The organism is Methanocalculus alkaliphilus (assembly GCF_024170505.1).
GTDB classification, from domain to species: domain Archaea; phylum Halobacteriota; class Methanomicrobia; order Methanomicrobiales; family Methanocorpusculaceae; genus Methanocalculus; species Methanocalculus alkaliphilus.
The window spans coordinates 1-57671 of the sequence record NZ_JALJYG010000005.1; the positions used below are offsets into that span (position 1 = coordinate 1).

General features: G+C 52.1%; 52 protein-coding genes, 1 other RNA gene and 1 pseudogene (1 of these 54 running past the window's edge). 30 read left to right on the forward strand and 24 right to left on the reverse strand.

All coding sequences use genetic code 11. From position 1 onward, the window contains the following. Nucleotides 1-371: 371 nt before the first annotated feature. From J2T58_RS04850 to J2T58_RS04900, 12 genes and pseudogenes are all read right to left on the reverse strand, one after another. Nucleotides 372-1598: a glycosyltransferase family 4 protein gene (locus J2T58_RS04850; RefSeq protein WP_253487869.1), complete on the reverse strand. Its 1227-nt coding sequence runs from the start codon at nt 1596-1598 to the stop codon at nt 372-374. Nucleotides 1599-1686: 88 nt separating this feature from the next. Further along, nucleotides 1687-2799, reverse strand: a complete 1113-nt coding sequence (locus tag J2T58_RS04855; protein WP_253487871.1) for a glycosyltransferase family 4 protein — start codon at nt 2797-2799, stop codon at nt 1687-1689. A gap of 190 nt (nt 2800-2989) precedes the next feature. Next, nucleotides 2990-3781, reverse strand: coding sequence for an FkbM family methyltransferase (locus tag J2T58_RS04860; RefSeq protein WP_253487873.1), 792 nt, complete (start codon nt 3779-3781; stop codon nt 2990-2992). A gap of 29 nt (nt 3782-3810) precedes the next feature. Then, entirely contained in the window at nt 3811-7074 is a 3264-nt protein-coding gene (locus J2T58_RS04865) for a glycosyltransferase (protein WP_253487875.1), read from the reverse strand. 140 nt (nt 7075-7214) lie between these two features. Then, nucleotides 7215-8525, reverse strand: coding sequence for a class I SAM-dependent methyltransferase (locus tag J2T58_RS04870; protein ID WP_253487877.1), 1311 nt, complete (start codon nt 8523-8525; stop codon nt 7215-7217). 11 nt (nt 8526-8536) lie between these two features. Next, nucleotides 8537-9211: a Wzt carbohydrate-binding domain-containing protein gene (locus tag J2T58_RS11295; protein WP_436262632.1), complete on the reverse strand. Its 675-nt coding sequence runs from the start codon at nt 9209-9211 to the stop codon at nt 8537-8539. Between the two features lie 27 nt (nt 9212-9238). Next, a pseudogene (locus J2T58_RS11300) lies at nt 9239-9667 on the reverse strand (ABC transporter ATP-binding protein); the annotation flags it as partial. A 77-nt stretch (nt 9668-9744) separates the two neighbouring features. Next, the gene (locus J2T58_RS04880; protein ID WP_253487881.1) at nt 9745-10527 is read right to left on the reverse strand and encodes an ABC transporter permease; all 783 of its coding nucleotides are present in this window, start codon (nt 10525-10527) and stop codon (nt 9745-9747) included. Beyond that, the gene (locus tag J2T58_RS04885) at nt 10514-11587 is read right to left on the reverse strand and encodes a glycosyltransferase (protein WP_253487883.1); all 1074 of its coding nucleotides are present in this window, start codon (nt 11585-11587) and stop codon (nt 10514-10516) included. The genes J2T58_RS04880 and J2T58_RS04885 overlap by 14 nt, the downstream gene beginning before the upstream one ends. Further along, nucleotides 11584-12813 (reverse strand): GDP-mannose 4,6-dehydratase, encoded by a 1230-nt coding sequence (locus tag J2T58_RS04890; protein WP_253487885.1) that lies wholly within the window; start codon nt 12811-12813, stop codon nt 11584-11586. Before J2T58_RS04890 ends, J2T58_RS04885 begins: the two co-directional genes overlap by 4 nt. 134 nt (nt 12814-12947) lie before the next feature. Further along, nucleotides 12948-14144 (reverse strand): glycosyltransferase family 4 protein, encoded by a 1197-nt coding sequence (locus J2T58_RS04895; protein WP_253487887.1) that lies wholly within the window; start codon nt 14142-14144, stop codon nt 12948-12950. Between the two features lie 156 nt (nt 14145-14300). Beyond that, entirely contained in the window at nt 14301-15470 is a 1170-nt protein-coding gene (locus tag J2T58_RS04900; protein ID WP_253487889.1) for a glycosyltransferase family 2 protein, read from the reverse strand. 260 nt (nt 15471-15730) lie between these two features. Between J2T58_RS04900 and J2T58_RS04905 the strand changes: the two genes are divergently transcribed. After that, complete coding sequence (locus tag J2T58_RS04905; RefSeq protein WP_253487891.1) at nt 15731-17719, forward strand: hypothetical protein; 1989 nt, start codon at nt 15731-15733, stop codon at nt 17717-17719. Between the two features lie 122 nt (nt 17720-17841). Here the strand turns inward: J2T58_RS04905 and J2T58_RS04910 are convergent, their stop codons facing one another. Next, nucleotides 17842-18567 carry a hypothetical protein gene (locus J2T58_RS04910; protein WP_253487894.1) on the reverse strand — a complete coding sequence of 242 codons (726 nt, stop codon included), beginning with the start codon at nt 18565-18567 and terminating at the stop codon, nt 17842-17844. Between the two features lie 188 nt (nt 18568-18755). On the opposite strand from J2T58_RS04910, the gene J2T58_RS04915 reads away from it, so the two are divergent. From J2T58_RS04915 to J2T58_RS04985, 15 genes are all read left to right on the forward strand, one after another. Next, nucleotides 18756-19310, forward strand: a complete 555-nt coding sequence (locus J2T58_RS04915) for a flagellin (protein WP_253487895.1) — start codon at nt 18756-18758, stop codon at nt 19308-19310. An 8-nt stretch (nt 19311-19318) separates the two neighbouring features. Continuing rightward, nucleotides 19319-19930 (forward strand): flagellin, encoded by a 612-nt coding sequence (locus J2T58_RS04920; protein ID WP_253487896.1) that lies wholly within the window; start codon nt 19319-19321, stop codon nt 19928-19930. A gap of 207 nt (nt 19931-20137) precedes the next feature. Further along, the gene (locus J2T58_RS04925; protein ID WP_253487897.1) at nt 20138-20965 is read left to right on the forward strand and encodes a FlaD/FlaE family flagellar protein; all 828 of its coding nucleotides are present in this window, start codon (nt 20138-20140) and stop codon (nt 20963-20965) included. A gap of 40 nt (nt 20966-21005) precedes the next feature. Further along, nucleotides 21006-21503, forward strand: a complete 498-nt coding sequence (locus J2T58_RS04930) for a flagellin (protein ID WP_253487898.1) — start codon at nt 21006-21008, stop codon at nt 21501-21503. Between the two features lie 9 nt (nt 21504-21512). After that, nucleotides 21513-21971, forward strand: coding sequence for a hypothetical protein (locus J2T58_RS04935; RefSeq protein ID WP_253487899.1), 459 nt, complete (start codon nt 21513-21515; stop codon nt 21969-21971). 10 nt (nt 21972-21981) lie between these two features. Further along, nucleotides 21982-22746 (forward strand): archaellum protein ArlH, encoded by a 765-nt coding sequence (gene arlH, locus J2T58_RS04940; protein ID WP_301287479.1) that lies wholly within the window; start codon nt 21982-21984, stop codon nt 22744-22746. A 3-nt stretch (nt 22747-22749) separates the two neighbouring features. Further along, on the forward strand, nt 22750-24624 hold the full coding sequence (gene flaI, locus J2T58_RS04945; protein ID WP_253487900.1) for an archaellum flagellar ATPase motor FlaI: 1875 nt from the start codon (nt 22750-22752) through the stop codon (nt 24622-24624). A gap of 1 nt (nt 24625) precedes the next feature. Next, on the forward strand, nt 24626-26242 hold the full coding sequence (arlJ, locus tag J2T58_RS04950) for an archaellar assembly protein ArlJ/FlaJ (RefSeq protein ID WP_253487902.1): 1617 nt from the start codon (nt 24626-24628) through the stop codon (nt 26240-26242). After that, a complete protein-coding gene (locus J2T58_RS04955) occupies nt 26242-27456 on the forward strand; it encodes a LapA family protein (protein WP_253487904.1) in 1215 nt (404 codons plus the stop codon). Before arlJ ends, J2T58_RS04955 begins: the two co-directional genes overlap by 1 nt. Before the next feature lie 21 nt (nt 27457-27477). After that, nucleotides 27478-28281: a DUF8579 domain-containing protein gene (locus tag J2T58_RS04960; protein ID WP_253487906.1), complete on the forward strand. Its 804-nt coding sequence runs from the start codon at nt 27478-27480 to the stop codon at nt 28279-28281. 66 nt (nt 28282-28347) lie between these two features. Further along, a complete protein-coding gene (locus tag J2T58_RS04965; RefSeq protein ID WP_211530003.1) occupies nt 28348-28710 on the forward strand; it encodes a response regulator in 363 nt (120 codons plus the stop codon). 3 nt (nt 28711-28713) lie between these two features. Continuing rightward, nucleotides 28714-29760 (forward strand): chemotaxis-specific protein-glutamate methyltransferase CheB, encoded by a 1047-nt coding sequence (gene cheB / locus J2T58_RS04970; RefSeq protein WP_253487907.1) that lies wholly within the window; start codon nt 28714-28716, stop codon nt 29758-29760. Nucleotides 29761-29765: 5 nt separating this feature from the next. After that, entirely contained in the window at nt 29766-31952 is a 2187-nt protein-coding gene (locus J2T58_RS04975) for a chemotaxis protein CheA (RefSeq protein WP_253487908.1), read from the forward strand. Between the two features lie 4 nt (nt 31953-31956). Beyond that, a complete protein-coding gene (locus J2T58_RS04980; RefSeq protein ID WP_253487909.1) occupies nt 31957-32574 on the forward strand; it encodes a chemotaxis protein CheC in 618 nt (205 codons plus the stop codon). Between the two features lie 19 nt (nt 32575-32593). Further along, entirely contained in the window at nt 32594-33088 is a 495-nt protein-coding gene (locus tag J2T58_RS04985) for a chemotaxis protein CheD (protein ID WP_253487910.1), read from the forward strand. Between the two features lie 6 nt (nt 33089-33094). On the opposite strand, the gene J2T58_RS04990 is transcribed toward J2T58_RS04985, so the two are convergent. Together J2T58_RS04990 and J2T58_RS04995 are read right to left on the reverse strand one after the other, a co-directional pair. Continuing rightward, entirely contained in the window at nt 33095-34876 is a 1782-nt protein-coding gene (locus J2T58_RS04990; protein ID WP_253487911.1) for a ribosome biogenesis/translation initiation ATPase RLI, read from the reverse strand. Between the two features lie 6 nt (nt 34877-34882). After that, nucleotides 34883-35335 (reverse strand): EMC6-like membrane protein, encoded by a 453-nt coding sequence (locus tag J2T58_RS04995; RefSeq protein ID WP_253487912.1) that lies wholly within the window; start codon nt 35333-35335, stop codon nt 34883-34885. An 85-nt stretch (nt 35336-35420) separates the two neighbouring features. On the opposite strand from J2T58_RS04995, the gene rqcH reads away from it, so the two are divergent. Both rqcH and J2T58_RS05005 read left to right on the forward strand, forming a co-directional pair. Next, nucleotides 35421-37322, forward strand: a complete 1902-nt coding sequence (rqcH, locus tag J2T58_RS05000) for a ribosome rescue protein RqcH (protein WP_253487913.1) — start codon at nt 35421-35423, stop codon at nt 37320-37322. Beyond that, nucleotides 37319-38344: an mRNA surveillance protein pelota gene (locus tag J2T58_RS05005; RefSeq protein ID WP_253487915.1), complete on the forward strand. Its 1026-nt coding sequence runs from the start codon at nt 37319-37321 to the stop codon at nt 38342-38344. Before rqcH ends, J2T58_RS05005 begins: the two co-directional genes overlap by 4 nt. Before the next feature lie 10 nt (nt 38345-38354). On the opposite strand, the gene J2T58_RS05010 is transcribed toward J2T58_RS05005, so the two are convergent. Further along, nucleotides 38355-39074, reverse strand: a complete 720-nt coding sequence (locus J2T58_RS05010) for a peptidylprolyl isomerase (RefSeq protein WP_253487917.1) — start codon at nt 39072-39074, stop codon at nt 38355-38357. A gap of 56 nt (nt 39075-39130) precedes the next feature. On the opposite strand from J2T58_RS05010, the gene cyaB reads away from it, so the two are divergent. Beyond that, nucleotides 39131-39673, forward strand: coding sequence for a class IV adenylate cyclase (gene cyaB / locus J2T58_RS05015; RefSeq protein ID WP_253487919.1), 543 nt, complete (start codon nt 39131-39133; stop codon nt 39671-39673). Here cyaB and J2T58_RS05020 read toward each other — a convergent pair. Genes J2T58_RS05020 through J2T58_RS05030 form a run of 3 tightly spaced genes read right to left on the reverse strand, consistent with a single transcriptional unit; the run spans nt 39624 to nt 41817 of the window. Next, on the reverse strand, nt 39624-40292 hold the full coding sequence (locus J2T58_RS05020; protein ID WP_253487922.1) for a metallophosphoesterase family protein: 669 nt from the start codon (nt 40290-40292) through the stop codon (nt 39624-39626). The two genes, cyaB and J2T58_RS05020, sit on opposite strands and share 50 nt — an antisense overlap. Then, on the reverse strand, nt 40289-41413 hold the full coding sequence (locus J2T58_RS05025; RefSeq protein WP_253487923.1) for a TIGR04013 family B12-binding domain/radical SAM domain-containing protein: 1125 nt from the start codon (nt 41411-41413) through the stop codon (nt 40289-40291). Before J2T58_RS05025 ends, J2T58_RS05020 begins: the two co-directional genes overlap by 4 nt. Beyond that, nucleotides 41413-41817 (reverse strand): DUF126 domain-containing protein, encoded by a 405-nt coding sequence (locus tag J2T58_RS05030; RefSeq protein ID WP_436262633.1) that lies wholly within the window; start codon nt 41815-41817, stop codon nt 41413-41415. Before J2T58_RS05030 ends, J2T58_RS05025 begins: the two co-directional genes overlap by 1 nt. A 50-nt stretch (nt 41818-41867) precedes the next feature. On the opposite strand from J2T58_RS05030, the gene J2T58_RS05035 reads away from it, so the two are divergent. Together J2T58_RS05035 and J2T58_RS05040 are read left to right on the forward strand one after the other, a co-directional pair. Further along, nucleotides 41868-43049: a proteasome-activating nucleotidase gene (locus tag J2T58_RS05035; RefSeq protein ID WP_253487925.1), complete on the forward strand. Its 1182-nt coding sequence runs from the start codon at nt 41868-41870 to the stop codon at nt 43047-43049. 12 nt (nt 43050-43061) lie between these two features. Then, nucleotides 43062-43484 (forward strand): DUF5804 family protein, encoded by a 423-nt coding sequence (locus tag J2T58_RS05040; protein ID WP_253487926.1) that lies wholly within the window; start codon nt 43062-43064, stop codon nt 43482-43484. Here J2T58_RS05040 and J2T58_RS05045 read toward each other — a convergent pair. Beyond that, complete coding sequence (locus J2T58_RS05045; RefSeq protein WP_253487927.1) at nt 43449-44693, reverse strand: proteasome-activating nucleotidase; 1245 nt, start codon at nt 44691-44693, stop codon at nt 43449-43451. The genes J2T58_RS05040 and J2T58_RS05045 overlap by 36 nt on opposite strands. 56 nt (nt 44694-44749) lie before the next feature. On the opposite strand from J2T58_RS05045, the gene J2T58_RS05050 reads away from it, so the two are divergent. Then, a complete protein-coding gene (locus J2T58_RS05050) occupies nt 44750-45250 on the forward strand; it encodes a multiprotein bridging factor aMBF1 (protein WP_253487928.1) in 501 nt (166 codons plus the stop codon). A 1-nt stretch (nt 45251) separates the two neighbouring features. Continuing rightward, entirely contained in the window at nt 45252-45920 is a 669-nt protein-coding gene (gene tpiA, locus J2T58_RS05055) for a triose-phosphate isomerase (protein ID WP_253487930.1), read from the forward strand. A 2-nt stretch (nt 45921-45922) separates the two neighbouring features. Here tpiA and J2T58_RS05060 read toward each other — a convergent pair whose 3' ends face one another. Then, nucleotides 45923-46480, reverse strand: coding sequence for an XRE family transcriptional regulator (locus J2T58_RS05060; RefSeq protein ID WP_253487932.1), 558 nt, complete (start codon nt 46478-46480; stop codon nt 45923-45925). Nucleotides 46481-46532: 52 nt separating this feature from the next. Next, nucleotides 46533-46867: RNase P RNA component (rnpB, locus tag J2T58_RS05065), an RNA gene on the reverse strand. A gap of 116 nt (nt 46868-46983) precedes the next feature. Here rnpB and J2T58_RS05070 point away from each other — a divergent pair. From J2T58_RS05070 to gltA, 5 genes are read left to right on the forward strand one after another with little or no spacing between them, the layout of a single operon-like run. Then, nucleotides 46984-47541 carry a TIGR00296 family protein gene (locus J2T58_RS05070; protein ID WP_253487934.1) on the forward strand — a complete coding sequence of 186 codons (558 nt, stop codon included), beginning with the start codon at nt 46984-46986 and terminating at the stop codon, nt 47539-47541. Nucleotides 47542-47543: 2 nt separating this feature from the next. Next, complete coding sequence (gene tgtA / locus J2T58_RS05075; protein WP_253487936.1) at nt 47544-48989, forward strand: tRNA guanosine(15) transglycosylase TgtA; 1446 nt, start codon at nt 47544-47546, stop codon at nt 48987-48989. Beyond that, nucleotides 48986-50620: an archaeosine synthase subunit alpha gene (gene arcS / locus J2T58_RS05080; protein WP_253487939.1), complete on the forward strand. Its 1635-nt coding sequence runs from the start codon at nt 48986-48988 to the stop codon at nt 50618-50620. Before tgtA ends, arcS begins: the two co-directional genes overlap by 4 nt. A 46-nt stretch (nt 50621-50666) precedes the next feature. Further along, complete coding sequence (locus J2T58_RS05085; protein WP_253487941.1) at nt 50667-51503, forward strand: sulfide/dihydroorotate dehydrogenase-like FAD/NAD-binding protein; 837 nt, start codon at nt 50667-50669, stop codon at nt 51501-51503. Continuing rightward, entirely contained in the window at nt 51503-52846 is a 1344-nt protein-coding gene (gltA, locus tag J2T58_RS05090; protein ID WP_253487943.1) for an NADPH-dependent glutamate synthase, read from the forward strand. The genes J2T58_RS05085 and gltA overlap by 1 nt, the downstream gene beginning before the upstream one ends. A gap of 12 nt (nt 52847-52858) precedes the next feature. On the opposite strand, the gene J2T58_RS05095 is transcribed toward gltA, so the two are convergent. Beyond that, nucleotides 52859-53665 (reverse strand): mechanosensitive ion channel family protein, encoded by an 807-nt coding sequence (locus J2T58_RS05095; RefSeq protein WP_253487945.1) that lies wholly within the window; start codon nt 53663-53665, stop codon nt 52859-52861. A 99-nt stretch (nt 53666-53764) separates the two neighbouring features. Here J2T58_RS05095 and J2T58_RS05100 point away from each other — a divergent pair, with 99 nt between their 5' ends. After that, complete coding sequence (locus tag J2T58_RS05100) at nt 53765-54895, forward strand: RNA-guided endonuclease InsQ/TnpB family protein (protein WP_253487947.1); 1131 nt, start codon at nt 53765-53767, stop codon at nt 54893-54895. Here J2T58_RS05100 and J2T58_RS05105 read toward each other — a convergent pair. Beyond that, nucleotides 54878-55942 (reverse strand): hypothetical protein, encoded by a 1065-nt coding sequence (locus J2T58_RS05105; RefSeq protein WP_253487949.1) that lies wholly within the window; start codon nt 55940-55942, stop codon nt 54878-54880. The two genes, J2T58_RS05100 and J2T58_RS05105, sit on opposite strands and share 18 nt — an antisense overlap. Nucleotides 55943-56079: 137 nt before the next feature. On the opposite strand from J2T58_RS05105, the gene J2T58_RS05110 reads away from it, so the two are divergent. Then, nucleotides 56080-57671, forward strand: partial view of a putative manganese-dependent inorganic diphosphatase gene (locus J2T58_RS05110; RefSeq protein WP_253487951.1) — the 5' portion only. It continues 25 nt past the right edge of the window; 1592 of the gene's 1617 nt are visible here — the first part of the coding sequence; its start codon is at nt 56080-56082; the stop codon falls past the right edge of the window.

The window sequence follows — 57671 nt, forward strand, 5'->3', positions numbered from 1 at the left end:
ATACTGGCATTATATTTGTTTGTACATATAATTGTACTTTATGGTTTTTCAATATAATTAGGTGGTACTTTTACAAAGGGTTCGCAAAGTGAGATAATCAATCTCAATATTCATTATTTCACCATTTTCTTCTATGGCGGGTTCGGCAGATAGAAGAAGTGACTGATACAGGGGTTAAGTGCCGGATTCTCAATTATACAGACGAATTACAGGATATAACGCGGCTGTTTGGGTCTGGGGTGGAAAAATATTATGCGTGAAAAATTAGCTGCCGAATGTCGGTTATTTGGTTGGGGAGGATTGAACATTTATTTGATAAAATTATTATGAAATCATTATTAAAAAAATTATTTTTGAGCATTACATGTTGCTCAATCATATTTTTTCGCAAGATCTCCACAAGTATCCAAAATGTAATTAAAAAACTGATGCATACGTTCTGCTATATATGAGGGATCATGAAATCTGAAAACATATTCATGTGCATTTCTACCCAGTTCCATCCTTTTTTCATTATCATAGATGAGTGACAGGATTGCATCTTTCAGTGCATGTCGCTCCTCCACTATATCAACAGGTATTTTCATCACCACATTATCCGGAAGTTCTGAAAACCATGCATTGTTCGAAACAATGCATGATTTTCCTACAGTCAATGCCTGGATCAGTGTCATTGAACACTCCCCCATCGAAGGGTACCTGAGGTTTACAACAATATCGGAAGCACACAATAACTTTTCGTACTCTTCCATGGAAGTGAATCCAGTTTTTTTTATATGATTGCTTAATAATCCGTCAATATAGTTCCCTTCGCCAACCATGAGGTATGTTATATTGAGGGATGTGGTTGATACAATCTCATTAACAACTGATATAACCTGCTCATTACGCTTTGTCGGTGCTACATACCCAAAAGAAGAAATCAGAATATCATCCTCAGAAATACCGTACCGCCTTCTCTGTTCGCGGTTTTCTTCCAGAGAACAGTTTAGTGGCATAGCTGTATCTATTAGAAAGTTGATCGTTACAACCTTAGAGGGAGAACATCCGATATCAATCAGCATTTTTCGTGTCGACTCTGAATGTACAATGATTCCGGGTGCTGTTTCAATAAGTCTTCGGAGGAGCGGATATCGTTCCGGATGAGGATATTGCAGAGGAGGAAGATATCCTCTTAAAATATGTTTTACCGCATCTATACCCTCGATACCATAATTATAGAAGAATTCCTGGATATATTTCTCGCGATCATCCTTGTAGTTGAGAAAATATCCTGTAACCAGATAATAGATTACATAATCGTGTAGAATGACAATTCCCGGATGGTGGAGAAACGTCTCATATATCTCAGAATGAAACTCAGGATTGTTACCAATATTATATAGTACAACATCATAATTTTTCAGTTTTTCAGGGATTGATCGGTTATTTTTGTAATCTATAATATCATGGCGTTGAGAGAAGTGCGTGTTTGGCCTCTGGCCAAATACCCATACATCAATATCATAATATTTGCCCAGATATGGCAGGAGCAGTTCAGAATAGTTGGATATACCACTCTTCTGGGGCGGCAAGGGGCTGAAATATGCCATTTTCATCAGGTCATCACTCCGTAAAAAAATACAGCTTTATCAAAAGATGCCTCCCTGGGATCTTCCCGGACGCTTTTATATATCATTGTAATTTTCACCAGGATAATGTTGAAATTGATTGTTCAAATGCTGAGATAAACTCTTTTTTGATCTGTTCCTGAGAAAATCGTGACTGAGCGTTTTTCAACCCATGATGTCTGCAGAATCTATTGACTCTCTTATCAATATACAATGTGTAAAGAGCAGATGCTGCGAATTCATAATTAATTTGATCCAGGACAATCTGGTTTTTTCCTACGGTTTCACCAAGACCTGTTCCTCCATAGGTTACAACCGGAAGTCCAAGTCTCTGAGCCTCGATCAGAGGTACATACAATCCTTCATATTCACTCATACAGAGAAACGCATCACAACCAAGATAATATCCATAGAGATCGTTTGAAGGTACTGCATCGGTGAACGATACATAGTGCTGCATATTATTATTTTGTATCCATTCTTCAAGTTCATTGTAATATGACCCGGGTTGTGTATGATCAATTGGACCGACTAACCAGAGATGTATATTGGAGTCATAGAACTCAACATACTGTTTTATTATTTCGAAAAGATGAATATATCCCCTGTTTGGCATAACCCTCCCGGCAAAAAGAATGTTATTGCAATGATTATTGATCAAAGTATCAATGATGTGATATTCTGGCTCCTGCTGTTTAAGATCCTTTGTAAAAGGTGGGACAATAAACCAATCTGCATTAAGGCCGCAGTTGTGCAGGTGAATAGAGTCGAAATTTGAATTGAACCACCAAACGCACTTCCGATCCTGCTGGATCAAAGATGGTGTTTGAGTAAATCCCCTGTACCATTGCTCATAATACTGAGTTGAATAACTGTGAAAATATTCAGGTGGCGGAATACTATGATATTTCACGATTAATTTTCCTCGAAAGTCCCTCAATAGTTGGTTCCCATACTCCCAATTTGCACTATGGTGATATATGAGAAGCAAATTAGGATTACTGAGGACATTAGGAACACTTGCTGCGTCGATAGAATGGTTCTTTGCCTCTCCATTCACGTATTCCCCGAGAAATCCAACTTTATATCCCAATCCGGTGAGCGTATCATACATGCCAAGCAAGTCCTGGCCAATTAGCTCTGAGTCGTCAATAATCCTATGGGCAAGAAGTACTTCAATTGATGTCATTATCTGTCAATCACCACACAACGATTGCCAATCACCAAACCAGAGATAAACCTGATATGAATTAAGAGAGTAGCCACCATCGGATCCTAGTTTGTACCATGCGTATAGTGTAACCTGAAGTCACGAATTTGAGCTTCATCAAAGCAGGCAACTATATTTTGGTATTTCATTTGTGTAATATGGAGGTACATTACAGTATAACTATCACTTTTACAGTATAACTATCACTTTCGTTATGTAAATCAAGGTAATTCGATCCATCAACTGCCAGCAGAATCGGGAATAGTGAGCGAAGGAAATCAAAAAAATCCGGAACCGATGTCCTCTGGAATGCATTTAAACACCAGTGATTCAATTCCAGGACAACCAGAGGCATAAAGTTTGAAAGCGTCTGCTTACCCCCACGAAGAACATGTTCCTCAAATCCCTCGACATCGATTTTAATAAAGTCAATCTGTTGTAACTGAAGTGAGTTAACAACCTCGTCTAAGGTTTTAATAACAATCTTTTCGACGATGTGGCCAGTACTCGCCTGTGTCTGGTTCGAAACAAAGCCACCGGATCGATTCGACGGTGCGAATGTTAGGGTAGATTCTCCCGACTCCGATCCAAGTCCAATATTGTGAAGTATTATATTTGAATGCCCTGATTGGATGATATTTTGTTCAAGGAATCGAAACGTTGTTTGGGATGGTTCAAATGCATATACATTCTCCGATAACTCTCCAAAAAGGATGGCAGTACAACCTATATTAGCACCTATGTCAAAAATTACTGTACTATCCTTTGCCAAATGTTTAAAAAGCTCTACCATTTCCGGCTCAAAGCAATTGCGTATATGCTCAAGATAATCATCATCTGATGCGATTGTATATTCCTTTCCGCCTATGTCAACTTTCACTTCGCTTATCTGCCTATTCTCGTGTTTTTGTGAGATGAGATCGCCAATTTTCTGGTTTATTAATTCCAATATTTTCGCCATGATTCTAGATACCTCCTCAAGATAATGTGTCATTTTACGTTTTCAAACAATGGAACCTTATGAGAAAAGGCCATTGTTGAGTGTTTCTGAATTGAAGCTATAATATTCATCAATCGTTTTGACAATGAACTCCATTGGTGTTGCTCTATCCATTTTAATTGAGCGTCAGAGTGTATGTGCGTCTTCTGTAGAGAAGATATGATTCCAAGTGCAATCGATTCATGATCAGTTCCGGAGAGGTAGTAAATTATGGGTGCAACATCGTTAAATGTGATCAGGGGTGTGCAAAGGACTGGCTTTCCGGATGCCAGTCCGAGTCTCACGGCGTTACTTGATGCCTTATGTGCATACTGATAAGGATATACAATCACGTCAGACAGTGACAGAAGTGCAAGGGAATCTCTATCTTCCAAGTAATTGGTTATCAGTGTAATGTGAGCCTCAAGATTGAGATCCTGAATAAGAGATCGACATTCCTCAAGCAATGACAACGATTCCTGACTGGATACTGTAGTGCTAATGAGCAACAGATGAGATTCTGGAATCTGGTTATGGACTATTTTAAATGCATATAATAATTCGGTAATACCTTTATATGGTAATATATGGCCATATGATGCTATGATTTTTTTCTCTTGCAGATCCATATCTCTCTTCAGATTCTTTATATCAACAGATGGACATTCATCAACTCCATGAGGGAAAAGTGCCGTATTACAAATAATTCCATATTCTTTGAGCTGATTTAAATCATTGACACAGTGAACAAAAATTCTCTGGACTTTTCTCAGTGATTCACCAATACTCCTAAGTGAAACATTGTTGCCAGGATCATTATAATCTACAGTGGAATGCATTATTATGATGATAGCAACATCTTTCTCTGAAAGAGAATCAATGAATTTTCCGAATATACCAATATCAAAGAAGCCAAATTCAAAATGTATTAACAAAATATCAATATTTTTTGATACAACTTCAGAATATAATGAATCTAGGGAAGAATTGGGTATATTGTTCCAGTAATGGATAGCTTGATGTTGATCGTCTGATGGTTGAACTGGGGGAGTATTTGAAAAGACGGTTACATGAAATAAGGCAGGATCGAAAGAGTGTAATAGAGAACCTGAATATTTCGCAACCTGTTTTTTTGTCCCCCAGCCAGAGACCCATCCGAGCCGAATCCTGTCCCCTGGTTTGCTTTCAGATGAATCAAGGGCATGGACAAACTGATCAAGTCGTCTGGCACACTGATTCCATGTATATTGTTCTTGAATGGTTTCCTTTGCCCGTTTGGTTTTTTTCTGAATGAGATCGGGAGATTGGGAAGCGATCTCCTTCATAAGTGTGGCCAGATGTTCTGCATCCGGTTCAACCCAGACAGAATCGTTCAGCCCGATATGAGTCTCTGCATAAGCAAATGAATAGTCAATGAGCCATGCATTGTCTTTATCAGCAAAATCAAGCTGCCCTCCATAACCTGTAATAATAACTGGTAAACCAAACAACATAGCTTCTGCAAATGGGAGTCCAAAGCCCTCCCCTCTGGATGGACCAACATACGCATTGCATCTTTTGTAAAGATTTATAATATACCCATAGTCTAGATCCTCATCGATCAAAATGATATTCGGACAACTTTTCATATTCTTTCTATAATGGTGAACTTGATTTGAAACGGTATTCAGATAATGTGGAACTGTTTTAATAATCAGGGTTACATCATCCAGATTTGTAAATGCCATCGTGTATGCCTTTAAAAGCACATCAATACCTTTTCTGGGAAATCCAGACGATATATGGAGAAAGCGAAAGCCTTTACCAAGATTTTTATAATATTGCTTCTCTTTCACAGTTAAACAATGATCAACACCAATTCCCATGGTTATTATGGGTAAAGATACACCATTACTGATCAATAACTGGGTGACATAGTCTGACATTGTGGCAATGCCATCAAGATGTGCATAAAAACCATCAATATATTCACCTGGAAAACCTGACTCTTCCCACCCATAACTACCTAAGATGTTAATAGTTCCTTTCATATTGGAAACACGCGGAGGATAGAGATTTCTGATCACCGCATGAACATCTTGATTTGCTTTTCCTAAATCCCACATTTTTTGAATATCTTTTGGTAGCGGATTATTTGAAGGGTTATAATCCCCAAGACCGTCTGTAGAATGGAGAGTTACCTTATCAGGATATGTACCGTTCAAAGCTCGTGCAATCTCCCTGTTTACCATGGCAAGACTATAGCTGCTATCAAAGGGACCTTCTATTTGGTATTGAATTGAATCTGAATTCATATTTTGAATAAATTCATCAGGATAACAAGGGATATGAATATGGTTATTCTTGAAAAATGTTATTAACTTCTGGATGATAGAGGAAAGAGAGTATGACCGAAGGTGTTGCCGTTGCCGTTCAATGATTCTTCTTCGAATATTCTTATTTTGTGCAATATATTCTATTAATGAGGCTATTTCAAGATGGTTTTTTGTATTTAATAATAAACCTGAGTTTCCAAGTGTATAGGGAATGTTACTGGAGTTGTAGGCAATGACCGGAACATCAAATACCATCGCTTCAATAAGGGGGACGCCAAAGCCTTCATGTTCACTCATGGATACGAAGAGATCAGCTAACCGATAATATCCATATAAATCTTCTTCCGAAACCTTTCCAGTAAGATGAACAATCTCTGAAAGACCATATCGATCGACACTCTTTTTAAGTTCCTGATAATAGGGATCATTATGTTCATATCCCCCAACAAGATGGATTTTAAAAGGGATAGGAAATAGTGAACGAAGATAGTTGGCAACTATTACCAAATCATGCTGGCATTTATTGGGGGAAATTCGTCCAACGAATAATACATTAAAATAATAAGAGTTCTTTACTTCAATCTCCTGATTCCAATTCTTCTTCAGAATATCATCAATATTTATAAGAAGCGGGATTACTGTTGTATCTTTATAACCAAGCCCAATTAATTCCTCTTCATTAATGTGTGAGTCGCATATGGATGCTTTAATAACATTTTTCAACAAATCAAGTTGTTTTCTTCCCAACTGTGAATAATAATGATTTGGAGAACCCGCGGGGAAGAAATGATGAGGTGTAATATTATGATATATTAAAAATTTCTCATCTTCCACCTGAATAACCCAGTCAAGGATATCGTGGCCCATTGAATGATGAACCAATAGAATCTGATTTTCTTTTGATCTGTATTCTTTATATGAATACAATTCGTGCTTTAGTTCTGGCGCAACATGAAGCACATATATCTCTGAATTAAAGCCAAGTTGTCGAAGGATTTTTCGAGTAAATAACATCGAGTTAGTAACTGCATCACCGTATGCAGATCCTGCATGAAATTGATGAATAGAGTGTATATTACGCACTAATGGTTCAACCCCAATTATTTCTTCCCCACAACAACATAATCCTGGGCACCATACAAAATTCCATTCAGCATCTCAATATTCCTGTTATACACCTCAACCCGATGCCGCTCCATCTCCCCCATCGCTCCACCAATCTCATCACTAACAGGAACCTTCTGAAGCCGTGCCTCGTCTGTGACAGGCGAAAGGAAATTGACATCAATCTCCCGGAAACCGGCATTATCGAATAAGAACCGCAGCGTCTCCGGGTGCACCGGCTTGACATGCGTCAGGTCGATGTAGAAGTTGGCAAATGACGTGAATGAGAGCGGGTTCACCGTCTCGGCAACAAGGTAAAACCCGTACTTCAACTTCTGGTGGCAGAGCTGGAGTAGCCGGATCAAATACCCCGGTTCAAGATGCTCGACAACCTGGTCGATGAAGATGCCATCAAGACTTGCGTCCTCCAACTGCTCAAGATAGGTGAGGGCGTCATTCTGCTCCACCTCAAGCCCCCGCATCCGGCAGTAATCTACCATCGTCTCATCCAGATCCACGCCACGGGCACCGATCCCCTGCTCTTTCATCAGTTCGAGGAACTCGCCCCGGCCGCAGCCAATGTCAAGGACATTCCTGCATCCTTCGAAGTATGGAAGAAATGCATTTTGCCTGTTTTTAATGAGAGCGCGTGTTCCCCGGAACCGATCTTCAAACACGAAGTAGTTGATGCCACTTCCCTCTGATACTGAAGAGGTATTCTCCTCTGATGCGGGGGAGGGGGGGCTGGCTATCCGCCCCTCAAGCACCTTCGCAAGCCAGCCCTTGTTCTGGATGTCCGTGTCCATGGCAAGGAGAGCCGTTTCGACCTGCTTTCTTACTTCATCGGCGATCTCAGCCTGTATGTTGGATCGCAGATCATTCATTTCTGAGCGGATCAGTTCATGTACCTGACGATCAATTTCTGAAAGGCGCCCCATTAGACCCTCAATTGTCCGTGCAGTACATCGGTTAAACTCAGTCTGCTTCCAAATCACCGGGTCGACGTATCGCCGGACCTCGCCATGTACGAGATTCCGCCCTTTTACCAGGTATTTGCCGATATGTGGGCGGTGGGAAGAGATGAAATAGCTATTATTCTGGATATCCCAGTTGCCGGAGAGGTACGAGAGATCCCGGCTGTAATCCGGGGTGTGAGATGATATGGGATCTGATATAGGTTGTATTGAGTCCGGGTCAGCCGGAAGAAGTCCCGCTTCTTTCCGGCGCCGGATATTATCACGGATCTTCTGCATGATCTCTTCAACATTTATCTCGTCGTCGTGTATCTGAAATGGTGTATCGCTCATATGCTTCCTCGTTATTTCTCCCATCGACAGGGTACATCAAAGAGTCCTGCATCCCTTCCTGTTTGTATTATATCAAATGAATAGAGTTTATCAAGCCAGTCATAAGGCTGACCACTATGGCTGTGAACCGCAACGGTAAGCTGATACTTTCCAGCGAGCATCGGTATCCGGTCTACCAAGAGATCGATATGTCCATCACCATTGATATACCCTATGATAATATCTTTCAGCTCTGTATTCGTCCCATAAAGCTGCTCTCCTTTATCAGAGTATAGAGCAATTCCAAACACCGGATCCTCAATGCGTTCTTTTGATGAATAAAAGATCCTTATCGTCATCGGATCGAAGGTGTTGAACCGGATACTCTCAGCACCAAACTTATTGTAGAATTTAACTCCGGTGATCTCGACCTTACCATCACCCCAGCGTGTCCTCTCCACCTGTTCGGCAGGTGCTGCATCGGCTTCAGGTGCAGCTCCGGTTGGCTCTTCAGCTGATTTTCCATAGACATACCGGTCAATGACTTCGTTTGTATCCCCTAAAGCAACCTGCTCCCCCTTCTGGAGGAGGAGGGTGCGGTCACAGAACCGCCGGACAGAGCCGAGATCATGGGAGACAAAGACGATTGTGACGCCTTCGTTCCGGTAACGCTTGAGTACATCCATACATTTCTGCTGAAAATCCATATCACCGACAGCGAGTACTTCATCAAGGAGCAGAATTTCGGGATCTGTCTGGATTGCGGTTGAGAAAGCCAGCCGGACCTGCATCCCTGAGGAGTAATTTTTCAGTTTTGTGTCCCGGAAATGTGTAAGATCTGCAAATTCAAGGATCTCATCAATTTTATCCGCAATATCCCGGTGTGAAAGACCCATGATCGTACTATACATCTTGATATTTTCAACTGCGGTAAAATCAGGGTTAAAACCAACACCAAGCTCCAGAAATGGTGTAAGCCTGCGATGAACAGAAACTGATCCGGATGTCGGCCGCATGATCTGTGCCAGGATCTTCAGGAGGGTGCTCTTCCCGCTCCCATTCTCACCGATGATGCCGAGCATCTCTCCTTCTTCAACAGAGAAGGTGACATCATGGAGTGCAGGGAAGGTTTCATACTGGACAGGCCTTAGGAAACCGGTCAGAGCCTCAAATAATGTTGTCCGTTTCTCGTGAGGAATACGAAACTCCTTTCGCAGGTGTTCAACATCAATTGCGTTCATTACATCTCCTCCGCAAAACGAGGTTCATAGTGAGCGAAAATCAGGTATCCGACTGCAAGTGTAATGAGGGAGACAATTCCTGCATACAGAAGGCTTCCGATCGATGGAGGTGTTGCATAGATTATCACATTCCTTGCCTCAATGATGATATGGGCCATTGGGTTTAAAAGAAAGATATCACGAAGTCCTTCAGGAAAAATTGTAACCGGGTAAAGGATAGGGGTGGCAAAGAAACCTGCGGACAATACCACAGCCCAGATAAACTGGACATCGCGATACGAGACATTCAGGGCGGCCAGTGCAAGCGAAACTCCAAGAGCCAGGGTGAAGAGAATAAGCAGGATTGGGAGCACATACAACAGTGTTACTGATGGAGCTACCTTGAAATAGAGCATAAATAAGATGAAGACCAGGGACTCAAAGATGCTCATAAGGAGAGCTGTTATACAGAAAGATAGTACAAGAATATCTCGTGGGAAGTAAATTTTCTGTACAAGACCGGGTCTTCCAACAATTGCAGAGAGGCCAAATGATGTTGCTTTTGCAAAAAAGTTCCAGAGAATGATACCAAGGAGCAGGAAGAGCTGGTAGTACTCAACCTCTATCCGCATCAGGTTTGAAAATACTACATACAGTACTGTAAGCAATAGAAGCGGTTCAAGAAGCGACCAGAAGTATCCAAGAATGGAGTTTTTATATCTCTGTTTGAACTCACCCCAGGCAAGCGCCCGGATCAGAGCTCTATAATTATAGAGGGTTCTGATGTGGTTAAGAAACATCATTTATCACCCGCTGTATTTTTTCTGAAAAGACAATTGTATCAAACTCCTTCGCCCTCTTCACACATGCCTCCCGGTAACGCTCCGGCTCACTCGACACCTGCCTCACCGCCTCCGCAATCTCGCGTGCATCTGCGGAAACCAGCACTCCTGTTTCGGGGGTTACCGTCTCCCGGAAGCCGCCTTCATTCACCGCCACAACCGGCTTCCCGGAGGCCATCGCCTCGACCGGGGTCAGCCCGAAATCCTCGTCAAGGGCGGTACACACCAGGCCCCGGCATCGGCCATAGAGATCGAGGAGTTTCTCTTCCGTGACTTCGCCGAGGATCTCGACATTTGGGGGAAGATCCTTCATTAACTTCTCTGCATACATGCCTGCATGTCGATCACCTTCAGAATACCCTCCAACAATGATGATCCGCTTATCAGGTAGAGAGCGAAAAGCTTCGATCTGGAGATCTATGCGCTTTTCAGGATAAAAGCGGTTCACCGAGAGCCAGAAGTCACCATACTCTTTACAGTGGTACCTGGAGGTATCCACAGGAGGATAGATTACCTGAGCGTCCCGGTGATAGTACTGCTGAATCCGCTTCCTGACATTCTCAGATATAGTTACAATCTGGTCAACCTCCCTCACAGAACGCTGATCAAATCTACGATGGATGGTTGTCCAGAGCCGGAATGCCTGTCTGGATAAACAGTTCTGTCGTGAAAGAAAGTTTGTATAGAGATCATAGAATGATCTTTCGGGCGAGTAGCAGTACCAGATATTGGGAGAGTTGAATCTGGCAGCATAATGACTCCACATCCCGGTAAAAATAAAGAAATCATACTCATCAGAGAAATCAGCTGAGGCAAACTTCCAAGTTGTAGAGAGCTGTTTCAAAGGGGGAATTGTGATCGGAGATCCAAGACTTCTGATATGGACGTTCTTATCCAGTCTACATGCTGCATCAGGAACAGTTGTGATAATATCAGCCTTCAAAATATTGGCAAGGGTGATGGCAACCCGTTCCCCTCCCCCGATCGCCCCGAAATAGTCATGGAAGATCGCAATCTTCATGTTCGCCTGATCTCGTTCAGGTAATAGTTCAGTTGATCACGGACGATATCATCCACACTGAATTTTGTTGAAAACCCAAGCTTCTGTATTTTTGTGGTATCAGAGAAGAGGATCGGAACCTCGGCCGGCCGGAACCGATCCGGATCGAAGACGATCGGTATCTTCCGTGCACCGGAATAGACTGTAATACCGCCATCTTCAGCTGAAAAGTCAATCTCACCCGCAAGCATCATCGAATCGACCTTCGTCTTCTCAAATGGCACTCCAAAGACAGCAGATGAATCCCGCATCGTCGGTTCGCTGATAACCTTGCTATTCCGCACCGTCTCAATTTTATCCACCGGAATTCCGGCAGATTCAAGGCTGAGAAGAATATAGCTCAGAACCGAGGTCGTCCGCATGGATCCCTGGTTATAGACATCCCCAGGCAGCCCCTTCTCGGCCAACAGGCAGTAGCCGTGGATCGTATCAATGACATGTGACCAGTCCCGGAAGGCATTCACATTCCCGATGGTAATCTCTTTGATCTCACCTGCAACGAGTTTTGCCACCTGGTTTGTGATGACTGATGTAACAAACATCATACCGCGGCCCGCTCCTTCGTGGTTGAATGCCCGTGAGACGATCGCTTTTGTGCCATATGTATAAAAGTAGTTCCGCATCAGGTGATCGCCATAGACTTTGCTCACCGCGTAGGGGGACATCGGGCGGAGCGGGTTCGTCTCTTTGATCGGCACCTCCGGAATCGAGGTCGGTTCAGGGTAGATGGTGCCGTGGACAGCCTTCATCCGCTGGTACTGTTCCTCTGAACTGAAGACGAGGCCGTACTCTTCGGAAGATCCGGCAAAAATAATCCTCGGATCACAGTCTTTCAATCTGACCGCCTCAAGAAGGTTATTGGTCCCGATGGAGTTGATCTGGGCGGTCTCTATCGGGTGGGAAAAAGACCTGGGAACAAAAGACTGGGCTGCAAGATGGAAGATGACATCCGGGTCAGAGATATCAAGTGCAGTTGCCATCCCGGTTATATCCTCCAGATTTCCCTCGATGAAGGTGATGCTGTTTGCAATATTCTTCTCCCTGATATTATTTGGAAGGGAGCCATCTGCCCGGCGGCGGACAAGCCCGAAGATGTCTGCACCCTGATCAATCAGGTGACGGGCGAGATAGGACCCTGCAAAACCGCTGATACCGGTGATTAAAACATTCTTATTATTCCAGCTCATTGTATAGCTCCTGAATTAGGGGTACTGGTCACACATATCATTCCCCGGGAAGGTTCCTGCATGCATATGTATGATAAAATCGCCTGTTTATGAGATAAAACTTTTCAAATATCGCTTTCATAGGTTTTTTTCACTCACATCCCCCGGTACTCCCCCTCCAGCCGCTCCAGAATCCCCTTCCATTCAAACTCCGCCGCCACTGCCCGGAGGGCATCCTGCATCTGTTCGCGTTCAGAGAGAGACAGTCGGATCCCCTCTGCCAACCCCTCCGGCGATAGCGGACGGCGATACCCGGTCACCCCATCCTCCACCAGGTCTGCGGCGGCATTCTGCGGATGAATTACCGTCACCACGGGCAGGCCGCAGGCCATTGCCTCCAGCGCCACAATGCCGAAGCCCTCCCTTGTTGAGGGGAGGACGAAGACTTTTGACGCTTTCATGGCGGCGATGACGGCGTCATGGTCGGGGAGGAAGCCGGTGAAGCTGACGCTGCCTTCCAGCCTAAGGTTGTGGGTGAGCCGCTCAAGGGCCTGCCGCTCAGGTCCGTCGCCGATGATGGCAAGCCGGAGGCCGGGCAGCTCCTCCCTGAGAAGGGCGGCGGCCCGGATCAGGAGATCGACATGCTTCTCCCGGATGAGGCGGCCGGTGAAGATGATATCCGATTGTGGGATGTCAGGGCCGCCATCCCCGCGGCCATAACAAGCCGCAGGGCCGCCTCCTTCCATTTCAGCCGGCACAACTGCTGTTATCTGCCCCATATTGATCCCGTTTGGAATAACAGGGATATCTCCGGTGATGCCGAGCCCTTCGAGCGCCCTAGCCGTCATTGGCGAGACGGCGATCGGATAGTGGGGGAGCGCGGCCGCCCTTGCTTCGATGATCTTTCCAAAGACCCCGCGCCGCCCGAGATACTCGTACCAGTACTCCCCCCATACCTCGTGCCAGGTGATCACAAGGGGGATCCCAAGGTGTTTCGCAACACGGTGTGCAGAGAAGCAGGGGAAGTACGGGAAGTTCTGGCAGTCGATGAGATCAATCCCTGAGGTCCTGCCAAGAGCCAGGAGCGGGTGATAGACCGAGCGGGCGAACCGGAGCGCCTGGCCGGCAGTCCGCCTGCCTCCTGCATAGAGCGGCTCAGCCGGGCAGACACCATGGATGGTAACACCACCCTGCTGGATCACCGTATCCGGCTCATTCCACCATTTCATCCCGAAGAGATGAATCTCGTGGCCGCGGGCGGCGAGCCGGGTGGCAAGCTCCCATATCCGCTTCTCGGCACCGCCGCGGACATAGGGGTAGATGGCGTCATACACATAAGCGATTTTCATCATCCTATCCAGAAGAAAGCACAATTAACCAATTCATTGCACGGGTACTATCCGATGGTTTTACACAAAGGAGAGAGTGCATGATTATAATGTCTCCTTCTTTAAGATGTGTATGCGTGGGCATTCAGGTTACCGAAGAAAAAACCAGAGATTGCCAGTTTATACATCATCATTTCCACGTTCAAGTAACATCATGCTGATAAAGATGGCAGAAAAGAATATCTGCATGCCAGAGAGGAAAAAAGTGAGGGACCATACTGCATTTGCGATCTGTGAAAGTGAACCAAAGCCGGTTGCAGCCCAATTATGAACAATTCCATACCCTATCGCCACTCCGACGAACATCAGGATTATGCCAAGTATAAGCTCCTTTTCCAAATTATGATAATTAATGAGTTTTCTGATAAAGCTATTCTTATCACTATAACCATGAATAGCTGAGTACATCATAATTGTCAAACCCATAAGAAATGCCTGTAATCCACCAATGAATACCAGAGAAGCAAGAATAAAGGAATGGAGATTCGAAGTCTCGACATCTCCTCTGACATAAAAGAACCCCATCATGAAAAGCCCCAGGAGCGCAAAAACAAAGCCCGGAATAGCGATAAATGGGAGCGGGCGGTAGAGAAGCATGAAACGAACGTGTCGCCAGCCATCAGAAAAACTGCTCAGTTTTGAAGGTGTAACCCTTGGCCAGTAGGTGATCGGCACTTCATCAATCCGTAATCCGGCTTTTGCAGCCTCGATAAACATCTCTGAAGCAAACTCCATCCCTCCTGTCTTCAAGTTGAGTCTTTCAAGCGCTTCCCGCCTGATTGCCCGTAGCCCGCAATGTGCATCTGATATATCGGTTCCAAAGAGCTGGTTTAATAGCCAGGTGAGGAAGGGATTACCAATATACCGATGGAGTGGAGGCATGGCACCTGGTTTAATATCACCTTTCAGCCGCGTCCCCATGACGAAGTCGGCACCATCATCGAGCAGTTCAAGTAATTTTGGGATCTCACAAAAATCATATGTATTGTCGGCATCGCCGATTACGATATATCTCCCCTTCGCAAATGCAAAGGCTGCGAGATATGCATTGCCGTATCCCATCGATTCAGGATGGACTATCACACACCCAAAAGACTCCCCGATCTCAGCAGTCCTGTCTTTTGAGGAATCTGCAATGATGATCTCACCCTCTAGCTGAAGATGTGAGAAGACCTTTTGTATTCGTGATAGACACTCACCAATCGTCTCCTCCTCATTTAAGGCAGGGAGGATGACAGATATATCGGGTATTCCTTTTTTCATTGCATATACCGGTATATCAATGTACATCTTTCCCTTATTTATGAATTCTGATTAGTTTTTATGGAAAGAAGCTGATTACTCTGCGTGGCAATCCAGACAAGCCCAATTCCCAAATAACCATACCTCACTCCTCCATGAAACAACCCAACGTGAACTACCCCCAGCTTGCGCAAGGGGACTTCCCGCCTGTGGAGAAAAAAAAATAAAAACTTGAAAACATAACAACTTTCAATGAATAAATATAATCAGTAGTTACCAGAAGTAACCAAGGTATCAGGCGGAACTGCATGTCCACATTAAAGAAAGATTCCATTCAAAAGAGAAAAAATCAAAAGGAAAGGAGAGATCCTAAAACTTCAGATGAATCATCCAGGGCGAATCATGCCCCAGAGAACAGTATTGGATGGTTCCTTTCGGAACATACACTTTCGATCTTGGTATTTCTCTTTGCACTCTTCTTTATCATCACAATTGCGAATCCTGCTCTTTTTCTCAACGACGGTTGGATCAGTGCTAACCAGCTCCATCAGCTCGATGAAGGGACGCAACTGATCGTTAATGAAGGCAAATATGGGGTCTTTATAAATGGAACCCCGGGACCATACTTCGAAGCTCGGAATAATCTTCTCGGATACACCTTAATGCTGCCTCTACTTTCATTCCCTGCCCTGAAGTTTTTTTATCTGTTCGGAGATCAGTTCCGGTTCTCTGTGATTCTCCTATGGAGTATTTTGCCGGTATTGATAGCACTTTTAATCGAGATTCGTTATCCTGAACGAATACAGTTTAGAGGCATCAGGTTAACAATCCCAATAATCGGGTTGGCCTTTGCCGGACTTCTTGCAAATATCTGGCTATATAACCCCTTTCCTTTTATCTCTGAGAATGCCCCGCGGGAAGTAGCAGCGATAATCTTTACAAATCATATCTTGTTCAGCCTGATGGCAGTTATGATATTTCTCATTTGTAAAAGCATTTTTGAAGATGACTGGTACGCCCTGTTTGGAACGCTTGTTTGTATTTCATGCTCTTCCTATATCTTCTGGGCAACAGATGCAAAAGACCATATCCTTGTTGCAACGTTAATCACTGCTGTCATTCTGTTTTTTGCACGATATACCTATAAGCAAAGAAATTTGGATGCCGCACTCATTTTTATCGCAATTGGGTTACTTGCATGGGCGCGTCCTGAGCTTGGATTCACCGTATTCATCGCCTGCGTACTCTCTTATTTTTCTATGCATATCGTATCGGACTCTTTTCGGCAATCAACCAAAAATCGGGTTCTCTGCATTCTACTCACCCCTCTCTGGACATTTTTCGGGGCAATTCCATTTTTTGTAAATAATTACATTGTCACCGGCAATCCTCTTGTACCAACATTATCGATCACACATGGCTATTATCAGGAAAGGGTGAGCCCGGGTGTCTCCGGGGAGGGATCACCAGTAATCATTGAGAGCACCACGGACGTAATTGCCGCCAGCATGAGTGGAGAAGTATCCGCTTCGGCCATCCCCTATCCAGGAGGTATCGAAGACGTCATCCCTGTTCTAACGCACCACTTTAATCTCACATTCAATACGTTATTTTCAGATCTCTTTGGCATACTATTCGCCCCGGTTTCCGGTAATATGAGTCTTGTCGCCGTCTCTCCGATAGTTGTCTTTGCCATTATTCTATTACCAGCCATGATCTGGCACCATAGTGAGCGGTTCAGTTCTATAGACAGACAGATGATCAGAACACTTGCCTTCATTGCATGTGCAATATGGGCGGCATACATTCAGTACCTCCCACTCTTGAACCATGATTCGGGGATTATTCCGGATATTCGCTACCTGATGCCCTTCTACCTCCCGGCAGGTCTCCTTGCACTTTTTGCGCTCCGGGGCACCCTCACCGTTAATGAACGCTGGTCCCTTACCCTTGCGACGCTCATCTCTGTTCTCCTGATCCCTGCGATCCTGTTCTTCATAATGATCATAGTGCAGCCTTTTGGAGGGCTTTACGCCGGATATACCACATTCTTCACCCTCATCATCTATGGCTGCCTTGCTATCGCCCTCATTCTCTTAAGCCTGAGATTGATGAATTACCCGGTCCCACAGGTCTATCTGATAGGGATTATCGCCATCCTCATTGCAATCCCCCTGGGGTGGCAGCTCATGATGACAGTGCTGTATTCGGTGGCAAAATTCAACGGCTACCCCTTCTGGATACCCGTCATTGAGCAGATATACTCCTCCCTGATCCAGGTGACTGATATATCTTAATAAGGGCAGGTAGCTCCCTTACACGACCAGCATATCATATGGTCGTTCCGGGGTGATGAGGTCTCGCAAAATAAAAGAAGGGAGGTGGTGGATTAGATAGGGAAACAGAGCACGAGCACAACTCACTGCACCGGGACCTTCGCCTCTATTGTATATGATTCGATGAGCCGGCTCTCGATGATCAGGTAGTAGCTCCGTCCCCCTTCAAGGAAGCTCTCCTTCCAGGGGCGGGGATCGTTGTTGCTCCAGAGTCGTTCGTCGATGATCCCGCCCCCTGCCGGGTCGATGGTACGGACGACCCGGTTTGGATCCTCGGCATCCATCACGGTGATGATGAACCGGGGATAGCCGACCGACTGGCCGGATCCGGTCGGGAGGACCGATGGATTAACAGTGTACCAGAGCTCCCACCGGGGGGAGGGGATCTCAAACACCTGGGATGCCCCGCTCCACCGCCCTTCAATCGTTGCAAATGTCTGAAGGGTCACCTCCCGGTCATCCGTCTCGATGGGGCGCCGTGCCGGGATCGAGCTATCCGGCCGTGTCAGGTGATAGGTGCCGGGATCGACGTACCCAAGCCGGATCGGCTGGCCATCCCAGACCTGTGCCATCGTACCCTTGGTACTCGCCGCCTGAACCGTCGACGGGTGGGGGATACTGATCTGCCCAAGCGGCACTGCTGTCGGCGGGGGGGTCACCACCGCCTGCGGGCCGCGCTCCCCCGCGCCCGGCATCGGCGGAATGCTGAAATCAGGGCTTTCGCCGGTGACCATCGGATTGATAACAACGGCAATGATGACCACGAAGACGAGCCCGCCGATGAATGTCATGATATCCTGTTTATCCATGATTTGGCAAACCTCCTGTTGTATACACGGCTTTAAAGATCCTCCAATAAGTACTATCATGGAGAGAAAAGCAATCGTAATGATTCATGTAACTCCGTATGATAGATACCTATATATATTATTGCACATACAAAGATGAGTAAGAATGTTGGGAAGACCCAGCGTTCAACATTAAAAGGTGATTGAAAATGACGTTACGAAGAAATGAGGATGCCTTCACCGGCCTTGAGGCCGCAATCGTTCTGATTGCGTTCATCGTGGTCGCTGCGGTCTTCTCGTATGTTATGCTCGGCGCAGGGTTCTTCACAACCCAGAAGAGCCAGGAGACGGTCTACTCCGCTATCGGACAGGCTGGTACGAATATGGAGGTCTCCGGACCGGTTATTCTAGAAACAAACACTGATTCACAAGTGAAGAGTGTGGCCTTTACACTTATCCTTGCTGCAGGCGGGATGCCGGTTGACATGAAGAGGGTGACCTATACAGTCTCCACTCAGACAAGCATTGATGATCTGACATTAAATGATGCTGCTGTTGATATGAGTAAGCACAACGCTAATGACAACGATCTCCTTGAGCGGGGGGAGATAGCGGAAATTACGATAACCGGCTCTAGTGTCGGAAATATAAAAGCAAATCTCCCGTTCACCATTGAAGTGAAACCCTCAACCGGAGCTGCACTCCCGATTACCCGGTTTGCACCACTCTCATTTGGGAAGAACGCTTTTTATGAGGTCTACTGAAGGTGATTATGATGAAAAGAAGAAATGATAATGCATTTACCGGCCTTGAAGCTGCTATCGTCCTGATCGCCTTCGTCGTCGTCGCCGCAGTCTTCTCATATGTGATGCTCGGTGCAGGATTCTTCACTGCACAGAAGAGCCAGGAGGTTGTTCACACAGGTATCGGCCAGGCATCATCCAGCATTGAAGTTGTCGGCGATGTGTATGGAATTGCTCAAACTGGAGCAACATATTTGGATACAGTTCGATTCAGCATTGGCCTGACATCAGGCATGTCGCCAATGAACATCTCCGCTATGAGAGTTCACTATACGGATGCAACAGCGAGACATCAAATAACATTTAATAATGATAAATCCGTTACAGCAACTTTAATTGATGGGGAAACACCTGATACTGGGTGGGTTATCAAAAGAGTTGAGAACAGAGATACCGCTATCAACGAGCCTAAGGACAGAGTACTCAGACCGGGAGAGAAGTTCCTCCTTGAGATGAAGGTGCCAACCTCAGCAACACCAAATACCCGGTTTACAATAACCATGCAACCCGAGGTTGGGGCACTGACAACCATTATCCGGACAGTTCCAGCATCGATCTACCCGGTGAACGTTCTCAGGTAAACCAAACAACCACTTTTTTTCTTCTCCTCTGAGCAACTGGGGAGCACGCTCTGCCACATCGGCACGCATCGGAATCCACTCCATCCATGCCATTCTTCCGGATGCCGTATGAACCATGCCATCACCCTACTTTTCTGAAAAGGTACGCTATTCTGGAACAATACCAATCCAAATATTTAATTACCCATACGAAACAATAATATATCTATGGCAGTAGATCAGTCTCAGGTCGACAGCATTCTGGCGAGCGCCTCCGCCGATGATCCCGAGGTGAAACTGCAGAACCTGGAGCGGGAGGTGGAGCTCCTCAAAAAGTCGATCAAGAAGCTGTTGATCGACATCAGGGAGCGGCTCAACGAGGGGGACAACCCCCTGACCGTCCTTGCACAGGGGGGGGGCGGCGAGGTGATCGCCGGCCTCACCGCAGACGATGCCGCCCGCCTCGAAGAGCTTGAGGCGAGGGTGGCAGAGCTCTTTGAGTTCCGCGAGATGGTGGAGCTTGAAGAGGAGGAGAAGCCGAAGAGATCAAAGAAGAGACCTGAGACTGACGATTACCCTGAGGCACAGCCTGCCCCTCCCCTCCCCCAGCTGCCAAACCCGATGATGCCGGAGACCCCGTCTGCCAGCCAGAAGAAAGAGTCCGGTGATGAGAAGCTCTGCCTCCAGAAAGTCTATCATCTCTTCAACTGGACGAAGGCCGCCATCACGAAATACGGCCATGATCGGCTTGATATCATGCTCGACAGCTACCGTTCCATCGGGTACATCACCAAGGAGGCGGCAGACGAGGTAAAAGAGATCGCACGGATCATGCCCGCCTCACTCGGCGAGGAGCATGAGGTCGGGGCAGACGAGTTCGTCTCAGAGCTCTATATTCTTAACCGAATCATGGAACCCGACGACACCTCACTCGATCGCGACATGATCGCCGTGATGATGGAGCGGGATTCGAAGAAGGGTCTTTCAAAGAAATCCGGGCTATCGAAGAGAGAAGAGATCGGGGAGGAGTGGGCGCACCTGATCGATAAAATATAAGACCATCAGGAAACCCGCCCCCTCAGACAGATAAGACACCATGACCTCGGAGACATTTGTCACTGCCATATTTCTGGTTACCGCAATCATAGCGGCAGGTGTCCTCGTCAATGCAATCTTTCCTTCGATCTACCAGGCATCGGAGACCTTCGTTGCGGGATCGCATGAGATGGACGACCGGATGCGGACCGATATCAGGATCATCAATACCGTCCTCCATTCAGATGATGATGTCGCCTATATCTGGATCAAGAACACCGGCGTCAACCCTATCCAGGAGAATCTCATCCCCAGGTTCGATATCTTCCTTGGCAAAACCGGGCAATACAAGCGGTTGACACATGTGGAGGGGGGAGTCCCGGATGCCGGGGAATGGCAATTCATACTCCATGACGACAATGGAAACGGACTCTGGGATCGGGGGGAGACGCTTGAGATCATCGCCAACGGTGGAGTTGTCGGCTCAGGAGACAGGATCGTCTTCCAGGTAGTCCTCCCAAACGGTGTCAGAAGGAGCACTGAATTTGCTGCAGTCTGAGGGGCATGTATGGCGATCGCAAATCTGATCGGGGCAGTCGTCGGAGTCTTCCTCCTGCTCCTTGTGGCATATCTCCTCGTGGGCGCGACCCTTATCACCGCAGAGACGGTGATGAACGCCCAGCGTGAGATGACAGAGGTTCAGGTGACCACCATTCGTACATCCATCGCCATCGAAGAGTATACGCTAACTGACGATCGGCTCTATCTCCTCATAACAAATGACGGAGCAACCATCATCGATCCGAAGCCCGAAGGTATGGATGTCTACCTCTCAGATGATCTGTTCACACAAATGGTCAGGGCATCCTGGATACAGGAGGGGACAATCACCCCCGATGGCATCAACCCCGGCCTCCTCGATCCCGGGGAGTCCCTGAATATGAGCATAGATATCTCCGGTGTTGCCAGTCCCTCATGGGTGAAGGTCGCAACACCAAACGGGATTACTGCATCGAGCTATCTCTGAAGGAGGAAGAATGAAGAATATATACGACGATGACGAGGAAGAAGAGGTCCTTGATGAGGATCTTCATCTGGATACCGGAAAGGAGATCCTCTCCACCGGGAACCCGGAGATCGACAAGAAGATAGCCGACGGCCTCCCCCTCTACTCGATGACCCTCATCGAGGGGGAGAACGACACCGGCAAGAGCGTCATCACCCAGCAGATCACCTGGGGTGCGATGAAGAACTCCTTCCGGGTTGACCTCTTCACCACCGAGAATACCGTCAAGAGTTTCTTAAACCAGATGGAGTCGATGAGCCTTGACATCTCCCAGTACTATGCCTGGGGGTACCTCCGGGTCTTCCCCCTCCATGTCGTCGGCTTCGACTGGGATGAGAAGGATATGCAGGGGATCCTCGGGCGGCTCATCAGGCATATCCAGCAGAGCAAGGCAGAGGTGATCATCATCGACTCGCTCACTCTCTTCTCAGAGTATGCATCGACCGATATGGTCCTCACCTTCTTCACCAATTGCAAGACCCTTGTTGACAATGGCAAGACCATCCTGATCACACTCCACACCTATGCCTTCGATGAAGACTCCCTCGTCCGCATCCGGTCAACCTGCGATGCCCACCTTGTGATGAAGAAGGCGCTCATCGGCGACAAGTATGTGATGGTGATGGAGGTCGGAAAAGTCCGGGGTGCACGGAAGACGACCGGAAACCTGGTATCATTTGAGGTGCACCCGGGGTACGGCATGAAGATCATTCCGATGTCCTTTGCACGGGTATAACGTATGGCATCATCACTCTCAATCGACGTAACCCTCCCCTTTCAGCCCCAGACAACAGATGTCGAAGGGATCTATGAAGGCGATCTCGAGTCATCCGCACTGTACAGGATGCTCCCTGAGAACGCCAGGGAGTACGTCCGCGAGAGTCCGCACCTCCTTGAATACCTCCTCATCTTCCCGGTGGATATCTACGGGATGCCCCTCTTCCTCCCCGAGCTGAAAGGGGATCTGAAGGGGATGGAGAACCCAAACGTCATCTATCCCGCCGGCAAAGGGGTCTTCGTCCATATCCTCCCGGACCCCGACGATGTCCGCCAGTACTATATCCCGATTGAGCCTTCCTTCCTGCACAGTGTCAACTACCTGATGCCGGCGATCGAATGCAAGCTGATCGATCTCCTCGATGCCCTCGATTATGATCCCGTGACTGAGAAGGAACGGAGTGATATCCTCAAGAAGCTTCTCCTGGAGATCACCACAATCAGAAGTGAAGGAGAGAGCCCGGTAATCACCGAACAGGCAACAGAGGCCGCCATCTCTCTTAAAAACAAGATCATCGACTTCCTCCAGAAGGATATCGGGGAACCAAAGAAAGATTCCTCAAAGATGAAATTCCCTGACATCCCGCAGACGGCAGATGGGAGGGTGATCGTTACCCAGGCACAATACACGGCACTTGAGTACCTGCTCATCCGTGACAAGGTCGATATGGGGATCCTAAAACCATTCCTTTCAGACGGATACATCGAGGATATCTCCTGCAACGGGGTAGGCCCCATCTTCATCGAGCATAAGATCTTTAAAGGCCTGAAGTCGGTCATCGAATTCAAAAAATCAGATGAACTTGACCTCTTCGTCCTGAAGATGGCTGAACGGATCAAGCACCCGATCACCTACCGCTCACCGATCGTCGATGCCACCCTTCCTGATGGATCCCGTATTAACATCGTCTATGGAACCGAGATCAGCAAACACGGGAGCAACTTCACCATCCGTAAGGCGATGGGGGAGCCGCTCTCAATCTTAAACATCATCTCCGGTGGCGGCTGCGACTATATGCTGGCAGCATATCTCTGGATCATGGTCGAGTACGGGATGTCCCTCTTTGTCTCAGGGGAGACGGCATCCGGAAAAACAACCACCCTCAATGCCATCACTGCGTTCCTGCCACCTGAGAATAAGATCGTCACCATCGAGGATACCCCGGAACTGAACATCCCGCACCGGAACTGGACCCGGGAGGTCGCCAAAGGAAAAGGCAAGGGAGAGGGTGAAGGATCCGAAGTGACGATGTTTGACCTCCTGCGTGCCGCACTCCGTCAGCGCCCGAACCAGATCCTTGTCGGAGAGATTCGTGGTGTCGAGGGTGCGATCGCCTTTGGTGCAATGCAGACCGGCCACCCGGTGATGAGCACCTTTCATGCTGCGACTGTCGAAAAGCTGATCCAGCGTCTCACAGGAGATCCGATCCTGATCCCAAAGACCTTCGTCGACAATTTAAATCTCGTTGTTATCCAGAGCGCAGTGAAGCGGCCAAGCGGGGAGACCGTCAGGCGTATCCTCTCGGTATCAGAGCTCGTCGGCTATGATCCGGAGACGCAGGGCTTCTCGTTCATCGAGGCATTCTCCTGGGAGCCGGTGACGGATACCTTTACCTTCAATGCCAGAGGGATCAGCTACCTCCTTGAGTACAAGATCGCAACGATGCTTGGTATCCCGGAGCGGAGGAAGGCCGACATCTATCTTGAGATCGATAAACGTGCGAAGATTCTCGAGAGGCTTCACCAGTCAGGATACGTCCGATATTATGATCTCTTTCATATGCTGACGAAGGTCAGGAAACAGGGACTCCTGAAGATCGAGGTCGGGAAGGATTAAGATGTTTGAGAATGTTGTTGACCGTCTCCGCGAGAGCAATAATGGCAAACTCCCATTTGAGGATCTCTTTGGGAAGATCTATGACAGGATCAACCGGGTCTTTGAAGAGCGGAGGATGGTCTCTGATATCCTCTTCATGGTCACCTATATGAACTCGCTTGCCATCGCCCGTGCCTCGCGTCCCGAGATCTTTGCGGCCACTGCTGAACGGAAGGAGTATGCCCCCGCCAGAGCCATCAGGAAGGTGGAGTTCTTCGTCAAGCGCTGGGGGTACAGCTATGTTCAGTCACTATCGATTGTTGCAGAAAGGACAGATAATGATGTCCTCCGAACACTCCTCAACAGGTTTGCAAACTCGATGGAGTCGGGGGTGCCTGACGAGGACTTCCTTGACGGTGAGATCTCCTCATCGATGGAGATCTTCAGAAACAACCAGGACAGCGGATTTGAGCTCCTGAAGAAATGGGGGGATGCCTACATCGCGATGCTCCTCTCTGCGGTCGTTATTGCCGTCACTATCATGATCTCGGTTGCGATCTATTCACCGGGCGAGGTGAAGGAGACGCTCTCGATCACTTACTGGATCATCATCCTCATCTCCCTCTTCGGAATAGGTACGATGTTTCAGACTGTGCCAACTGATGAGCGTGTGTATAAATCTGAGGAATGGTTATCAAAAGAGCAGGGGATGATCGCCCGGATGGAGAAGATCGTCCTTCCGGTAACGGTGGCTGCATGGCTCCTCACATGGGCAGCAGGGGTCCAGGCAGGGGTCATCTTCATGCTTGTTGGCATCATGCTCGCCCCGCTTGGTATTCTTGCCTATATCGACAACAAAAATGTCATCGCCCGCGATGAGGAGTTTCCGAACTTCATCCGTGGTGTCGGGTCAATCATGGGAGGGAAGGGGGGAACCATGTCCCAGGCACTCGCTGAGATCGACAAAAAGTCGATGGTGAACCTTTCGCCGCATATGCTCTCCGTCTTCTCAAAGCTCAACCTCGGCTTAAATGAAGAGCTCTCATGGAGAAAGTTCGTTGGCGAATGTGGGAGCAACTTCATCTACAAGTACTTAAATATCTTCCGTGATACCGTCAATATGGGCGGGGACTCAAAGAAGATCGGAACAGTCGTCGCCGATTCCATGCTTGAGCAGGTGCTGATGAGGAAGAAGCGTGAGATGATCAGCATGGGATTCATCGTTCTGCTGGTTCCGATGCATGCGGCGATGGCCGGCATCTTCATTGCACTCTATCAGATCCTGGTCACCCTCTCCCGTGCCATCACCGAGGTGATGGGGACCTTTGATGCAGCATCCGCTGCACTTTCTGAATCAACAGCTTCACCGCTTGGCGGGATGGGCGGAGGATCCCTTGGGATATTCGTCGACTTCCCCGAGGCGATCGTCGGGGCGTATGTTGTCAATATCCTCATCATCATCTGCATATCAAACGTCATCGTCGCAAAACTTGCCGTCGGAGGGGACAGAAGTGTCGCCTATCCCTTTGCAGCCCTGATGCTCTTCATCACAGGGGTGCTCTTCATGGTGATCCCGCCGGTTATTGAGGTCTTCTTCAGCATGGAAGGGCTTGTTTCAACAGGAGGAGGAGTATTATAATGAAAGATTCAGTACGGAGGGCAATCCTCTTCTTGGGAACGGTCAGCATCGGAACATTCTTTGTCTTTGTCCAGCTTCCGGTCATCTACATCCTGCTTGTGACATTCGTCCTCGGCGTCTTCCTCCTCTTCCTGACCGGGGCGCTCACTCTCTCGGATCTCCGTCTGAGGAGGGCGAAGGCAGAAGAACAGATAGACGAGCCGGAGATCCCTCCGGGTCCTGGCTGGCGGGAGAAATTTGAGGAGAAGATGCCCTCCTTCTACCGGGGGTTCCAAAAGATTGAGGCTGCGGCCGCACCCCTTGGGCGGGCTGCAGGCGCAGTCAAAGCCCGGTTCAGGCGTTCAAAGAAAGAGGAGGCGCCGGTGGCGGCAACTCCCGCAACAGAGAGGAAACCCCTCTTTGGAGGGCTTCGGGAGCGCCTCGCCCGGCTCCGCCCGGGAAGAAAGGAGGAGGCCGCACCTGCCGTCTCCGGGCCTGGTGGGACACCGGGGAAGGCATCTCCCCGTGACGAGGCGCTTGCCGCAGCCGGGGCGATCGCGGCATCCGGTGTACAGCAGGGATCCGGTGACAAAGCCGACGATGTATTCGGAGATATCTCCCTTGACGAGCTTGATGATGACGTCTTCGCAGAACTTGACGGCGAGATGGAGATGGACGCTCCACTCCCTGATCCCGATAGTGACGAGGGGGTATCCTTCGATCCCGAATCCGCCTCATTCATGGATGATGCTGCCGCCATCCTTGCGCAGGAGGGGGCGCTGGATGATGAGGCATTCGATGCAGATGAACTCTCAACCGGGATGGATCTCGATAGCCTTGAGATCGATGAGGATCTCGATGAGATAGGCGATATCGATGCCGATCCGGAGAAGAGCACCCCGGCAGCCCCTGATACCGATGAGGAGGAGGAAGAGGATCAGGAGGAGGAGCAGCCGCAAACGGTTATCGCGGCCAATGAAGGCTACCAGTTCACACCCGATCAGGAACAGAAGGTACCGGACTTTGGGGCACTCGGCGGGGGGAGCGATATGGATATCCTCAGTGCCCTCAAAGGTGATGTCAAGACCGTCAAGAAAGAACTTGACCTCAGCCTCGTCCGGGATCTTAAGGATGTTGATGTCCGCGCCGAAGAGCTTGAGGATGAGCTTGAGATGGTGGTCAGACAGCTTGGCGGCAGGAAGGACGAGGAGCCCGCCCAGGAGTCAGAGGCATAAGAACGAGGATGGTGAAGGAGAATGGTAGAAGCACCTGTGAAGATCCGGCATAATGACGGATGGATCAATTGTAAGATATCGCTTGAAGATGAGCAGATCATCATCCCGGCTCCGGTGAGCCAGACGATCCCGTTGAAGAGCATCGTCGATCTCCAGGAGAAGAAGAACACCCTCACGATCATTTTGAAGAATGCAACCGAGATTCGGCTCGTATCCGTTGAGAAGGTCCTCTTCGTCATCAAACACAGGATCCTGATGAAATGCAGCGCCTACCGGCTGATGGCATTCTTCATGTCCCCTGCGATCCGTGGCGGAGTGCTGATAACCAACGCCGTCTGGGAGAAGGGTGCGATCGTGGTCCTCAAGAGCGACATCTGGTTTGTCACCCAGAACAAGCAGATCTGTATCCCGCTCACCGATGTCTCGGGCATCGAGATGACGAAGCGGGAGGTCGATGAGAAGAAGCAGGATGTCGTCAGAATCGATCACCTTGAGGATCAGGGGCTTGTATCAAGCTTCGTCCTCACCCAGCTCTCGACACTGCAGATCCTCTACAGCTTCCTCTCCGAGATCACCGCAGGCCTCTCGGTCGAGGGGGCGGATCTCGACTCGATGGATCAGCAGATCGCGATGCTCGTCTATTCCGGGATGGATTCATCCACGATCCAGAACATGCTGCAACTCAAATTCAAGGATATCGATCGGATCTATGACAAACTGATCAACCTGAATATGGCCGAGGTCAAGGAGATCCGGCGTGAGATCCACCTGACCGCAAAAGGGGTCAGATACATCACAGAAGCCACGAAATCCGGTACGAATTGATTGCGGTTGCAGAAGGGGAAGATATCTCTATATATAATCGGACACTAATAAATGGATGGATGCTGAATGGGTAGAATTTTAATCGTCGATGATACGATGTTTATGAGAACGCTTCTCAAAAACATCCTCTTCTCCGGGGGCCATGAGATCGTCGGAGAGGCTGCGGATGGTACCGAAGCCGTTGCAAAATACCAGGATCTGAAGCCTGATCTCGTCACGATGGATGTCGTCATGCCGAAGATGAATGGTATTGAGGCACTCAAGGAGATCAAGAAGATGGATCCCGGTGCCAGGGTTGTGATGTGCACCGCCGTCGGCCAGGAGCAGATGGTGAAGCTCGCAATAAAGAGCGGGGCACGGGGCTATGTCGTCAAGCCGTTCCAGGCTCCGAAGGTACTTGATGAAGTAAAGAACGTGCTTGCGTCGTGATATATGGTATCTCTCCTGATCGTCGATGACTCCGTCTTTATGCGGACGATTCTGAAGGATATCATCGGCCGTGATCCCGAGATCGAGATCGTCGGTACAGCCGTCGATGGGATAGATGCACTTGCCAAAATCGAGCGGCTCAATCCCGATGTTATCACCCTCGATATCGAGATGCCCCGGATGGACGGGATCGAGGTCCTCAAAAAACTGAGGCGGTTCCATCCTGACAGGCAGCCGAAGGTGATCATGCTCAGCTCCCTCACATCCGAAGGGGCCGATATGACCCTCAAGGCGATCCGTCTTGGAGCAGCAGACTTCCTCTTAAAGCCGACCGACATCCGGAAGGTCCGGGATATCGGCCAGGAGATCAGATCCAAGATCAAGCATCTCGCCTCGATGCCGCAGGAGATCCCAAAATCCCGGCCACAACCGGCCACCGGGGATACAAAGAGGTCAGATACCCTTGTTCTGATCGGATCATCCGCCGGGGGACCGCAGATGCTCGACACACTCCTCTCGATGTTCCCCGCAGATCTCGGTGCAGGGGTGATCATCACCCAGCATATGCCGGTCGGATTCACTGCCGCGCTTGCGGAGAGGTTCAACCGGATCTGCCCCCTCCCGGTGAAGGAGACGGAGAACGGGGATCTGATAGATACAAACCGGATCCTCCTCTCAAAAGCAGGATACCACACCATCGTGACAAATGCCCCCTCATTCCCGGGAACGATCGCCGGCAAGGTCGTCCATGCAAGCGGCCCTGCGATCCATGGCGTCAAGCCGGCGGTGGACAAGACATTCGTCTCTGCAGCACAGATCTACCAGAAACGGATCGTCGCCGTCATCCTCTCCGGTATGGGGAGTGACGGAGGAGCAGGCATGCTTGCGGTGAAGGGGGCAGGGGGGCGGACCTTCGTCGTCCGCGAGGATGAATGCCTCGTCTACGGGATGGCACGTTCAGCACTGGAGCATAAGGCGGTGGAGGAGACGATCCCCCTGAGGAGGATGGCATCTGAGATCCACAGGGCAGTCAGGCAGATAGGAGGGTAGAGAAGATGGTCGAGTCAGAGTTTGAACAGTACCGGGGCCTCTTTGTGGCAGAGTCACGGGAAAACCATGAGGTGATAGTACGGAACATTCTCATCCTTGAGGGGGGAGATGATCCCGGTGCGATCGATGAGATCTTCCGGGCGGCACATACCCTCAAAGGAGCCTCTGCCTCGATGGGCTTTGACACAATGGAGCACCTCTGCCACGCGATGGAGGATGTCTTCCAGGCGATCAGGAACAGGGAGGTCGAGGTCACCCAGGGGCTGATGGATCTCCTCCTCCGGACCGTCGATCTCATCGAGGAGATGATCGACGATATCGAGGAGGGGGGGGACAGTTCATCTGCTGATGTCGATGAGCTGGTGGCAGCACTCAAAGCCTCCGGGATACCGGCCGGCCAGAAGAAGGACCCGGTTCTGGAGATACAGGATGCGGAGCCGCCTGTTGAGGCCGGGCTTCCCAGGTACCGGATCAGGATCGTCGTCGATGACGCCTCCCAGATGAAGGATGTCCGGGCGCTCATCGCCATCGGCAACCTTGAGCAGTTCGGCACCATCATCATGACCGAACCCCCGCTTGCCGTCCTTGAAGGGGATGGTGATTCATTTGATGGAACGATCACCATCGAGATCGCAAGCGATGCAGGAGAAGAGGCGCTCACCTCTGCGGCTGAGGGATCCGAGATCGCCTCCGTCACCTTCATAGGCGAGGACCCGGATCTCCCCGTCTATCGGATCCTCATCTCGGTTGATGAAGAGTCAGCGATGCGTGGACTCCGTGCCTGTATCGCGATCGAGCGGCTCGAGGAGATGGGGGCGATCATCGCTACTGATCCCGGGCGTGAGGCGATCGAGGACGGAAACTTCGACTCGGTCTTTCACCTGAAGATCAGGACCGGGAGCGACCCCGAGGCACTGAAGAGGGCGGCACTGGTCCCCGAGATCAGATCCGTCGAGGTGATCGCCGAAGAGGCAGCCGCTCCAAAAACGCCCATACAAAACGATATGGCCGCTCCCGGTCCGGAGGAGAAGGCGCCGAAGAAAGCGGAGACGAAGAACCGGGAGATCAAGAATCTCAGGGTCGATATCCAGCAGCTTGACCGGATGATGAACCTGATCGAGGATCTCGTCATCAACCGTGGCAGGCTCAAACAGATCGCAGAGAAGAACAGAATGAAAGAGATGGAGGAGGCGATCGGGATGATCGACCGATCCGTCTCTGATCTCCAGATCCTGATGATGGATATCAGGATGATCCCCTTGAACCATATCTTCAACCGCCTCCCCCGTGTCGTGCGGGATACAGCCCATTACGATGGGAAGGAGGTTGAGTTTGTGATGGTCGGAGGGGAGACAGAACTTGACCGAAGCGTGATGGACGGGTTAAACGACCCCCTCCTCCACCTCATCAGAAACGCCGTCAATCATGGGATCGAGCCTCCGGAGAAGAGGATTGCCGCCGGTAAACCTGCCAAAGGGCTCGTCCATCTCTCAGCACGCCGCGACCGTGACAACGTCATCATCGAGCTCCGGGATGATGGGGGCGGGATCAATGTTGAGAAGGTGAAGGCAAAAGCGATAGAGAAGGGGATCCTCACCCGGGATCAGGCTGATCAGCTGACGAAAGAGGAGGCGATCAACCTCCTCTTCCATGCAGGCTTCAGCACAGCAGATGCCATCACCGACATCAGCGGACGCGGTGTCGGCCTGGATGTTGTGCGGGGTGCTATCGAGTCACTGAAGGGAACGATACGGGTCACATCCCATGAGGGGAGAGGATCGACGTTTGAACTCCTCCTTCCCCCGACGATGGCGATCGTCGAGGTGATGATCGTCAGGCTCAACAACAGAAGAATCGCAATTCCGATCAGCGCCATCGTTGAGGTGGCGAGTATGAGAAGAGAGAATATCCACCGTATCGGACGACAGGAATCCATCCTCCTCAGGGATGAAGTCCTCCCCCTCCATATGCTTGAGGATATGTTCGGCCTCTCCGAAGAGACCGAGATCCTTGTCGTGGTGCAGTATGACAACAAAAAGAGCTGCATCGCCGTTGACCTTGTCGAAGGCCAGCAGGAGGTGGTGGTCAAGCCACTCAGTTCCATCATCGGGGTGACCCGTGGAATCTCCGGCATCACCATCCTTGGAGATGGTCATGTCGTTCCGGTACTAGATGTAAATACAATGGTGTAATAGTATGACAGTCCTGACACCCGCCCAGTTGGATGCGCTAAGCGAACTTGGAAACATTGGAGCCTCCCATGCAGCAACGTCCCTCTCACAGATGTTGATGGGGGAGATTGAGATGACCGTCCCGTCGGTTGAGATCGTCGATCTCGCCGATATCTACAAGCATGTCACCGATGAGGTCTCGGCACTCGCAATCTTTGAGATGCAGGGGGAGATAGAGAAGGCAGGATATGTCATATTCCTCATGCCGCTCCACTCCGCCATCCGGATGACGAACACAATGCTCGGGATGGCCGATGAGGATCGCGAGATCAACGAGATGGACGAGAGTGCACTCAACGAGATCGGCAATATCATGGTCTCCGCCTTCCTTGACGCCACCGCCGAGCTCCTCGGGGTCGTGATGCTCCCCTCCCCGCCAGTTCTCGTCATCGATATGGGGCATGCCGCAATCCAGCAGCTGCTTGTCGAGGTCGCCTGTGATGTCAACGAGGTCGTCTTCTTCCATACCAAACTGGTCTGCGACCAGTATGCGATCAACGGGGATCTCCTGATGCTCCCTGAGATACACACACTCTCGCAGATACTTGAAATGATGGACAAACTGCTCAATGCCCATAGCTAAGCGATCGGAGAATCCCTGGATGGACAGAAATCCCCCTCGAAGCGATCCACGGGCGATCGTCATTGGTATCGGAGATTACTATGTCGGAACAGAGCCGATGACCTCCATCGGTCTTGGGTCCTGCATCGGCCTCATTCTCCATGACACCCGTCTTGGCATCGGCGGCATGGCACATATTATGCTTCCTGAGAGCGGAGGCAAGCGTGATCGGCCGGGGAAGTACGCCGATACAGCAGTTGAGATCCTTCTCAAGGATCTCTCAAAGAAGGGCTGTACACCAAAGACCCTTCAGGCGAAACTGGTCGGCGGAGCCCAGATGTTTGCCAACTTCAGTGGAAACCTCTCGATAGGCCTCCGGAACGTCGAGGCGATCAGGGAGCTCCTGAAGAAGAACGGGATCTCAGTCAAGGGAGAGGATATCGGCGGGACAAAGGGCCGTACGGTCTATTACTGCCCCGCAGATGGCTTTGAGATCAGAATCCGGCGTGCCGACGGAAACTGCTCGGAATTATAAAAAAAATTATTCATCATCCGGGGTTGCGTAATAATACTCGCCCCGTGATTTCTGATCCCGGTCAAGGAAGGATCCCACCTTGTTGATCCTCGGCCGTCCGCTCTTATCTCTTCTGAATGTGATCCCCAGGTTGCCGAGGAACCGGTTCATCCCGTCCTGCATCCCAAAGGGACCAAATGCGGCACCCCGGTTCCCTGGTTCTCCTTCAAAGACGAGAAGACGCTCAGAGAGCATATCGATGATATACATATCATGGTCGATGACCAGCACACCCACCTCTTTTCCTTCAGCAAAGTGCTTGATGACCCGAACGGACTTCATCCTCTGCTCCACATCAAGGTGGGCACTCGGTTCATCAAGAATATAGAGATCCGCATCCTGGGAGAGGCAGAGGGCGATGGCCAGTCGCTGAAGCTCTCCTCCGGAGAGGGTATCGGCAGGGGACTGGAGGATCGGGCCGAGCATCAGCGGCTCGATGATCTCATGCTGGTAGTACGAGGTGTCAAACCGCCTGGTCGCAGCCCTGAGGAGCTCCTCGACGGTCGCATCGGATCCCGCCTTGATGTACTGGGGTTTATAGGCGACCTTCAGTGTCCGTTCCATCTTCCCGGATCCGGCATCCGGCTCATAGACACCGGCAAGGAGGTTTGCAAAGGTACTCTTTCCGATACCATTTGCCCCGACGACCCCGAGGACCTCCCCCCGCCTGATATCGCCGCCATCGATCGTGAGTGAAAAGCCGGGGAAGCTCTTCCTCATCGAGGGGATGGAGAGGAGCGTCTCACGGTCAACCGTCTTATTGTGGGATCGCGTCTCAAAGACGACCTGGTGATCCCGGAACCGGACATTCTCCTCATGGAGGAATCCTTCAAGGTACTGATTGATCCCGACACGGACCCCTTTTGGGCGGGTGATGATACCAAAGACCGCAGGTTTTCCGTATCCTATATGAACGGTATCGGCGAGGAGATCGAGGATCGCCAGATCATGCTCGACGATCATCACCGGCCGCGTTGCCGCAAGTGCACGGATCAGCCGGGCCGCCGCCATCCTCTGGTAGATATCAAGGAACGGCGTCACTTCGTCGAGGAAGTAGAAGTCGGCCTCGCGGGAGAGGCAGGCGGTAAAGGCGATTCGCTGCAGTTCTCCGCCGGAGAGGGTATCGACATTCTTATCAAGGACATTCTCAAGGGAGAGTTCCCGGATATACTGATCAAGCCGGCCCGTCTCGTCGGTCCGTTTGAGGAGATCCCCGACCTTCCCCTTGAAGACCTTCGGGATACCGTCGATATACTGCGGCTTGACGGCGACCTTCACACCTTTTTCAGAGACCGCCTTGATGTAATCGAAGAGCTCGGTCCCGGCATACTGTTTCAGGATGAGATCCCATGACCCTGCATCCCCGGTCTCTCCGCCGAGATTTGGCTGGAGCTGGCCGGAGAGGATGGCAACAGAGGTACTCTTCCCGATCCCGTTTGCACCGAGGATCCCGGAGACCTTCCCTTCGACAGGGATTGGCAGGCCATAGAGAACGAACCCGTTCTTTCCGTACCGGTGGGTTGGAAACTCCTGCTCAACGGGGAGAGTGATGATATCAATTGCATCAAACGGGCATTTCTTGATGCAGATACCACACCCGACACAGAGCTCTTCTGAGATCTCGGCCTTATCATCCCCCCCGATGATGATCGTCTCATCACCGGTTCGGACGCGCGGACAATAGATGATGCATTCGGTCCCACATTTTTTCGAGTGGCACCGATCCCGGTGGACAACAGCAATTCGCATGGCAGATCAGAGGATACTTGTGGTCAGGAGGATCGTCCAGGTAATAATCCAGAGGGCAAATGTCATGAATCCCTGGTAGAACCAGTCTTTCTTCCCAAGTTCTTCGAGATCAATGCCGATCAGCATGAAGATATGCTTCTGGAAGACGATACCGGCCATCAGAAGGAGGATGGCAAGGAAGGTGTTTGGCTGGACACCCGCGGCGTCAGGCACCCCGCCAAGGAGGAAGGAGAGGACACCGGCAAAGAAACCCATGATACAGGCGATGAGGGTCCTCTTCACCCGCTTGATATGCTGCTCCTTCTTTTCGAGGCGCTTCGCATGTGGATCCTTCTTTACCGCCTTCGTCTCGGCAGGCTCAGTCGTCTCGGGCTGATCCTCCTCTGAACCCTCATTATCGGGACGGAGATCCTTTGGATCCTGTTTCTCCACGGGAGTATCCTTTGGATCCCGCTTCATCTGACGCCTCTCCTTTGAACTTTTACTCATAATGCACCAGTGGAGTATTTTTTAGTCTTCGCATCTTATGTATCTTGGTATTATCATGGCGACAAAACAGGGGATGAGCGGACTTGATCTCACCGCATTGACCGCGGAGATGAAGAGCCATCTTCCTCTCTGGATCGGAAAGATCTATCAATATGACACCATGAACTTCGGGTTCCGGCTCAATGGCGAGAATAAGGCACGCCATCTCTTCTTCGTGGAGATCGGGAGGCGTGCCCACATGGTCCCCCGCCTCCCCCCGGCTCCGAAGAACCCATCCGGATACTCGATGTACCTCCGCAAGTATATCGAGGGGGGGAAGGTCCTCTCGGTGACGCAGAAGAGCATCGAGCGGGTGATCATCCTTGAGATCGGGAAAGGAGAAGGCATCCTGAAGATGATCATCGAGCTCTTCGATGAAGGGAACATCATCCTCACTGATGGAAATAATGTCATCCAGAATGCCCTGAAGAGGCGGCGGTTCCGCGAACGCGAGATCGTTTCCGGGGAGGTATATGAGATGGGGGGCCCGGATCTGGCCGCTCTTCCATTTGATACCTTCAGTGAGACTCTCAAAGAATCAGATCGTGATCTCGTCAGGACGATCGCCACAAACCTGATGTTCGGTGGTGTGATGGCAGAGGAGCTCTGTTCCCGCGCAGGTGTTGAGAAGGAGTTCCCGACGAAGTACCTTGACGACCGTATCCTGCAGAGCCTCTATACAGCCTACAGGGGCATCCTGAATGATGCAGCGTCCATTGCCGGGCCGGTCATCGACGGACGGGGATGCTGGCCGTTCCCCCTCACCGGATCACCCCCGGTATCCGGGCATCCGACCTTCTCCGAGGCCCTCTCGGAGTTCTTCCCGCTCCCTAAGATCGAGGAGAAGGAGACGGCCAGAAAGGAGGTCCTCTCCCGTGAGGAGCGTATCAGGCGGCAGCAGGAGGCTGCGATCACAAAGTTCGAGGCGAAGATTGCAGAGTCTGAACGGGCGGCAGAACTCATCTATGAGCATTACTCTGATGTCTCGCACCTGATCACCACCCTTGCAGCAGCTGCTGAGAAGATGTCATGGCAGCAGATTGCTGAAGTCCTGAAGAAGGCTGATCACCCGGCGGCGGCGATGATCGTCTCGGTCAATCCTGCTGATGCTTCCGTCGTCCTGGATCTCGGGATGAAGGTGACCGTCTCGATCAAAAAGAGTGTCGAAGGAAATGTCGGCGTCTACTATGATCAGATGAAGAAGTTCCGTTCCAAGAAGGAGGGAGCCATCCGGGCGATGAGCCGCCCCCCGGCCCCAAAGAAGGAGGCAAAGCCGATCCAGAAGCGGCAGAAACCCAAGTGGTATCACCGCTTCCGCTGGTTTGAGACGAGCGACGGTGTCCTCGTCATCGGGGGAAGGGATGCTGATCAGAACGAGGAGCTCGTCAGAAAGTACATGGAAGGCGGCGACACCTTCGTCCATGCGGATATTCATGGAGGAAGTGTCGTCATTGTGAAAGGCAAAACTGAACGGATGGATGAAGTGACCGCCTTTGCCGCGTCATTCTCAAACTTCTGGAAGAGCGGGTATGGGTCAGGCGATGTCTATGCCGTCCGCCCCGATCAGGTCAGCAAGACACCGGAGTCCGGCGAGTACATCGCAAAGGGAGCATTTGTGATCAGGGGAGAGCGGAAGTACTACCGCTCTGTCCCCCTTGGTATCGCAATCGGGGTCGTGACCGAACCGACCCTTGCCGTCATCGGGGGTCCTGAGAATGCCATCAGAGAAAGGGCAAAAGAGATGGTGAGGCTTACTCCGGGAACATTTGAGCCAAACGACATCGCAAAGAAGGCTGTGCGGATCCTTCGGGATCAGATCTCCGCAACCGATGCAAAGCTGCTCAGGAGTGTGCTCTCAACCGAGGCGGTCGCCGCCTTCGTTCCGGCCGGCGGATCGGATATTCTGGAAGAGGCATGAAAGCGGTATTCTGTGATCTGAAACGGAACGTCGGCGAGATCAAGCTCAACCCGGAGTCTTTCGATGATCTCTGGCACCTCTCCCACCTCATCGAGGCGGGTGACCGGGTCTATGCAACAACCCTCAGATCAGTCGAGCAGTCCTCTGATAAGATCCGCCCCGACAAGATCGAGAAGCGGCCGGTCCGGCTCGGTATTGAGGTCGAGAGAGTTGAGTTCGTCCCCGAATCCAGGAGACTCCGGGTGGCGGGCATCATTCGTGACGGTCCGGATCCCGGGCTCCACCACAGCTTCAATCTCGAGACCGGATATGAGATCTCAGTCATCAGGAGGTGGAGGGGGACCGATCTCGAACGGATCGACCGTGCGGTGAAGGCATCGCTCTATGATGCCGTTCATATCATTGCAGTCGAGGAGGGGGAGGCGGAGATCTGCCGGGTTCGCCAGTACGGGCCTGAGCGGATCACCACCATCACCGCGGGGAGCGGCAAGACCCGGGGGGAGAACAGCCGGCAGGGGCTCTTCAAGGAGATCCTTTCATTCCTTTCCTCGGTGACAGGGCCTATCGTCATCGCAGGCCCCGGCTTCATCAAGGAGGAGTGTGTTGCATATATCCGATCCAATGCGCCCGACCTGGCACCGCGAATCATGGTCGTCGATACCCAGCGGAGCGGATACGGTGCAATCCAGCAGGCGATCGGCGACGGCGTCCTTGAGAAGGTGGCAGAGGATCTCCAGCTCGCCGCTGAGGTCCGGGCGGTCGATGAGATCTTCAAACGGGTTGCCCGCAATGATCCCGTCACCTATGGGATCGACGATGTGACGCGGGCTGTCTCTTTTGGAGCGGTAGAACAGCTGATCGTCTCTGATACCGCAGTCCGGACCCCCGGTGTTGCCCGTATTATGGAAGAGGCAGAGTCGATGCAGGCGTCAATCATCGTCCTCTCAACGGAATTTGAGCCGGGAAAAAGAGTTGAGGGGCTTGGCGGGATCGCCGCACTCCTCAGATATGCGATAGACTGAAACGGTAGGTTCAGACTTCTGGTTCTTCTGTCTGTGGTTCGGCTGCTTCCGGTTCTTCAACTGCCGGGGGCTCGGGCCGTCTGAATGTCTCCATAAAGACGATCTCAGAGACCGAATCACTGACCTTGAAGAGCTCCTGGACGATGGTGCCACGCCACATAAACCACCGCTGATCATAGTTGATTCCCGGTGGGAGATGCATGGTGACCTTGCCGTCAGTGAATTCGAGATCGATATCACGACCGGAGAAGAGCCGGATCATCCCCTGCATTTTCTCGACATCATCAGCCACAATCTCTTCGACGGTGAATGTATATTCCAGGGTCTTGCCTGCAAGCGGGTGGTTGAAGTCAACAAGTGCCCGCTGGCCGATGATATCGACGACGACACCCTCTTTCTTATCCTGGGAGATTCTGGTTCCAATCGTCGGCTTCTTCTCAAATGCCTTGAACGGATATGCCTTCACCTGCTCCCTGTCATGGGGGCCAAAACCCTTCTCCGGGGCGACGGTGATGGTCTGCTCAACGCCAGGCTCGGCACCAGTGAGAGCCTCATCAAGACCAGGGATGACATGGCCGCTTCCGACACGGATGACCATCGGGCCGTACCGTGCTTTTTCATTGAAAATACCTGATTCCTTTGCGGTCTCTTCACGGGTCGTATCAAAGGCGATTCCTTCGATGGATCCAGTGTATGAGAGACGGATAAAAACGCCATTCTCGATAGCCATAATGATACCCTGTCTTATTAAATGGTGCTGAATAATACTTAAAGAAGTGGTTTTGCATGCTTGAGATTGAGATAAAGGTGAAGGTGAATGAGCTGGCACCGATACGTGAGCGGCTGGTTGCATCCGGGGCAGAGCTTCTGGGGGAAGGGATGGAGTATGATGCCTACTATCAGGGGCCGCTTAGGAACTTTGCAGAGACCGATGAGGCGCTCCGTCTGAGGGAGGCAGGAGATATCGCAGTCCTCACCTATAAAGGGCCGAAGGTTGGGTGCGGCACAATGAAGGCGCGTGAAGAGTTAAACATCCGGGTCGAATCCCGTGAGACGATGGATGCAATCCTCAGCAGGATAGGGTACCAGAAGACAGCGGCTGTCCAGAAGTACCGGGAGTCATACCGCGTGGGCAGGGCGACGGTGACCCTCGACCAGGTGGACGGGCTTGGCACCTTCGCAGAGGTTGAGGCGGCAGGGGACCTCACCCCGGAGGAGGCGGAAAAAGAGATAGAGAGAATTGCCACTGAATTTGGTATTATCGGGGAACGGTTCTGCCTCAGCTATCTTGAGCTGCATCTTGAGAAAGAGCAAGCAGCTCAATCCTGATATCGCCGCTCTCATCACCGATATGAATGAGGGCACCATACCCCTCGGATGCAGGGCCCGGGTTCACTACCCAGGTCTCTCCAACCCTGACAACCCCTCTCTGCTCATGAATGTGAGCACAGCAGACGATATCGAAGGCCTTGAGATACTTCGCTATACTCGTTGAACCGACATGGACACCTGGGGAGACCTCATCGAGCGCTCCATAGGGGGGTGCATGGGAGATGAGGATATTCGTCTGGTTCTTCTCCATCCTCTGAAGCATCGCTGCCATCGTCTCGTCGATCTCCTCTTCTGAGCATTCAAAAGCGGTATTGAATGGTGTCGGGTTCGATCCCCCGATCCCTGCGATGGTGACCGTATTGAGGGAGATGGAGGATCCATGGAGGCAGACCGCCCCTGAGTCGTCGAGGCAGGAGAGCGAGTCCCGGGGATCGCAGTTGCCGGGGACGGCAAGGACGGGGAGGTCAAGCCGGTCGATGAGTGCCGTTATCTCCTCAAGAGGTCCAAACTGCGTCAGATCGCCTGCGATAAAGAGGCAGTCCGGTTCGGTGGTGAGGAGATCATCGAGATGATCATAGGTGCCGTGCAGATCGGCAAGCAGCAATGCTTTCATCATATATCTTCTGTATCTCCTGACGCATTCAAAAACCTTCGTCCGGGATCGGTCCAGTACCCGGTGAGCCGTCCGCCCAGGGCAAGGGATCCAAAGATCTTCTCCGCAGACGGGGGGAGGGGTTGTGGTGTGGATCCGCCAAGCGGAGTGCCGGGGAGCGGCATGAAGTAGTGAAGATGCACCTTTCCATATCGTGTGATCTGCCGGATGAGATCGATGGTCATCCCGAGATCCTCCTCAGACTCTCCCGGGAAGCCGACGATCATATCGACGACGGGGAGGAGGCCATGGGAGACCGCCCGATCGACGGCCTCTTCCACATCGGATCTGGTATGGCCGCGCCTGATCAGGGAGAGGATCCGATCACTCCCGGACTGCCCACCGAAATGAATCTTCCGTCCTGCGGTGTACGTGCAGATGAGATCGAGTGCCTCATCAGTCACCCACTCGGGCCGGACCTCGGAAGGAAATGTGCCAAACCAGATCCGGTTCCCTGCAAGGCGGCGGAAGAGCGCCTCGACCTTTTCAAGCCGGGGTTTCCGTCCGTCTGATCCATAGGCAAGAGCATTCGGGGTGACGAACCTCGCATCAGAGATACGGGCTGCCGATGCCGCGATCGCATCGATACTCCGATGCCGCATCCGGTTGCCGAAGAGCCGGGGTGTCTGGCAGTATGCGCAGGCATGCGGGCACCCCCGTGAGATCTCAAGATATCCTTTGACCCGTGAGAAGCATGGATATGCATCAAGAAGGACGGAATGATCAACAGGGGTATAGCCGTCCTTTGTCGCAACACCCGGTATTTTGTCGGCTGAGCCGGTTATGATGGCATCAAGGAGGCGGGGGAGGGTACGCTCACCCTCCCCGACGATGACATAATCTGCATACTCTGCCACCTCGCAGTAGCAGGCAGACGCATGAGGACCCCCGACGATGGTGATACCGGGTGCATCCCGGATCTCGGATCTGAGACGGGGTTCATTGATGCTGTTTAGGCTGTAGCAGATGATATCCCCGTCCGGCGAGTCGGATGGGATGAGATCGTACCCTGCCACCCCGCATGCGGCAGAGAGGGCCGCAAAGGTGTTCCGTGCAGCCCTGATATCCCGCCAGGTGACCTGCATCACGAATCAGCCGGTTCTTCAAGCCGGAGTTCCCCTGCATCCCCATCGACGGTTGCGTGGACGCCGGTCCGGAGCTGTGAGAAGCCCCCCTCCAGGTTGTCGACCATCGGGATTCCGGCCATGATCGCTCCGACAGCGATGATCACCTCTGCCTCGGCGTTGATGAGTGCGGCGGGGGCGACATTGTTCCTCTTCAGGGCATAGATGATGTATGACCCGACCGTCGATCCCTTCCCGAAAGGAAAGGCGAGGACGGTGTCCCTGATACAGACCCCCTTCAGGGGGTGGCCCTCCTCAATGATGATGCCGCTTGCCGGATCCACACCGGAGAGGAATGAGATGGGGGCTTCCGAGACGAGAAGCCTGCCGCTTCCGGTTCCTTTTGCGATTGATCTTGCCTTGATTATCACGATGACACCTAATAAATGGTGAGAGGATATAGTATATTATAGACATGGACGAAACGCTCATCGAGAATGTTGGAAAAGACTCAACGCTCCAGTCACAACAGCTGAAAGAACTGTATGAATCACTCATCGAGCTCCGGGAGAAGGTTGAGACCCAGCAGAGAGATGTGGTAAAACTCCGGGAGGAGAATGCCCAGCTGAAGCGGGAGAACAACCAGCTCAAACGGCTCCCCCTCTTCGTTGCGGTGGTCATCGAGAAGCTGCCTGACGGTGAGGTGTATCTGCGCCAGCAGGGGAACAATCAGGAGTATATCACTCAGGTATCTGATGATCTCTACCCGCTCCTCAAAGCCGGAACCAAGGTCGCCGTCAATAACGCGCTCTCAATCATCAAGGTCATCGGGACGACCTATGACGCCCGTGTTCGTGTGATGGAACTGGAAACCTCTCCATCTGCGACATTTGAGCAGGTGGGAGGCCTCAAAGAGGAGATCGAAGAGGTGAGGGAGGCTGTCGAGTATCCGATCACCCGGCCGGAGGTCTATGCACGACTTGGTGTTGAGCCACCAAAAGGTATCCTGCTGTATGGACCACCAGGCACAGGGAAGACCCTGATCGCAAAGGCAGTGGCACATAATGCAAGCGCTACCTTCATCCGGATGTCCGGGAGCGAGCTTGTCCACAAATTCATCGGTGAAGGGGCACAGCTCGTCCGGGAACTCTTCGAACTTGCCCGCGAGAGGGCGCCATCCATCGTCTTCATCGACGAGATCGATGCAGTCGGGAGCACCCGGACCCATGACGGTACATCGGGATCTGCCGAGGTGCAGCGTACCCTGATGCAGCTCCTCGCCGAGATGGACGGGTTTGACAACAGGGGCGACATCAGGATCATGGCCGCAACCAACCGGCCTGATATGCTCGATCCTGCACTCCTCCGACCGGGACGGTTCGACCGGATCATCGAGATCCCCTTCCCTGATGCCGCATCACGAACAGAGATCCTCAGGATCCACACACGGAACCTCTCCCTCGGGGATATCACCCTTGCGTCGATCGTCTCCCGCACCGAAGGGGCAACCGGGGCCGAACTCGAGGCCATCTGCCGCGAGGCAGGGATGATCGCGGTCCGGGAGAGTGCAACCTCAATCGAAGAAGAGCACTTTGATGCAGCCATCCGGAAGGTCAGGCATGAGATGCCCGAACAGGATGTCCGCATGTATCTCTGAACGACGACGGTCATGCTGGTCATTTTTATCCCCAAACCCGGCATAGACCTGTATCGCACTTTTTTGGAGTCCGAGACGAGCCGGATGATCCTTCGGTTCTATCCCCCGCAGAGGCGGGCGGGCGGGGTCGTCGAGGTTGCCGTTGCGACACTTGGATCCGGCCTCTCCCTTGCATCCGAGCTCCGGTGGTATATCCGGAGATATACATCAGATCTCCTCTTCCAGACCGGGGATGGCGTCATCCTCTCACAGAAGCTTGCCCGCGAGATCTATGACCGCCAGCTCGGCTATCCGGGTTTGGAATGGGAACACAGGTATCTTTGCACCATCTCAGATGAGACAGCAAGCTATGATCTGACCGTCCTCTGTTCAGAGGATGAAGGAAAAAAGGGAGCGGGATCAGGCAAACATCGTTTGGATGGATGTCATCTGTGAGACCTTATTTCTATCAAAGTCCGCAGAGATCTTTCTGATCGCCCTCTCAAAGTCCGACATGATGACGGCGGACCTCTCTTCACGAATCGCAAACATTCCCGCCTCCATACAGATTGCAGAGAGATCAGCCCCGTTCTTCCCCTCGGTGATGCGTGCAAGTGTAACGAGATCAACATCATCTCCAAGGGTTATCTTCTTTGTATGGATCCTGAGGATGGCAAGCCGTCCTTCGATATCAGGGAGTGGAATCTCGATGATCCGGTCAAACCTGCCGGGGCGGAGGAGGGCCGGATCAAGGATATCGATCCGGTTCGTCGCCCCGATGATCTTTACATCACCCCGGTTGTCAAACCCGTCCATCTCGGCAAGGAGCTGCATCAGGGTGCGGTGAACCTCACGATCACCGGATGAGGTCTCCTGCCCCCTGGATGCCCCGATTGCATCAATCTCGTCGATGAAGATGATGGAGGGGGCATTCTTCTTCGCACTCTCAAAGAGCTCACGGACGAGCCGCGCCCCTTCACCGATATACTTCTGCACAAGTTCGGAGCCGACCACACGGAGGAAGGTCGCCTCGGTCTCATGGGCGACAGCCCGTGCAAGGAGGGTCTTTCCAGTACCAGGCGGGCCATGGAGAAGAATACCTTTCGGGGGGAGGATCCCGATCTGTTCAAAGAGATGCGGCTTCTTCAGGGGCAGTTCGACCGCCTCGCGGACCTCAATGGTCTGCTCTTTCAGGCCACCGACATCGACATAGGTCTCGGTCGGGCGGGTCTCCACCTCCATCCCGTAGATCTGGGAGTCAAAGGCGGAGGGGAGCACCTCCACGATGGCCAGGGTCTGCTGATTCATCGTGCATCTGACGCCTGGCTTCAGATCATCGATATTAATGAACTGTGATGTCCGGACAAGGAATTTCGGTCCGGCACTGCTCCTGACGACCGCACGGTTGGAATCGACGACATCGATGATCGTCCCGACGATGAGGGGCGGGCTCCTCATCTGCTCGATCTCGGAGCGGAGTTTTCTGACTTCCCGTTCGTACCTGACCTTCTGGGTCTCAAGGTACTGGCGATCCGTCTTCGACTGGCGGAGTTCCTCCCGCAACTCCTGATTTCGCGCCTCAAGCTCGGAAAGGCGCTCAATCACCACCCGATATGTATCTTCGGAGTGGTGTGTATCCTCAGGTATGCGAGATTTTGTAGCCATAATCCTTCAAATAGATATATAGAGAAAAAAGGTATAAAGTTCTTTGGGGTATTTTCATGAAAACCGAACAATGTGAAGCCTGCGGGCAGATAATCAAAGGACGATCGAAGACTGTACGGATTGAGGGATCGACGCCGATGAAGGTATGTGACCGGTGTGCCCGGCTCGGAACGGAGGTGCAGGTCCAGACAGGGCCGAGGGGAACCCCCGGGAGGGCGCCGCCCGGTGGATCTCCGAGCGCACCTCCCAGGCGAAGGCGCGATGTCTTTGACTTCATCGAGGGGGACATTGCAGAGGACTACGCAGACCGGATCCGCGAGGCCCGCCTTGAACAGGGCATCTCCCAGAAGGATCTCGCCCTTGAGATTAAGGAAAAGGAGCACCTGATCAGAAAGATCGAGAACGGGGATCTCATACCCGAAGATGCCGTCAGAAAGAAGATAGAGGCAGCCCTTGGGATAAGCCTGATCGATTCCGATACCATCGCCGGAGAGGGAGCAGGTACTGACAAGACCAGAACCACGCTTGGGGATGTCATCAAGGTGAAGAGGAAGTGAGATGACCGTTCCCTTCATCCTCATCAATTTCAAGACGTACCGGGAGGGGACCGACCACTCCGCAGATCGGATAGCACGGGCTTCACAGGCGGTGATGGAGGATACCGGTGTTGAGATCGGGATCGCGCCTTCATTCACCGAACTTCGCCGGATGGCAAAACATTATACAATACCGGTATTTGCCCAGCATATCGACGGTGTCGATGCCGGCGCCCACACCGGGAGAATTCCTGCGTTTATGCTGACGATGGCAGGTGCCTCGGGCACCCTCATCAACCATTCCGAACGGCGCCTCACCCTCGCTGAGATCGAGGCAGGACTTGCCGCTGCCGAGGCTGCAAAGCTGCAGACCGTCATCTGCACCAACAATATCCGGGCGACGGGCGGCGCGGCGGCCCTCGGACCGTCGTATGTCGCAATCGAGCCGCCTGAACTGATCGGATCAGGCATCTCGGTAGCAACAGCGGACCCCGGGATCATTGAGGGGTCTGTCAGGGCTGCAAGAGAACAGAACCCGTCCGTGAAGGTTCTGGCAGGTGCCGGGATACACTCGGGCGAGTGTGTAAGGATTGCCCTGGATCTCGGCTGTGCAGGCGTGCTCCTGGCTTCCGGTGTTGTCAGGGCAGAAGATCCCGAGGCAGTTCTCAGGGATCTCGTCTCAAAGTGCTGAACCTACCGGGTAATGAGGGAGATGAGGTCATGCTTTGTGATGACCCCCTCGACCCGGCCTTCTGCCATCACCAGGACGGCATGGTGCTGTTCGAGGATGGAGACGACCGTCTCAATCTCGATCTCAGGGGGGACGGTCGGGAAGCTCGCCTCCATAAAATCCCTGACCTTCTCATGATGCCCGCGGGGATGGCGCTGCTCACCAATGGCAGTCAGGATGGCCGTCTCAGAGATGCAGCCGACGGGAACACCATCTTTTAGGACAGGCAGCTGGGAGAATGCCATCTGCTCCATCTTCTCAACTGCCGAGAGGATCGAGTCATCCGGTGAGACACTGACGACCGGGGAGTGCATCACACTTCCGGCAGTCACCGCCGGGATTTCTGCAGCAGTGAGGACATCAACGATCCGCCGGAGGGTGCTGACACGGGGATCGACGGATCCCCGCTCGATCCGTGCGATCATCGACTGACTGATCCCGGCCCTGCGTGCAAGGTCAGCCTGCTTCAGCCCAATCCTCCTTCGGGCAGATCTCAGCTCCTCGGGTGATGGAAGATGCATAGTATTACTATGAGTTATATAAGAAAAAGCTCGTCGTCCACAGACAGATGGTGAGTGGGAGGAGTAAGCCCCCTTCTGTTCGTTGCGGCATTCAGCTAAGCGCCGTACCCGGGCGGGATCCAGGCGTCCCTTCTGCCCTGTTTGGCTTGCACCCGCAGGGATTCACCGTTCCATCGGTCCCTGCCGTTACGCTCAACGAGTTAGGTATCGCACCACCATCAGGGATGGTGGGGCTCGGTCGTTTCATCGCTGGCGGCAGGACGTGTCGTTTCTGTGTCATTGCCATGACTCTCGCCATCCCCGCTTGCACGGGGCTGCGCGCCTGAAAAGTGGGGGGACTTTCCTCAGCGACCAGAACTGGTCACCGTCAGCCGCACTCTCCCTCTCACCGCTGGACCATGGTGCCAAAGCCCCAGGTACAGTATATAGTATATGCTTTATCTCTTCATTAATCCTCGTTCACCCGGAGATACCATCTTCTGCTCCTGCGATGATGATTATATATGCAGCTTCTTCATGAGGGGGACGGCAGGGCCGGGATTGCCCTCGCCCGTGCAGCCATTACGGCGGCCCTCGACCGGGATGAGTATCAGCCCCCGCCTCTTCCGCCGATCTTTGACGAGAAGAGGGGAGTCTTTGTCACCCTCACACAGAACAAGGAGCTTCGGGGATGTATCGGCCTCCCGATGCCGGTGATGCCACTTGGCGAAGCCATCATCGAAGCAGCGCGATCCGCCGCCTTCAGGGATCCGAGGTTTCCACCACTTCGTAGCCAGGAGCTTCCCCTGATACGAATCGAGCTGACCGTCCTCTCTCTCCCTGAAGAGATCCCCGGCACTCCCGAAGCAAGGGCAGACCAGGTGATCATCGGCCGCCATGGCCTGATCATCCAGGGAAGGGGCCGATCCGGACTCCTCCTCCCCCAGGTGGCAGCAGAATATGGATGGTCGGGTGCCGAGTTCCTCGATCAGACCTGTATGAAAGCAGGTCTTCCGCCGGGATGCTGGCGGGATGACCAGATAACCGCCCTCAGATTCGAGGGCCAGATCTTCTCTGAATAACCATGTCAATCCAGTTTGAAGTGATGCATAAGGACATCGCCGGACGAGTCGGACGACTCACCGTCGGTGATAAACGAATACGAACCCCGGCACTCCTCCCGGTCGTCAACCCGCATATCCAGATTGTTCCTCCCGGGGAGATGGCGGCGATGGGGGTCGAGGGCCTGATCACAAACGCCTATATCTTCTCAAAGAGTGCGGATTTCCGGGAAGAGGCATTATCCCGCGGTCTCCATGACCTCCTCGGCTTTAACGGACTGATCATGACCGATTCCGGATCGTTTCAGCTCTCGGTCTATGGATCGGTTGATACGACCAATGAGATGACACTGGCATTTCAGCGGGATATCGGAAGCGACATCTGGGTACCGCTCGACATTCCGACCCACCCGGACGCACCCCGTGAGACCGTCGAATCGGAGCTTGGGATCACCATGGAGCGGCTCCGGGAGGCACGGGAGATCTTTGGTGATGATGCACCCATCGCCGGGCCGGTCCAGGGGGGCATCCACCCAGATCTGAGAGAGAAGGCCGGGCGGGAGGTGAGCGATCTCGGCTTCTCATTCTGCCCGGTCGGCGCGGTCGTCCCGCTCCTTGAAGGCTACCGGTACCGTGAGCTTGTGCATTCGGTCCTCGCCGCGAAGAAGGGGCTCTCCCCGGGGGCATGCGTCCACCTCTTTGGTGCAGGCCATCCCTCGATGTTCGCCCTTGCGGCAGCGATGGGCTGTGATATCTTCGATTCGGCGGCCTATGCCCTCTATGCGCGGGAGGGGCGCTACATCACCCCGTCCGGGACCCTCAAACTCGCCGAGATGGCCGAACTCCCCTGTGCCTGTGCCATCTGCCGCTCACATACCGCAGATGAACTCCGTGCATCAGATCAGAAGGAGCGGCTCCTTGCGACCCATAATCTTGCGGTGACGCAGGCCGAGATCTCCCGTGTCCGCCTCTCCATCCAGGAAGGAACCCTCTGGGAGCTTGTGGATGAGCGGTGCCGATCACACCCGAGGCTCCTTGACGGGTACCGTGAGCTCCTCAAAGCCGGAGATCTCCTCGAACGATCAGATCGTGCAACCAAACGGAGGTTCTTCTACCGGGGAGACGAATCCTGCCAGCGGACCGAGGTGATCCGGTTTCAGAGGATGATTCCCGCGATTGGCCTCTCATCCCGCGTACTCATCCTCTGCGGCGGGCCTGAGCCGCAGGACTTTGAGGAGGTTCTTGAACTCCGCCCACCCTTTGGTGCAGTACCACGGGAACTCTCCGAGACCTTCCCGATAGGTCAGACCGAGGTTCCTGCCTGGGATGATGCGATGCTCGAATCGGCATGGAAGGGTGTCGATATACTCCTTGCCGCCAATCCCGAGACAGAGGTCACCTTCTCAGCTTCTCCTGACCTTATCCAGCATATCGAAGAGCGGTTCCCTGATGCCGTGGTGATAGCATGACCCAGTTTGAGGTTCGGAGGCGGGACGGGCTTGCCAGGCAGGGAATCTTCACCATCAATGATCAACAGATCCCAACACCCGCCATCATTGACCCGATAGAATGCTTCCCGGATCTGGCGTCCCGTCCTCTCTCGAATATCCCGCTCCAGGCAGATGCAGAGTTTGTCCGGAGATATGCCGGTGAGGTTTTTGATCAGCCGATCCCGGCACACCCCATCTCACCGGAAACCATATCATCAGGAGACGCGGCGATCATTTCGGGATGGCATACCGCCCTAGCCGATCCACGTGCCTATGCTGACTGGGTGGAGACGTTCCTCAGTGCACTCCCACCGGATGCCGCACGGTATGCACCGGCATCCGCACTCCCTTCACATGTCGCGATGCTGATAGCAACCGGTCTCGATCTCTTCGATACCATCGCCGTCGATCTAAAATCCGCAGAAGGGCTCTTCTGCACCACGGAAGGCATCTATCCCGGCTCATGGCTTGATGAGGGGATCTGCAGCTGCTCCGGGTGCCGGACCGGGGATCTCAGGGAGCATAACCGGCAGGCACTCCAAAATGAGATCCGGTTCGCAACCGCTCTCCTCCAGAGGGGGGAGCTGAGGGAACTGATCGAGGCGCGCTGCCGTTCTGATGCATCGCTTGTAGCAATACTCCGCCATCTCGACAGAAAGGGGGATCTGATGGAGAGGGCAGCTCCCATCGCCCGAACAACATCATTCCGGGCACACACCCAGGAATCGATGTACCGGGCCGAGATTGGGAGATTTGAGGATCGGGTCATCCGGCGGTTCACCCAGAACACCTGGGATGTCTGTGTCCTTCTCCCCTGTTCAGCAAAGAAGCCGTATTCACTCTCCCAGAGCCACCGGAAGTTCCAGGATGCGATAGCCGGAAGGGCCCATGAGGTGATCATCACTTCCCCACTCGGGGTTGTCCCACGGGAGCTTGAGCTGATCTACCCGGCCGCCCATTACGATGTTCCGGTGACCGGCCACTGGGATCATGAGGAGCAGGCGATCCTTGCCGGATACCTGACTGAGTACCTCAGAACCCACCCATACAGGCGGGTCATCGCACACCTGGAAGGGGGGGCGCTTGAGGTTGCCAGAACGGCTGCGGCTTCTGCTGGCATTCCCCTTGAAGAGACCTGTACAGACGGCCGTCCCACCTCATGGGAGTCCACCGGAGCACTACGGGACGCACTCGCCGGAGAGAGGAAGAGAGGACTGGATATCGTCGGTGGAACGCTTGCCTGGCAGTTCGGGGTACGGCCGGATACCAGGAAGATGATCATCAAAGGACGCTTCCCTGAAAGGAAGGTCTTTGCAGGCCGCCAGCAGCTCTTCTCCTTCGATCCCGGAACCGGACTCCTCCGGCCGACGATGGAGGGCTGGGCACTCCTCCCGGACTGTTACCGGGTCACCATCGAGGGGTTCGTGCCCCAGGGTGACATCCTGGCCCCGGGTGTTCAGTCTGCTGATCCCGCCATCCGGGACGGCGATGAGGTTCTTGTCATAGGTGAGGGGGTCCGTGCGACAGGGAGAGCGATGATGTCCGCAGATGAGATGATACGATCTACCCGTGGTATCGCTGTAAAAGTGCGTAAAGTAAAGAAGTCATAGGAATAATATATACGAGTTTGTTTCTGGGTATTTCGGAGATGGTAGTGTGTATAGGATAACAGCAGCATCCGCGCTTGCGGAGAACGTTTATGAGGCATGGATCTCGGCGCCCCATGTCAGCAGGCATGCAGAGGCGGGCCAGTTCCTTGTGCTCCGAATTGATGAAAAGGGAGAGCGGATTCCACTGACAATCTCCGGGGTGGATGGCGATCTCGTCAGGATCATCTTTATGACCGTCGGGACGACGACACGAAGGCTTGCTGCACTGAAGGAAGGGGATACTATCCTTGATGTCGTCGGTCCTCTCGGCGAGCCGACCGAGGTCAAAAGCTATGGAACCTGCGTCCTCGTCGGCGGTGGTGTCGGTATCGCCTGCCTGCCGATCATCGCAAAAGCCCTGAAGGTGGCCGGGAATACCGTCATCGGGATCATCGGCGCACGGAATAAGGATCTCCTCATCCTTGAGGATGAGATGCGTGAAGTCTGCGATGAGCTGATCATCACAACTGATGACGGATCCTATGGGATCAAAGGCTTTGCAGCCGGTCCACTCAAAGAGATCTGCGAGACGAGGCCACCCGATGCTGTCTGGGTGATCGGCCCCGCCATCATGATGAAGGTCACCTCAGGGGTGACAAAGCCGTTTGGCATCAGAACATTCGTCTCGTTAAACCCGATCATGGTCGATGGTACCGGGATGTGCGGCTCCTGCCGGGTCGTCGTTGGTGGGGAGACACGGTTTGCGTGTGTCGACGGGCCCGAATTTGATGCGCATGCGGTCGATTTTGATCTCCTGATGAGCCGCCAGCGGTTCTATACTGATGAAGAGAAAGAGTCTGCCACTCATCATGCCGGGGGATGCAGCTGCGGGGGGAACCACTGATGTCCGATCGTCCGGCAGATGTCAGGGTACACGACTTTGACGAGGTCGATAGCGGGATCACCGCTGAAGAGGCGATAGCCGAGGCGGCACGGTGTCTCCAGTGTAAAAAACCTGTATGCGTCGATGGGTGCCCGGTCGGGATTGATATCCCCGGGTTCATCCGCTGTATTGAGGATGGGGATTTCCGTTCCGCAATCGGGATCATCAAGGAGAGCAATATGCTTCCCGCCGTCTGCGGCCGTGTCTGTCCCCAGGAGGTCCAGTGCGAGGGGGAGTGTATCCTTGGTATCAAGGACAGGCCGATTGCCATCGGGTCGCTGGAGCGGTTCCTTGCAGACTGGGAGCGTGAGAACGGAATCGAGGTTCCGGAGCGTGCAGAAAAGCGGCCAGAAAGGATCGCAGTCGTCGGATCCGGTCCCGCCGGCCTCACCGCCGCAGCAGAACTTGCCAGAAATGGATTCTCTGTGACCATCTTCGAGGCATTCCATGAACCAGGCGGCGTCCTCACCTATGGCATCCCGGAGTTCCGGCTTCCAAAGGAGGTTGTCCGGGCCGAGATTGCCGAGGTGAAACGCCTTGGTGTTGAGATCAGGACCAATTATCTCGTCGGTAGAAGCCTGCCTGTGGATGAGCTCCTCAGCTATGACGCCATCATCCTGGCAACAGGGGCGGGCCTCCCCGCATTCATGGGGATCCCGGGGGAGAACCTGATCGGTGTCTACTCAGCCAATGAATTCCTGACACGGGTCAACCTCCTCCATGCCGACGCCTTCCCTAACCATGATACCCCGGTGAGGAAGGGGCGGTCGGTCGTCGTGATAGGTGGTGGAAACGTCGCGATGGACGCCGCCCGCGTCGCAAAGAGGATGGGTGCCGATGTCACGCTCGTTTACCGGCGGCGGAGGGAGGATATGCCGGCACGTCTTGTTGAGGTGCACCATGCAGAGGAGGAGGGGATCCGATTCCTCTGCTGCACAAACCCGACCAGAATTCTTGGAGAGGGAACGGTCACCGGCGTCGAGGTCGTCTCGATGGATATGTGCGAGCTCGATGACTCCGGGCGGCCTTCGGCAAAACCGATTCCGGGGAGTGAGTATACCATCCCTGCCGATGTCGTCATCGAGGCGATCGGCCAGAGCCCAAACCCCCTCCTCATCAGGATGATCGAGGGGCTCGTCCGTGAGAAGAAAGGGAATCTGCTGGTTGATGAGTCGGGGAAGACGACGGTTCCGAAGATCTATGCTGCAGGCGATGTTGCCACAGGTGCTGCAACCGTCATCCTCGCAATGGGTGCGGCGAAGACGGCAGCTGATGCCGTCTGCCGGATGCTTGCAGAGGAGTAGGCAACCCTTTTTTTAAGGAGTCTCAGCCACCGGATACAGTCGTGGCGGGGGGATCCCCGCCTCCTGAAATGCTGTTTTTGTCCTTCGTGATATCTCTGCCTTGCATTCAAACTCATCACGAAGATCCCAGACATATGCCCGTGCCCGGAGCCGGACTGCGTATATCTGGTTCTCAGTAAGGATCGTATAAAAGCAGGTATCTGTGATATACACATGCCGGGATGTGACGATGGCGTCCCTGAAGATCTCGATTGCACGGCAGATATCCGCAGTATGATCGATGTAGACGTCCACAACGACCTGCATCTCAGTCTTCCCGGCATTGGCACTTGCGACGCTCTGGGTGAAGATCTTGTAATTCGGGATGGTGACATAACTGTCATCAGGGGTGACGATCCGGGTATCGATGAGGCCAAGCTCCACCACCTCCCCATAATACTCCCCCATCTTAATCCGATCCCCTATCCGGAACGGTTTTTCAAAGGCGATGATGACCCCGCCGATGACATTTGCAAAGGCATCCTTCAGGCCAAAGCCGATCGCCGCACCGAAGAGACCGGAGAAGGCGACCAGCTCGATGGTCGAGAGCGTCACCACACGCTGGATCACGAGCATGATAGCAACGGTGTAGATAAGGATGTTGAGTATCGGAACGATCATCCGGATGGCGATCCGTGCATGGCCCAGGAACTCCGATGAACGGATCAACGCAAAACTGATCACTCTGGCAAGCAGATATGCGATAATGAAAATAACTGCGGCGTCGATGAGAAGGGGGATGATCTCCTCATAGATCTCTGCAAACTGTGTCTCGACCATCGTACTCACGATCTAACAGGCAGGAAGCCCAAGACTTCAGTCGTGGGATGAATGCCGACATAGGTATGTTTAATTATATTTGTGGGATATGTATATTTAATGCTTCTGACAATGAAGGTGAAACTCCATCCAATCGGGGATCAGCACCAGAAACTGCTCCGTACAATGGAGCGTTTCAACGAAGCATGTAACTATATTTCAGAATTCGCCTGGAGAAATAAGGTTTTTAACAAAGTCGAACTTCAAAAGAACCTGTACTATGACATTCGCGGTACATTCTCCCTGTCATCTCAAATGGTAATTCGTGCGATTGGCAAAGTATCCGAAAGTTATCTTGCGGATCGATCCGGCTACCATGAGTTCAGGCCTCATGGAGCAATCATCTATGATCAACGTATCCTGGCGATAAAGACTCCTGATACCTGTTCTATCCTGACACTTGACGGAAGAGAGATGGTATCGATGTCATACGGCAGATACCAGCCTCTCGATCTCAAACGGGTAAAGGGTCAGGCCGATCTCGCCCTCATCAAGAACCAGTTCTATCTCCTGATCGTGGTAGACGTACCTGAAGAACCACAGATTGAACCTGAGGAGATCATCGGAGTCGATCTCGGTATCGCCAATATCGCAACAACATCGACAGGTGAAACCTTCTCCGGGCAGAAATGTACTGAATCCAGAAAGAGATACACCCGTATTAAAGCGGATCTTCAATCCGTTGGTACATGGGACGCAAAAAAACATCTCAAAAAACTCAGTGGAAAAGAACGCCGATTCAAGAATGATACAAACCACTGTATCAGCAAACAGATCGTCGCTGAAGCCAAAGGCACACACTCCGGTATCGCGTTGGAAGATCTGACAGGTATCCGTGATCGGACACCCGGTTATAAGGCATTAGCAGCGGCAATCGGTAAATGGGCGTTTTATGAGATAGCAATGTACATCCGATATAAAGCACATATGGCTGGTCTCCCGGTCTACCTCGTTGATCCCCACTATACATCCCAAGAATGTTCCCATTGTGGATATACGAGCAGGGAAAACCGGAAAACCCAGTCTGACTTCTTCTGTATCAAATGTGGATATAAGGATAATGCGGATATCAATGCCGCAAAAAACATTGCATCAAGGGCTGATGTCAACCAGCCTATCGCACTCCGTCCTGAACCTAAACGGTCAGGAAGATGGAAGGGCAAGCCCACGACTTCAGTCGTGGGTAGTTGACTCCCAGACGATCCGCAGTTTCAGAAGCATCTCATTTACAAGAAGGAGCGCTTCCGGACAGACCTGATATCCTCCGTTGCTTTTCATAATAACCCCGAGAGAGAGGAGCCGGTAGAGGGTCGGGCAGATTGAATATTCCCCGCCTGCCGCCCCCTCCAGTTCCTCACGCGAAATATTTCCGGTCATTGCTATGATACCAAGGATGAAGGCATCATTTCGAAGGAGTGGATCTGGCATCCGCATAGGTACGTAATCCTTGAGGTTGACAGTCGGATACACAAAACTCTTCTTCCAGATAGCCTTTCCAACGCCAGGGTTGCCACCTGCCATCCTCGTTATCTTCTGAAATACCAGCTCCTCATCTGAGAGGTTCATCTCCTTCCTCTGCCGTCTCAACGATATCCGATCGATATTGACACTGGGAAGGGGTATCTCAACAGGCTCGCTCTTCCATGGAAGCTTCACCGGATATGGGGTAAATCTGAGCAGGGACGGCAGTTCAATATCCACATCTCCGATGAACTGGAGCTCGGCTTCAGTATAGTCTTTTAAAATACACTCCCGCATCTCGGTATCAGAGAGAGGAGAGAGTCTGATGATCTTTGGAAAGAAACGTTCCACCTCCCGGACCCGCCTGATATAGTTCCATGCATGGAGATTCCAGGTCGTGATAAAGAGGGAGGGGGAGGAGGCGACCTCTTCGAGGAAATCATCGAGGACCGAAAAGCCACCGATCCGGCGGGAGAAGAGGTACTGGCACCCGTCAATGAATATGATCGGTTGAGAGTACCGGGATTCGAGGAGCTCCCGTTTCTTTGTGATCCGTGAATTATATTCAACCAGGTATGAAGAATCCTTATATTCTCCATTGAGGGCTGCCAGAAGTGTGCTTCTGCCGGAGTATGGGAGCCCGAGGATCGCAACATTCTGTTTTGTACCTGACCGGTACATACTGATGATCTCCTGGATCAGCTCAAACTCATTCTGGAACCCGATACAGGGTGGATGATCGATCCTGCCTCTGGATTCGGCTTCATCGCCACTCATCTGATCACATCCCTCTATCAGGGAGGAGCGGGATAAAGATTCCTCTTCATCTCCGGCCACCTTCAGGGGAAAGGCTATCACCGGATAGTGAGAAGAGATCTACCAACCCTCAGTATGGAGAGAGAAGTGAGCTTGCTATGAACAGTGTCTATGTTATCGGGCATAAAAACCCGGATACGGATAGTATCTGCAGTGTTATCGGATATGCGGCATATCTCAACCGGGATGAGATGGGGAGATATATCCCTGCACGATGTGGTGACGTGAACCCGGAGACGGCATTTGTCCTCTCGCACTTCGGGATCGAGCCACCAGCCTTCATCGAGTCGGTCGAGGCGACGGTGGCGGATATTCCATTTACCTACACATTGAATGCCGGGATGGACGTTCCGACGATCGATGTCGTCGAGATGATGGATGAACATGATCTGAGAAACATCCCGATCATCGATGACAAGGGGCGCCTCGCCGGGCTCGTCTCTGAACACGGCCTCTCCAAGGCATATGTCAGGCGTACCCGGGTTGAGCACCTCTCCGTATCCCCAATTCCTATTGAGACACTGGCACGGATTCTTGATGCTGATATCGTCGTCAGGAAGAGAGAGATCATCGAAGGGAATGTCTATATCTCCATCGATGCGCTCCATGTCACCCTCTCCCGCCTCACCGAGAATGATATTGCGATCGTCGGAGATAATGAACCATCCCAGCTTGCACTCATCTCAGCAGGGATTGCCGTTCTGATCATCGCAGATGACGCCCCGCTTGGGGAACGGGTGATCAAGGCTGCGACACAACGGGATGTCTCACTCCTTGCAACGAAGCTTGATGCATTCGGGGTCGCCAAGATGATCAACCTCTCCCTCCCCGCATCCCAGGTGATGGCCACCGATGTCCCGGTGGTCCATACAGATGACAATCTCGATTACGTCAAGCAGCTCGTCAGCAACTCGCGATACCGTACCGCCTGTATTGTTGATGAGGAGAATAAACTCATCGGGATGATATCCCGCAATACCCTGATGGAGGAGATTCAGAAGTCGGTTATCCTCCTTGATCATAATGAGTACAGTCAGGCGGTCGATGGCATCGAGCATGCCGAGATCCTTGAGATCATCGACCATCACCGGCTTGGGGCGATGACCACACTCAAGCCGATCCGCTTTGTGATGGAACCTGTCGGATCAACCTCAACCATCGTCGCATCCATCTATCGTGATTCCGGAGTACAAATCCCCGAAAAGATTGCAGGACTTCTCCTCGCCGGCATCCTCTCGGATACGCTCGGACTGAAGATGTCGACGACGACGACAAAGGATGAGGAGATGGTCACGTACCTTTCCGGGATAACAGGGATAGAACCGGTTGAGTTTGGCATGAAACTCTTCCAGGAAGGGATGGAGCTCTCAGAGTATTCAATAGGGGAACTCCTGAAGAAAGATACAAAGCGGTACACACTCTTCTCCAAGGAGGTCGTCATCACCCAGGTGATGGTTCCATCAGAGAATTTCTCGACCATTCACGCAGAAGAGATTCAGGCGATCCTCCCCGAGATCCGTGAAGAGCTCGATGTGGATATCGTCGCCGTCCTGATCACCTGTGTCTTTGAAAATGGGAGCGATCTCTTCGTCGCTGCAGATGACCAGACACTCCAGCGCCTGCAAATCGATACGCAGCCCGTCCGGCTTGAGGGAGTTATGTCACGAAAGAAGGACTTCCTTCCAAGATT

Bases quoted from the DNA above. Each gene is read 5' to 3' on its own strand.
- J2T58_RS05010 (WP_253487917.1), bottom strand. From the start codon at position 39,074: ATGGCTATCGAGAATGGCGTTTTTATCCGTCTCTCATACACTGGATCC.
- J2T58_RS04885 (WP_253487883.1), bottom strand. From the start codon at position 11,587: ATGAAGATTGCGATCTTCCATGACTATTTCGGGGCGATCGGGGGAGGG.
- cyaB (WP_253487919.1), top strand. From the start codon at position 39,131: ATGCTTGAGATTGAGATAAAGGTGAAGGTGAATGAGCTGGCACCGATA.
- flaI (WP_253487900.1), top strand. From the start codon at position 22,750: ATGGCATCATCACTCTCAATCGACGTAACCCTCCCCTTTCAGCCCCAG.
- J2T58_RS04920 (WP_253487896.1), top strand. From the start codon at position 19,319: ATGATGAAAAGAAGAAATGATAATGCATTTACCGGCCTTGAAGCTGCT.
- J2T58_RS05020 (WP_253487922.1), bottom strand. From the start codon at position 40,292: ATGATGAAAGCATTGCTGCTTGCCGATCTGCACGGCACCTATGATCAT.
- tgtA (WP_253487936.1), top strand. From the start codon at position 47,544: ATGTCAATCCAGTTTGAAGTGATGCATAAGGACATCGCCGGACGAGTC.
- J2T58_RS04995 (WP_253487912.1), bottom strand. From the start codon at position 35,335: ATGAAGCGGGATCCAAAGGATACTCCCGTGGAGAAACAGGATCCAAAG.
- J2T58_RS04985 (WP_253487910.1), top strand. From the start codon at position 32,594: ATGGACAGAAATCCCCCTCGAAGCGATCCACGGGCGATCGTCATTGGT.
- J2T58_RS04975 (WP_253487908.1), top strand. From the start codon at position 29,766: ATGGTCGAGTCAGAGTTTGAACAGTACCGGGGCCTCTTTGTGGCAGAG.
- J2T58_RS04990 (WP_253487911.1), bottom strand. From the start codon at position 34,876: ATGCGAATTGCTGTTGTCCACCGGGATCGGTGCCACTCGAAAAAATGT.
- arlJ (WP_253487902.1), top strand. From the start codon at position 24,626: ATGTTTGAGAATGTTGTTGACCGTCTCCGCGAGAGCAATAATGGCAAA.
- J2T58_RS05050 (WP_253487928.1), top strand. From the start codon at position 44,750: ATGAAAACCGAACAATGTGAAGCCTGCGGGCAGATAATCAAAGGACGA.
- J2T58_RS05060 (WP_253487932.1), bottom strand. From the start codon at position 46,480: ATGCATCTTCCATCACCCGAGGAGCTGAGATCTGCCCGAAGGAGGATT.
- J2T58_RS05045 (WP_253487927.1), bottom strand. From the start codon at position 44,693: ATGGCTACAAAATCTCGCATACCTGAGGATACACACCACTCCGAAGAT.
- J2T58_RS05025 (WP_253487923.1), bottom strand. From the start codon at position 41,413: ATGCAGGTCACCTGGCGGGATATCAGGGCTGCACGGAACACCTTTGCG.
- J2T58_RS04890 (WP_253487885.1), bottom strand. From the start codon at position 12,813: ATGAGCTGGAATAATAAGAATGTTTTAATCACCGGTATCAGCGGTTTT.
- J2T58_RS05070 (WP_253487934.1), top strand. From the start codon at position 46,984: ATGCAGCTTCTTCATGAGGGGGACGGCAGGGCCGGGATTGCCCTCGCC.
- J2T58_RS11295 (WP_436262632.1), bottom strand. From the start codon at position 9,211: ATGGATTTTCAGCAGAAATGTATGGATGTACTCAAGCGTTACCGGAAC.
- J2T58_RS04910 (WP_253487894.1), bottom strand. From the start codon at position 18,567: ATGGATAAACAGGATATCATGACATTCATCGGCGGGCTCGTCTTCGTG.
- J2T58_RS04870 (WP_253487877.1), bottom strand. From the start codon at position 8,525: ATGAGCGATACACCATTTCAGATACACGACGACGAGATAAATGTTGAA.
- J2T58_RS04915 (WP_253487895.1), top strand. From the start codon at position 18,756: ATGACGTTACGAAGAAATGAGGATGCCTTCACCGGCCTTGAGGCCGCA.
- J2T58_RS04930 (WP_253487898.1), top strand. From the start codon at position 21,006: ATGACCTCGGAGACATTTGTCACTGCCATATTTCTGGTTACCGCAATC.
- J2T58_RS05105 (WP_253487949.1), bottom strand. From the start codon at position 55,942: ATGAGTGGCGATGAAGCCGAATCCAGAGGCAGGATCGATCATCCACCC.
- arcS (WP_253487939.1), top strand. From the start codon at position 48,986: ATGACCCAGTTTGAGGTTCGGAGGCGGGACGGGCTTGCCAGGCAGGGA.
- tpiA (WP_253487930.1), top strand. From the start codon at position 45,252: ATGACCGTTCCCTTCATCCTCATCAATTTCAAGACGTACCGGGAGGGG.
- J2T58_RS04960 (WP_253487906.1), top strand. From the start codon at position 27,478: ATGGTAGAAGCACCTGTGAAGATCCGGCATAATGACGGATGGATCAAT.
- J2T58_RS04895 (WP_253487887.1), bottom strand. From the start codon at position 14,144: ATGATGAAAATCGCTTATGTGTATGACGCCATCTACCCCTATGTCCGC.
- rqcH (WP_253487913.1), top strand. From the start codon at position 35,421: ATGGCGACAAAACAGGGGATGAGCGGACTTGATCTCACCGCATTGACC.
- J2T58_RS05095 (WP_253487945.1), bottom strand. From the start codon at position 53,665: ATGGTCGAGACACAGTTTGCAGAGATCTATGAGGAGATCATCCCCCTT.
- J2T58_RS04850 (WP_253487869.1), bottom strand. From the start codon at position 1,598: ATGAAAATGGCATATTTCAGCCCCTTGCCGCCCCAGAAGAGTGGTATA.
- J2T58_RS05040 (WP_253487926.1), top strand. From the start codon at position 43,062: ATGCTGGTCATTTTTATCCCCAAACCCGGCATAGACCTGTATCGCACT.
- arlH (WP_301287479.1), top strand. From the start codon at position 21,982: ATGAAGAATATATACGACGATGACGAGGAAGAAGAGGTCCTTGATGAG.
- J2T58_RS04935 (WP_253487899.1), top strand. From the start codon at position 21,513: ATGGCGATCGCAAATCTGATCGGGGCAGTCGTCGGAGTCTTCCTCCTG.
- J2T58_RS04965 (WP_211530003.1), top strand. From the start codon at position 28,348: ATGGGTAGAATTTTAATCGTCGATGATACGATGTTTATGAGAACGCTT.
- J2T58_RS05035 (WP_253487925.1), top strand. From the start codon at position 41,868: ATGGACGAAACGCTCATCGAGAATGTTGGAAAAGACTCAACGCTCCAG.
- J2T58_RS04855 (WP_253487871.1), bottom strand. From the start codon at position 2,799: ATGACATCAATTGAAGTACTTCTTGCCCATAGGATTATTGACGACTCA.
- J2T58_RS05005 (WP_253487915.1), top strand. From the start codon at position 37,319: ATGAAAGCGGTATTCTGTGATCTGAAACGGAACGTCGGCGAGATCAAG.
- J2T58_RS04905 (WP_253487891.1), top strand. From the start codon at position 15,731: ATGTCCACATTAAAGAAAGATTCCATTCAAAAGAGAAAAAATCAAAAG.
- J2T58_RS04880 (WP_253487881.1), bottom strand. From the start codon at position 10,527: ATGATGTTTCTTAACCACATCAGAACCCTCTATAATTATAGAGCTCTG.
- J2T58_RS04860 (WP_253487873.1), bottom strand. From the start codon at position 3,781: ATGGCGAAAATATTGGAATTAATAAACCAGAAAATTGGCGATCTCATC.
- gltA (WP_253487943.1), top strand. From the start codon at position 51,503: ATGTCCGATCGTCCGGCAGATGTCAGGGTACACGACTTTGACGAGGTC.
- J2T58_RS04925 (WP_253487897.1), top strand. From the start codon at position 20,138: ATGGCAGTAGATCAGTCTCAGGTCGACAGCATTCTGGCGAGCGCCTCC.
- J2T58_RS04980 (WP_253487909.1), top strand. From the start codon at position 31,957: ATGACAGTCCTGACACCCGCCCAGTTGGATGCGCTAAGCGAACTTGGA.
- J2T58_RS04900 (WP_253487889.1), bottom strand. From the start codon at position 15,470: ATGTACATTGATATACCGGTATATGCAATGAAAAAAGGAATACCCGAT.
- cheB (WP_253487907.1), top strand. From the start codon at position 28,714: ATGGTATCTCTCCTGATCGTCGATGACTCCGTCTTTATGCGGACGATT.
- J2T58_RS05100 (WP_253487947.1), top strand. From the start codon at position 53,765: ATGCTTCTGACAATGAAGGTGAAACTCCATCCAATCGGGGATCAGCAC.
- J2T58_RS04955 (WP_253487904.1), top strand. From the start codon at position 26,242: ATGAAAGATTCAGTACGGAGGGCAATCCTCTTCTTGGGAACGGTCAGC.